Source organism: Sorangium sp. So ce117 (genome assembly GCF_051524395.1).
Classification (GTDB): Bacteria; Myxococcota_A; Polyangia; order Polyangiales; family Polyangiaceae; genus Sorangium; species Sorangium cellulosum_B.
Map to the genome: position 1 here is coordinate 11,930,679 of NZ_CP150309.1, position 57,671 is coordinate 11,988,349.

Sequence of the window (57,671 nt, forward strand, 5' to 3'; positions counted from 1 at the left end):
CGTGGGAGCAACGGATGCTCAATGAATGCATCTTTCGCTCTGCCCCCATCGCTCTTAGCGAAGGATGGTCGATCGGGCAGCGTCTCATCGCTTCGCTCATGAATAGTCTTATGATGACCCAGAGCGTCGCAAAAGGCGCGTGCGTCGGAGTATCGATTCTCCTTGGTCCAATCGGTCGCGCGCCGGAGCGTCGACTTGATCGCGTCGCTCGTGGCGAGTCCGTGGATGACGTCAGCGGGATTACGCAAGACCCAATGCGGGAGCTCGCTGCCGTGGAGACAGAAGATGGCAGTCATGGCGAGACCGTACACGTCGGCCCTTGCATCCGCGTCCTGTGGATGGTGGAGGAGCTCCGGTGCCGCATAGAGAAAGGTGCCTAGAGCGCCCGTCCGTGTGCCCCCGGTGGTGTGCGCAGCGTTCACCAGATCGAAATCAGTAAGCTTCGGCTCGTCCGAAGCGTCGAGTAGGATGTTGGCTGGCTTCACATCGCGATGGACGATCCCTTTGGCGTGAGCTTCCGCGAGCGCGTCGCCAATCTTGAGGATGATCGGGACGATATCGTGGGAGCGAATGCGCTGGTCGAGCACGGCTTGCCGCAAGTCGCCGTTCGCGGCGAGCTCCATTACATAGTAATAATATCCATCATCCTCACCGTGCGGCTCCAAGACGCGTACCACGGCCGGGTGCTGGAGCGAGGCCATCTCACGCGCCCCGCGGAAGAGCCGCTCGCGGCGGATGGAATCTCCCGCGAGGTCCGAGTGGAGCACCTTCACCGCGACGTGTTTGCCCGTGCTCCGATCGAGCGCCTCCCATACCACGGAGAATCCTCCGCGCCCCACGCGGTGCAGCAGAAGGTACCGGCCTTCTCCCAGGGAGTCTCCCGCCTTGAGCTGGCCGCCCCGTCTGAGCTGCCGGCGAAGATCGAGGATCTCGCGATCGATCTCGGCGGTGCTGGCCCCAACTGATTCGAGCTCCGCCTTGCGGCTGCGGGAGAGCTCCAGATTTCGGCTGATGGTTCGAGTCTCGTCATCCGGGTAGCTCGGTGTACAGCTGCGCGCGTTGGCCCGCGCGAGGGGCTGCTCGCGAACGCCGCTGATGAGGAGTCGCACCTCTCGCGCCATCTCCGCAAGATCGGCTGTGATCTGATGTTCTGATCCCTCGGAGAGGCAGCGACCCTGCCCTGGACGCAGATCGAGCGCGCGAAGCCACGCGACGCCCTGCCAGTCGCACGGCGTGGCGAGGAGCGGCACGATGGTCAGCCCGGACAGCGAACGGCGCTCGAGGAGGCGCGGCACGATGTCCGTCTGGAGGAACTCGGATGCGAGAAAGTTTGCGGTTACGATCAGGATCGCGACGCTTGCGGTGTCCATCGCGTTGCGGAGCGCAGCGTCTCGCTCCTCACCAGCGTTGATCCTGTGCTCGTCCCAGGGGTCCAGCAGTCCTTGCAGGGCGTGGACATCCAGCTGCACAACCAGCCGGTCCCGCCACGCACGGTCTCGCGGATCGGAGCTGATCAGGACGCTGGGCTTTGCCCCCTTCATGCGTGGATTCTCGCATGGCAGGGGGGGCAGCTGTCCAGCCGCGACGAACGGGGAAAGCGCGTCGTTCCGCTCTGGCTCAAAGGAACTCGGTGACGTCCAGATCGAATTTCGTATCGCCGGTGAGCGCCCTGCCCGTCCCTATCTGCTCGTCGCGCCGACGCGCCCGGTGACGCTCGCGCGCACGCTCACCTGGATGCGCACCGAGGGGGGAAGGTAGGGTGAAACGATCCGAGGATGTCAAGAGTGAATCGCCACGCTCACCTCAGGTGACAGAAGCAGGTTGAGGATAGCTCGCGCAAAGTCATTCCAACCTGTCAGGAATTTTCCGCCAACTACCGGCGTTGACATAACGTACAAAAATTACGATCCACTGATCCGCCTACAAAAATTGGCGCCGCGGTTACCTCGACGAGCACGCAGCCGAGAAGCGCAGCAACGAGAGCGTCGTGTCCTCCGCGCTCGATGCGCGCACCCAGCTCGCGCTCGCGGGTGGAGCCTTCTTGCGTGGCCCTTCGAGCGCAAGGACAACCCCGACGCGGCTCTCGAGCGCCGGGAGCGATGCTTTTCCGCCACGTGCGACGGGTCCGACGTGCATTGCGCGGTGCGCATTGCAGCGGATGACGATCAGGGCGCGAGAGGCTCATGCGGTGCTACAGCCGCCCGGCCTTCGCGCTCGATCGAATCGAGCTCCTGTCCAATGGGCGCATAGCGTACTTGCTGAAGACTCGTCGGCGGGGACGCATTCACCGCGTCATGAGTCCAATGGAGTTCATGGCCCGGCTCGCGGCTTTCATTCCTCCGCCGAAGATCCCCCTTGTGAGGTACCATGGCGTGTTCGCGCTTCGCTCGTCGTTGCGCTCTCCCGTGACGCCCAACCCCCCCGCCCGCGCCGCGAAGCCTGAACCGTGCCCGGGCCACGTGCCTCGGCCCGCTGCACCCGCGCCTGCGTCGCCTGCACGAGCATCAGCGGGAGCCGCGACGCCCCACACGTGGTCGTCGCGTTCGTCTAGACTCGGCGCATGGTGGAACCGCTCTCGGAGGTCCGTCGGCTCGGAAGCCTGAGCTTCGCGAAGCGGGGGCGGGCGCTTGCCCTGCTCGCCCGCGGCTGGGATCAGGCCACGGCCGATCGGGTCATGCCTGCGCTGGATGGGGGCGACGGCGACGAGCGGCGGCTGGCGCTGGACCTGGCGACCTATCGCCGGGACGTGGCGCGCATCGAGCAGGCGCTGCGCGACCCCATGATGCGCCAAGCCGCGCTTTCCTCGGCGCGCCGGGTGCCGGTGCCGGACGAAGCGTTGCTCCAGGTGCTGCGCGAGGGGAATCGCCGCGAGGCCCGCGGGGTGGTCATGATCATGCAGCGGCGCCGTCTCGTCGCCCAGGCGACGGCGGTCATTCCCCTGGTCATCGCGAGGCATGGTGTGGGGCTCGCGGCACGCCTGTTCGCGACATGCGATCTCGACACGCTGGAACATCACGCGGCCGAGCACGAGGCCGCGTGGCGCGAGCTTTTGACGCGCGCGCCGGAGCGGGGCCTTCGGGTGGCACTGGCGACGCGGCGCAAGATCACGGCGGACGAGGGCACGCTGTTCTGCACCCGATATCCCAGGGAGGCCCTGGCGCTGCTCGTGCGGCGGGATGCCTTGCATGCGAGGGCGATCCACGCCCTGGCGATGGCTTGCCCGGCCGAGCTGCTCGAGGTCTTGCGCGGGAACGACTGGACTGTCTCTCTCGCGAGCGGTCCGCTTCCATCCGGATTGCCGCCGATCTCGACGCTGCCGGCCGAGGATGTGCTGGAGCTCCGGAACCGGTGCAAACCCCTCGACGCCTCCGCCGATCCGCTCTTCCGCTTCCTGCCCCTGACCGAGCGCGAACGTCTCCTTGGCGCCGAGCTGGAGCAGGCCGCGACGGCCGCATGGTCGCCCCGTCGTGGCATGGACGCGCGGCTGGCCACGATGCCACCGGCGAGCGTCACGCGGCTCACGGCGGCGGCCCTGAGCCCTCCCGTCGATCCGGACACGCGGCGCAAGCGGCTTCAGGCCCTCGAGAAGCACCTCGACCTTGCCCAGCTGCGATCCGAGCACGAGGCGCTGGGCGTGGCCAAGGACCGGGGCGAACGCGCGGCGCGGATGGTTGCGCTGGTGCGTTCGCTCCGCCGCGGCGCCGACCCGGCGACCTGCGCGTCCGTCCTCGCCGAGGTGGAGCCGGCATGGCATGGCTCCAGCCGCCATCTGGTCATGGCCGAGCTGGCCCAGCTGTCCGATCGTCAGGTCTCGGAGATCCCCGTGCAGACCTACAGGGACGCCCTGCTCACCACCGTGCAGTCGCGCGATTCGAACGCAACCACGTTGGCCCAGGCCGAGCGGGCCGTGCACAAGGCCATCGGCGAAGCGATCCTCCGGGACAGCATCACGCGCGCGGCGCAGCTGCTCGGGCTCCTGGTTCAAATTCGCCTGGATCCCCGGGTGCGCTGGCGCGCCGACAAGGCGCCGGCGCCTGGTCACAAGCCGCCGTCCATGGAGTACCTGCCGAGCCCGCTGCGCATCGCCGAAGGTCTCGCCGCCCAGCTCCATGCGGCCTACGAAGGCGTGCGCCTCGACGGCACCACACCCATGCTGGGACCGGTGGCGGTCGGTCGCTACGAGCCCGAGGCGGAGCGGCTCATCGTGGACCTGCTCCTCGGAAGAGCACCGAAGACGCCGCGGCCTCCGCGCAAGGCCGTCACATGCAACGGGCCGCTGGACGAGGTGATGGGGTACGTCCCGGAGATCAGCTTGAAGGAGACTGCCCTGGTCGACGCGCTGCTCGATCGGGACGACACCACCGATCCCCACAAGACCGATCTGGTGGCGGCGATCTCACGATCGGCCCCCGGGCGGTGGACGCCCCCCCAGCGCAGGCGCTTCACGCAGCATCTCCTGCGGGTGGCGCGGGACGCCGGCCTCGATCTCTCCAGGCGCGTCAAGGCCATCGGCCGCGTCGAGGACGCGCCGCTGCTGCTCGAGCTGCTGCCGGGCGCGGCCGGGCCGGTCGCCGCCGCGATCCTGGCGCGGTGCGCCCGGATCGCTCCGCCGACCGCCGAGCTCCGGCGGCTGTTCCTGGAGCGCGCGCGAAGATCCGGCGTGGTGGGTCGCGCGGCGATGAGCGCCCTCAACGTGCTGTCCGAGCGCATGCCCGGCCCGTTCGATCTGGCGCCGTACCGTGAGCTGCTGCTGTCGAAGGACTGCGCGGTGGTCAACCGCAAGAACGCCGCCGGCAGGGTCTCGGCCGCCGCGACCGTGGAGGCTCGCGACCTGCTGATGGAGGCGTGGCGGTCCGAGGACCTGCACCCCAGCATCCGGCCGGACATCCTGGCGGGGTTGCTGCGCTTCGTCGACCAGGCCGACGTCCGACAGGTGCTGATCGACGGCATCACGACGGTGCCGGATACGTGGTCGCTGCTCAACCCCGGGTCGAGGCTCCTGTTCCCGAACGAGTCGCAGGCGCGACCCGCGGTGGCTCGCGGCTTCGTGGCCCTGGCCGAGGCGCTGGTCGAATGCGGCGACGAGCGCATCGCTTCCACGGCAGCGGGCGTCTGCATTGCCCAGCATGACCTGTGCTCCGAGGGGCTTGGTCTGGCGACAAGGCTCCTCGCCGAGGCGCGCACCTCCGGCCGCGTCCTGGTCCAGGCTGTCGAGTCCTTGAGCCGCCTTCCCGACGACGCCGGATTACCCCACTGGCAGGCGGCGCTGGCCCGGCTCGTCGCAGCGGCGAGCGGCGGTCGGACCTGGGCCGCGGCCCGGCTGGCGCGGCTCGCGCCCAGGCCACGGGCGTTCCGGATCGCGCTCGGCCTGGCTCAGAAGGCTGCAGGCCTGCGCCTCATCGCCGCCGCTTCACTGAAGGAGATCCTCGACGTCGATCTCGTCGAGGTCAGGTTCGACAAGGAGCTATGGTCGGAGTATCTGGCCCTGGTAGACGAACAGCCCGCGCGCCGGAGCCCCTCCACCGGCAAGCTGAAGGACCCCGGGCTCGCCGCCTCCCTGATCGATTGGCTCATCCAGCATGGCGGCCTTTCGGCCGCGCTGTCGGCCGCCGAGCTGTCGCTGCAGGTCGAGAAGCAGCTCCGCGACAGCCCCGCATGGCGCGGTCGGCTCGACGCCATCCGCGCGATGCACGCTGACGCCGCCGAGCGCTTGCTGCTGGCGGACATCTAGCTTCGATTCGCGCGGCCCGCGTCGGCGTGTTCTTCGGGACGGGGGTTGCGCTTCGTTACCAGTGACGGACGCAACCCCGGTAGCCAATTGACGCGCGGCTGCGGTCGGCGTTGCATGAGCCATGGCTCAATCCGCTCCCAACCCGTATCAACCGCCGACCGCGCTCGAGCCGAAGACTGACTCGGAGCGAGCCTACGATGGCAGCGCGTCGCGCATGTCGCGCTTCTGGGCGGCGATGATCGACGCGGTTCTGGCCCTCATCATCTTCGTCCCGCTGCAGTATTGGGGCGGTGTCTATCGCGACTTTCCGAAGGTCTCCGCGCTGCCGTTTCTGCAGTCGTTGTTGTGGGCGCTGGCGGGGTTCGCGCTCACCCTGGTGCTTCACGGCACGTTCCTCGCCCGCAGCGCGCAGACGATCGGCAAGAAAACGATGAACATACAGATCGTCAACGCCAGCGACGGCAAGCCCGCGGCCTTCGGCACGATCGTCTTGCGACGGCTCCTGCCAGAGGCGGCAGTGGCTCAGATACCGTACGTGGGCACCTTCCTCGTCCTCGTCGACGTGTTGTTCATCTTTCGCAAGGGTCGGCGCTGCGTGCATGATCACATCGCGGGCACCCGCGTCGTGAAGCTGGCCCGAAGCGAGTAGGCCCGAGCGGCATACGAGCGAGCGGCGGGCGCGCAGCCGCCGCCAGCCGCGCTCCTCCTGCGATTCCCCTGTCAGGGATCCAGCCGCACCGCGATCGCGTGCCGGATCGGCCCCCGCGGCGCCATCTCGCGCGCGCCGCCGTCCTCGCGCCACGCCACGCCGGTCGAGGGTCCGCCGTCCAGGTTGAGGGCCTGCTCGCATCCGCGCGCCACCAGCATGTCGGCGAGCAGCCCCAGCGTGGGCCCGCTCTGCGCCAGGTCCCCGCGCGCGACGATGGCCTCCATGCGCCGCCCCCTGTCGAGCACGCACAGCGCCGTGCGCTCCGCCCGCGGGCCGCCGTCGCTGCGCACATTCCGGCTGCCGGAGAGCACCAGCCGCGGCAGCCCCTGCACCGCGAGGTGAGCGCCGGGGGAAAGGACGAACCCGGCGGCGTCGTGCAGGGCGGCGCGGCCGCCGGAGACCACCAGCACGCCGCCCCCGAGCGAGGGCGCGAGCGGCGCGAGCTCCCGGCCATCGACAACGACGAGCCCCTCGGGTCTCCTCTGCCGATCGAAGAAGCCACCGTTGATGACGAACGACGCGCGGGTGCGTTCGAGCACCCCCGCGACGTCGCGCGACATCGCGACGTCGACGACCTCGAAATGGGCGTTCGCGAGGCGGAACGCGAAGACATGGACGCGGTAGTCCTCTCCCTCGACGGTCATGACCTCGGGCTGGACGGGGGCGCCGGCCGCCGGGCCCTCCGCGGGGGGAAGCGTCGCGGGAGCGGGCGGCGGGGGCTCCGGAGGAGCGGGCGCGCTCGGCGCAGCGGGAGCGAGCACGCTCGCCCCCGGGAGAGCGGGCGCGCTCGGCGCGGGGCGCCGCGACGCGAGCGCAGCGGCGCCGAGGAGCGCGAGCCCCGCCATCGACAGAAGCGCCTTTGAGGAAGCGCGGAGCGTCACGACCCTGCTCTGCTCGGTCTCTGTGCGATCTCTACCGCTTCGCGAGCAGCGCCTCGATTCGAAACGGATCGACGCCGTAGATCTCCGCGAGCCGCGGGACGCGATCCGATGCCGGCAAGGTCAGCGCGCGCCGCAGCGGCTCGTGAGGATGGTGATCGAGCACCCAGCCCCCGAGCTGCCGGCGGACTTCCGCTTCGCATACGCCCTCCACGACCTCGACGCCCCCTTCGCGCAGGATGCGGACGCCTTCGCCGTCGACGCGCGGGTTCGGGTCGTTCATCCCGATCACGACGCGGGCCACGCCGCGCTCGACGATCGATCGCGAGCACGCCGGCGTGCGGCCGTGGAACGAGCAGGGCTCGAGCGTCGAATAGAGCGTCGCTCCGACCACGCTGAGTCCGCGCGCGTGCGCCGCGCGTGCCGCGGCGATCTCCGCGTGATCTTCACCTGGCCCCAGGGTATGCCCGCTGCCGAGGAGCTCCCCGGCGGCGCTCACGATCGCGCAGCCGACCCAAGGGTTGTCGCCCGTCCCTCCGCGCGCCCGTTCGGCCTCCTCGATCGCCAGGCGCATCCATTTCTCAAAATCGTTGCTCATCCTGATCTCGGTCGTGCGCTGGGGGCGGCTGCTCGGCGGGGCGTTGTTCGCAACGTCGCGCTAGGTCGCCTGGGCCGCGCTCATGAAACGCACGTTCACCATGTCATGAGCTCGTCGCGAATCCAGCTGGCCCGCCTGCGGAGAAAGTCCTTGAGCAGGCTGACCTCGGCGTCGTGGGACCCATCGAGCGGCGGGGAATCCGGCCAGCGCGCGAAGTTCCTCTCCACGGCCGGAGCTCCCACCTTGCGCACCAGGCCGTCCACCATGGCGTCGAGCTCGTCGGGCGCGAGCTCGCCCTGGAGCAGCGCCAGAAATCGAGCCTTGTACCGCGCCTTGAACGCCGGATCGCGGAACAGCGACCCCCACCAGCCCTCCGTGAAGTAGTCGGTCCCGTCGGAGCCCTCGAGCTTCCACTCCTCCGGCTCGAACGCGCGTTCATCGTAGGGCGTTCCGAGGCTCCGGTCGAAGTCCCACACGGGACCGGCCGAGAGGAGGCCCTGGCGATCTTTGAAGAAGTACGTGCTGATCCGCAGGGCATCGACGTTCTTCGTCAGGGCGTTGATGATGTTGTGGTCGATGAAGGCGTCTTGATCGATGAAGCTCGAATAGTGTTTGCCGCTGCCGGGCTGCTCGAAGTCCTCCGCGTCGACGGCCTGACCGAAGTCGTCGATGTAATCGCGAATGTAGTCGAGCTGCGGCTCTCGCGCGGGGGCCAGCATGTCCTCCGGATCGGGGTACACGAACTGGAGCTCCTGGCCGGCGGCCTTGAATTGATTTTCGCCCTTGTCGATGCGCAAGAGGAAGCCGCCGGTCACGTCCGGCTCCGTGAGATCGTCGGCCGAGAGCTTGGCCACCGGGACACGATCCTGACCGCGCTTGATCTTCTCGATCGCCGTGTAGAACCCGAGGAAGCTCTTCTCGGCCACGTCGGCCCCCGAGTCGACGAGGAACACCTCGACGAAGCTCGTACGCGGCGCGTACCGGCCGATGCGGTTGCTCATCTCGAAGGCGAGCGCGTTGCGGATGAGCGAGCGATCGAAGCTCACCGGATCGCTGAGCACCCAGTCGGAGTCCGCCGGCATCCCCAGGAACTCCCGGTCGAGATCCGTGTCCAGAGCGTCGTCACGAAATTCGACGGCGTATTGCTTCTTCGGAAACTCGCGGGACGTCGCGCCGCGGACGTGGATGCCGATGCGGCCATCGAAGCTCGCGCGGCCCAGGAGCTTGGTTTGCCCATCTCTGGGCTCGAGCAGCATGAACGTGGCCGGGACGAACTCGGTTTCGAACGGGTCGAGCCGCCTCGACTCGAAGGTGTGGATCACGACGATCGGCAGCTCCGAGCTGAACTCCGCGCTATCGGCGGCGACCTTGAAATACGCCTCGCTCGCGATCGGCCCGAGGAGGTCGGCCCCGTCGCTGCCCGCCCCCCCGCTGCCTCCCGCCCCCCCGTTGCCCCCCTCCCCGGAAGGCGCGGCGTGAGGGACGACGGCGAGGGCGCGCACCCGCGTGGACGCGGTGAGCACGAGCGGCTCGACGTAGACCGGCGAGCTCGCGGTGGGCAGCGAGCCGTCGGTCGTGAAGTGCACCGCGGCGCGCTCGTCCTCGACCGTGAGCTCCACGGGCTCGGACGCCTGGAAGGTGCCTCCCTTCGGCGTGAACACGACGGCCAGCGACTTCGGGGCAGGTGGTGTCGCGTCACCGCTCGTCCCGCTCGTCCCGCTCGTCCCGCTCGCCTCGCTCGCCTCGCTCGAGCAGCCCCCGAGCGAGGCCAGCACGAACACCCCCGCGATCCTCAGCGCTGCGAGCTTCGATACGTAGAACATTCCCGCACAGCTTACTCGGGTCGCTCGTGAATTCGAACGAGGGCGTGATGAATCTCGCATCCTCTTCGAATCCAGCCGAAATCCAGGCATTCCTGCATGTGTCGGATGGTTCGCGATGAGTAGGTATGTTTGCAACATCGGCGCCAACCGACGCCCGATCCCGCGCCACGCCTCGGCGTCCCGCGTCCGACACGAAACGTTCGACGACGACGCCGACGCGGCCGCGGCGATCGACGCGCTCGACGAGGTGCGCGCCGTCGTCGCCCCGACCCGCCTGCACCACCTCTTCCGTATAGCGACGTCGTATCCATAACTCCTTCATGCACGTTCGGACGCGGACGGACCTGAGCGCGGCTGGAGAGGGGCTTTACCGCGCGCACGTGGTGTGATGCAGTTCGCCGTGATGGCACCGGGCAAACCCAAGGCGCCGGAGGGCGATCTCGCCACCTTCCAGCGCGAGCGCTTCACGCACGACGGCGTCGCGCACGACGTGTATCGGAGAGGGAAGGGCCCCGCCGCCCTCGTGCTGACCGAGATGCCCGGGCTCTCTCCCCATGTGCTCGGGTTCGCCGACCGGGGCGTGGCGCTTGGCTGCGCGGCCGTGCTGCCCAGCCTCTTCGGCACCGCTGGACGCGACCCGCTGAGACCGCGCGTCGCGGGCGCGCTTTATGCCCCATCGTCGATGGCCAGGGCCTGTATCAGCAAGGAGTTCACCGTGGTCGAGACGTACGGATTCCGACGTGATGAGATCCAGGGGTGGTGATCATGAAGTCTGTCGTTGCGTATCAGGTTCATCTCATGTCGCAGATGCGAAACAAATCGGGCATGGCGAAGGGCCTGAAGCGGCTCGGCGTCCATCCATCGGAGGTCGACGCGGCGAACGCGATGGTCGCGGACGTGGGCCTGAGCTTCCGCCAAGGGAACAACGGGCACCTGCGCGAAGCCGACGTGATTCCTCGATTCCTCGGGGCGCCCCGGCGCATCGAGCCGGCGCCGGCGGAGGACCCCGCGTTCTGGACCACCCAGATGTTCTATTCTCTGCCCGTGTGGCCAGAAATGGAGCTGGAGTTCAGCTTCAACGAGTGGGGGCATCTCGGCAATACCCGGTTCGTTCGCGCAGGTGCACCCGGGACCCGCCGTCTTCGGTTGGAGGATGGGCTCCGGTCCGTTCGCGCAGACGAGTCGAGGGCGCGTCGGCTTCGGTCCGGGGATGTCGTGCCCTGGCGCGTGGTGGAGGACGATATTTTTATCTCGTGCAGCGAGGCGATCACCGTGGAATGGTTCGGGTCCATGACGGACTACTGCTGCACCCTGCTCGATCCCGGGAGCGCACCGTACTTCTGGTCCTTCGACTTCGGCCTCTTGCAGGAAGTGAAGCCCTGGAAGGACCTGCCGATCGACGAGGAGGAGATCGCCGCGCCTGGCGCCCCGACCTTCCGCGCGAAGCCCTAGCCTAGGCGGGCTCGAACGCCATGCTCGACGCGTACCCGCGCGCGGCGGACCGGATCTTCGCGATCTGCGCCCCATCGAACGAGACGGGCGCTCCGGTGCGCGCGTAGCTCATCACGTTGTCGTCGACGCCGCTGTGCCCGAGCCCGAAGAAGTGCCCGAGCTCGTGCGCGAGCACGGTGGGCCGCGCGTTCGCCGCGAGGATGACGAAGCGCCGCTCCGGCGTCGCCCGGTGCCGCCAGTGCACGCCCATCCGGAAGCGCCGGGGATCGTCGACGTCCCGCAGCGACGCGACCACCATCACGTTGATCCGGCGCGCCTCGATCGCCGAGGCGAGCGCGTCCCGGTCCTCGCGCGTCTCGATCCGCGAAAACCGCGGGGCCAGCGTGCGCGAGCCGACCTTGCGCAGGGCCACACCGGCGGGCTCGAACAGCCGGACCGCCTCGGCGATCTGCGCGTCGAGCCAGGCGTCGTCGCGCACCGGCTTCCCCGCCTCCTCCTCCGTCACCGCGATCGAGAGGGGAAACGCCGGGAGGGGCGGGGGCACGCGCCCCGCCGCGCGGGCCAGGCCCGGGGCGAGCGCGCCGGCGGAGAACAGGCCGGCTGCGGCGATCACGGCGCGGCGGGAGATCATGGATGAGGCCCTATACCATCGCCGGCCGACGATCGCGAAGCCGTGCAAGGGAGACCCGCGCGAAGCACGTGACCGTGAGGCACATTCCAGATAGGCTCTCCCTCGCTCGCGTGGTACCCGGCCTGGAGCACGGTCCTGCGCGACGCGAACAGCGGCGCGCTCCGGAGGTCATCGATGTTGAACACAGAGGTTGTCGTGCTCGATGCCCGCCTGCGGCGAGAGCAACGAGAAGAGGCAGCGGCGCTGCCCGAAGCCGCGTTCGGCGACAGCGGCGCGGCGCATCGAGGCTAGCGGGAGCAACGATGGCACTCCCCTCGACGAGAATGGACTTCCGCATCGACCTCTCGCACGTCGATCGCGGCCGTGAGGCGAGCGAGCGGGTGATCGTTGCCCGCCACCCCTCGGAGAGCGCCGAGCACGTCATGCTGCGGGTGCTCGCGTATTGCCTCTTTCACGAGGAGGGCCTCGCCTTCGGCCCAGGGCTCTGCGACGCCGAGGGGGCGGACCTCTGGACGCGCGATCCCACGGGCCGCGTCCTCACCTGGATCGAGTGCGGCGCGGCGCCGTTCGAGAAGCTCAAGAGAGTCGTGCAGCACAACGCGGGCGTGGCCGTCCACGCGCTCTTTTCGGACGCGCGCCGTCGCGACGAGCTCGTGTCCGGCGCGCGCGAGGCCGCCTCGCGCGCGAGCAAGGTCACCGGCGCGATCTCGCTCTCCACCGTGGACCACCGCCTCGTCGCCGCGCTCGCGGAGAACACGGGTTTGCGGCGCCAATGGGCGGTCACGATCGTGGGCGATCACCTCTATATCGAGGCCGACGGCAGCACGCTCGACGGCGAGGTCGTCCGCTCGCGGCTCGAAGAGCCGTGATCGCGTCGAGACGAGAGGCCAGGCTCTAACCTCCGGAGCGCTCGGTTCGTCGAGGCCAGCCGGGGGCCGGAGAGCGGCGGGCCGGCTCGTGTCCCGTGACTGTCACGCGGCACTGTCACGTGACATCGGGCCGTCGCACCGTGACATCGGGCCGTCGCACCGTGACATCGCGCCACCTCACGCCCGCCATCGCGAGAGAAGCCGGCCGAAAGACATGGCCGCGCGTGCAGGACCGGCGGGCACGAGCATTGCCATGCCTGCCTGGCGCCCGGTGCACGCCCGACACGCGGGCCGGCGTCAAACAGGACGGCGACAGGCATTTCATGCAGCACGCCCCCTGAATGCCCTCCATCGTGGACCTGCCGACGTCCATCTTGGCTCAATCTTCGGGCATCAGCGAGAGAATGATATGAAACGTGGACGATGGGTCGTCGCCGCGGCATTGATATGCAGCTGCGATGGCACGAGCGTCGCTCCGGGCGGCGCCCCGAGCGCCGGCGCGGCGCGAGCGTCGAACGAGAGCATCCTCGGGTTCGAGGACGCGGGCGCGTGGACGCTCGATGGCGGCGCCGCGCAGGCGAGCGACCAGCGCGCGCACGGCGAGAAGAGCCTCGAGGTGCCCGGCGGCGGGTACCACGAGCTGGTGAGCGCGCCGCTCAGCACCCTCGCGGCGGTCCACTCCACCCTCTCCATGAGCCTGTCGCTCCCGGAGGCGCCGCCCGGCGCGGAGCCGCTGGGGCGCGTCCACCTGGTCGTGGAGCTGCCCTCCCGGGGGATCGAGCGCCGGTTCCTCCAGGAGGTCGCGCTCCCCCGGGGAGCGGCAGGTCAGTTCACACGCGTCGATTTCGACCTGCCTGCCGAGCTGGTGGCGGCGCTCAGGACAGAGTACGACGACCTCCGGCTCAAGATCGCGCTGGATCTCCCGCGGGGCGCCACCGGCCCTTGCCGGCTCGACGCCATCCGCCTCGGCGCGACGGACGAGGCCCCGAGGCTCCGCGTCGCCGAGGACTACGCGAGGTCCTCGGCGAAGGGGGACATCGTGGCTCAGGGGACATTCACCCTGCGAGGCCGCGTCGAGGACAACACGCTGGCGCGATCGGTCAGCGTCAGCATCGGCGATGCGCCGGCGCAGGCGTCGGCGCTCACGCCGGCAGGAGAGTTCGCCATCGACCTGCCGCTCCGGAACGACCCGGGTGAGTTCCTGACGCCCAACCGGGTCCACCTCGTCGCGACCGACATCGACGGCAACGAGAGCGCTTCTGACATCGTGGTCGTGTCCCTCGCGTCCATGGTGCCGGGCGAGCTCATCGTGAAGTTCAGCTCCGGCACGTCGGCGGAGGAGCGCGGGAGGGTCCTCTCCGGTGTACAGGGCGCGCTCGCGCGGCAGATCACTCCGGACATGGGCGTTGTCACCGTGCCGAAGGGGACGGAGAGGGAGGCGCTCTCGGCGCTCCTCGCGGGCGGCGAGCCGGTGCGGCTCGCCCTGCCCAACCTGATCGCCGTGCCGACCTACGCGCCGAACGATACATACTATCACACGCAGAACTGGTACATCGAGGCGATGAACGTGGACGCCGCCTGGGATATCCAGCGCGGATCCCACGATGTCGTCGTCGCGGTTGTCGACAGCGGCGTGATTTACTATCAGGCGGCGTACTACGGCACGGACAATTGCAGCGGCCCGGGCCCTCATCCGCTGGTCGACAACATCTACCTCAACGCGGACGAGTGCTGCGCCGCGCCCCCGTGCAGCAGCGACTGCATGCCGCTCACGACGGGCGGGACCTGCCCGCGGTCGGACCTGAACAGCGACGGCTGCCCCGGCGGCTGCGGGGTGGACGATGACGGCGACGGCGCGACGGATCTGCTCGATCCCGACGTCGCGCGCATCTACACGAACGACCTGGACGACGACGGCGACGGCTCGATTGCCGACGAGATCGGCCCCGGCGGCGTCGCCTGCAACGCCCTGCCCCCGGGCGCGCTGCTGGGCGCGCCCGAAGGACAGGACTGCGACGGGGCCGCGCGAGACGATGACGAGAACGGCTATCCGGACGACTGCCGCGGCTTCCAGTTCGCGCGCCCGGGACAAGACCTCGGCGGCAGCCCGCTCAGGCCGAACGACCCGTCGCCCGTGGACACCGGAAACACGCACGGAGACATCGTGGCGGGGGCCCTCGGCGAGATCGGAGACGACTGCGCCGGTTACACCGGCGTGATGCACCGGGTCAAGATCATGCCCCTGGGCAACGGGCGCCTGGAGACGCGCATCGTGAACGGCACACCAACGACCGTCGCCGCCCCGACCTACGATGCCATCCTCGAGGCGTACCAGTACGCCGCGCGCAACGGTGCGCACGTCGTCAACAGCTCGTTCGCCGGCAGCTTCAACAGCTGGACGGGCATCTCGTACACTCCCGAGGACGCCCTTCATGACCTGACGGAGGCCGTCTGGGACCTCGGCGTCTCCCACCTCTTGTTCGTGACCGCCGCGGGCAACTGGGGGACCAACCTCGACGCGGTCGATTCGTTTGGGAATCCGCTCGTCGCCGACTTCCCCGCTCATCTCGGGCTGCCCAACAAGATCGTGGTCGCGGCGAGCGACCAGTCCGGCAACCGCTCCGTCTGGACGGGCGGCCAATCGTCCGCCTATGGCGCGAAGACGGTCTCGGTCGCGGCGCCTGGCACGAACACCTTCCTCGGCGCCAACGGCACGTCCCTCGCCGCCCCGATGGTCAGCGGCGTTGCCGGGCTGCTCCTGTCCCAGCACAGCGAGCTGCGGGGTGACCCCGTGCGCGTGGTGAAGATGATCGAGCAGACCGCCGCGCCGCTGCCCGCGTTCGCCGGCCTCACCCGCACCGGCGGCATCGTCGACGCGCACGCCGCGCTCACCGCGCCGCTGCCTCCGCAGCCGCTGTTCACCGACGGCACGGTGGGGCGCGTCCCGCTGGGCACGACGACCGCGACCAGCGACATCGACCTGATCGACATCGACAACGACGGTGATCTCGACGTGTTCATCGTGCCCTACTCGGTCGCTCTCATGCAGCCGCGCCTGCTCAGGAACGACGGCGGCCACCTCGTGGACGTCACGGCGCTGCAATTCCCCAGCGTGCTGGTCACGCACACCGATGTGGATTCCGGCGATGTGGACGGTGACGGCGACATGGACATCATCGCGGCAGCTCACTCCGCCACGGGCACGACGGCGTCGAAGCAGGCCGCCCTGTACCTCAACTCCGGCGGCACCTTCACGGTGGCCACGACCGGGCGCCTGCCATCGACCACGATGTCGGATCGCGCGGTCGAGCTCTGCGACGTGGACGCCGACGGCGATCTCGACGCGTTCTTCGGGAACGTTTCGCCGGGCAACTCGACGCTGCTCATCAACGGGGGCAACGGCGTGTTCACCGACCAGAGCAGCTTCTGGTTCGGCACCTCGACGCAGGGCGTCACGGTGGAGAAGGCGCTGTGCGTGGACCTCGCGGACGTCAACGCTTCCGCGTGCGCTGGCCGCCCTGCTGCCCTGTGTGGGATCTGCTCCGATCCCAAGCGTTCGGTCGCCGGGCTCGTGGCGAGCGGCGCGGTGACGCCGGCCCAGCAGGCGGATTGCCTCGCGATCCGTCAAGCCATCTACCCCGAGCTCATCCTGGCCGGCACCACGACCATGTTCTTGCGCAACACCCAGGGAGGCCCGTTCATCAACGCCAGCGGTCGTCTGGGCGCCAGTTTGCCGCTGACGACGTTCGGGTCGGTCGACGTCGAGGCTGCGGACCTCGACACCGATGGGGACCTGGATCTGGTGTTCGCCCCCGCAGGCGGAGCTCAGATTGTCCTGCTCTCGAACAACGGGACCGGGTACTTCGTCAACGTGACGGCGAGCCGGATCAGCGCGCACGCCTACGACGCCCACGCTCGCGAGGTCGAGCTCGGCGACTTCGACATGGACGGCGACGTGGACATCGTCATGCTGCGGGGCAACATCCCCTCGATGGTATCGCGCAAGCACTCGCTGTACAGGAACGCCGGCGGCTACTTCGACCAGATCGACGTCCCCTGGCTCACCCAGACCCTCCTCTTGACGGCCGACGGGGACGTCGGCGACATGGATGGCGACGGGGACCTGGATCTCATGCTGGGGAATTACAGCCAGGCGAATCAGCTCCTGCTCAACACGACGGTGCCCTGAGCGAGAGGCTGTCAGGGAGAAGGCATCATCGGAACGTGGCGTCCGCAAGGTCGATCCTGCTGGTTCCCGCACCTGCCGATCGAGGTCGCGCAACCGGACTCGTCGGAGGCGTTCCGCCGTCGCCTGGCGAGGGTGGCGCCGTGCTCGCGCACCTCCAGGCGCTTCGCCCCGATGCGCGGGCGCCTGGCATGCCGAGCCTACGGTGGATGACACAGATCACAGTCGCGCTAGCGCTTCTATCTGCTGCGCTCGGCCCATGGCTGCTCCCTCGACTTCTAGCCCATCCAGCGCGGCGGTGGTGCATCCGGCGCGGGCCGCTCGCGCCGTGCGAGGGGGACCCGCGCGAAGCACGTGACCGTGAAACACGTTCCAGATGGCCTCTCGCGTCGCTGATTCCCTTCGGCCCGTTCGTGCTCGACGACCACCGCCTCGTCGCCACGCTCGCAGAGAACACGGGTTTGCGGCGCAAATGGGCGGTCACGATCGTGGGCGATCACCTCTATATCGAGGCCGACGGCAGCACGCTCGACGGCGAGGTCGTCCGCTCGCGGCTCGAAGAGCCGTGATTGCGTCGAGACAAAGGGCCCGGTTCTGACCTCCAGAGCGCTCGGCTTCCCCGGTGTCGTCGGGGCAGATGAACGTCGTCTGGCTGGACCTGGGCTTCCCCACGGCGGCGAGCAAGAGATGGCAGGGGCCTGCCGTGCGTCCTTGTCAACGGGCTATGAGCAGATTTCGAGTCATACCTCGCGCGCCGTGCTTCACTCCGGTTCGTGCCGAAACCGGTGCCAACGGTCACGCACGATGCGAAGAGGCAAATGAAGACGGCGTCCTGAATCATGCTTTGCCGGTCATGAACCATGCGAAACGCCGTAGCAACGCGGGGTCTGCACCCATGTCACTTGCGCCGGTGGCTCGGCCGCGCTATTCGGTGTCCGCTGTTTCACCCGCGCGCGTACCGCAAAGCTCGCGCTTCGACCGAGGAGAGCTAGAGATGAAGATCAAGAGGAACGGTTCGGCGGCCTGGCAAGGTGGAATCAAGGATGGCAAGGGCTCCATCTCCACCGAGAGCGGCGCGCTCAAGGACTATCCCTACGGGTTCGCCAGCCGCTTCGAAGGGCAGCGTGGCAGCAACCCCGAAGAGCTGATCGGCGCCGCCCATGCCAGCTGCTTCACGATGGCTCTGTCCCTGATCCTGGGCGAAGCCAAGCTCACCGCCGAACAGATGAACACCTCGGCGCAGGTCACGCTGGAGCAGGTGGAAGGGGGCTTCGCCATCACCGCCGTTCATCTGACGCTGAAGGCCAAGATCCCGGGCGCGGATCAGGCAACGTTCGAGAAGCTCACCGGCATGGCCAAGGCCGGGTGTCCGGTGTCCAAGCTGTTCAAGGCCGAGATCACCCTCGACGCGACGTTGATCGACTGAGAGGTCGGTGAGGGGGTGTGATTGCCAGGGAGCGCGCCTTGCGAGACAGGAGGTCGCTCCCAGGCGGTCGCGGTCATTTGTCGTGGGGATCGGTGGGGACACCGGCGCGGACGCCGGCATGGAAGCCCCCCGGGCGGAGTCTCACTCCTTGGCGCCGGCCTGTTCGCGCGCGAGCGCGAAGGCGATGCCGCTTTCCAGGGTCCCGCGGGTGATGATGCCCTCCAGGTGGGTTCCGAGGCTCACCAGGGTCTGCGCCACGTCGGGGCGGATGCCCGTGAGGACGACCTGCGCCCCGAGCATGCGCGCCGCTCGGGCGGCTTGCAGTAGCGCATGCGCGACGCCCTGGTCCACTGTCGCTACGCCGGTGATGTCGAGGATCGCCGTGCTCGCCTGGGACCGCGAGATGCCCGACAGCAAGGTCTCCATGATCTGGCGCGCCCGCTCCTCGTCGACCGACCCGATGAGCGGCATCACCACGACACCCTTGCTGATCGGGATCAGCGGGGTGGACAGCGCCACGAGCGCCGCGGCCTGCATGGCGATGATCTGCTCCTGCAGGCGCTGGTGCGCGGCCTCGGACGCCTTGCGGGCCGTGACGTCGACCCCAAGGGATACGATCTCGAGCAGCTCGCCGTCCGGCCCGAATCGGTGGAAGGAGTTCCACGTCAGCGTCCGCAGCTCGCCGTCACGGGTGCGCAGCGCCAGCTCGTAATCCCGGACGTCCCCGCCTTCCGCAGCGATGCGCAGGTACTCCTTCACGGGCTCCATCAGCTCGCCCGGATAGAGTATCGGGAGCAGCTCCTGGCCGATGACCTCTTCGAGCTTGTAGCCGATGATCTGCTCGCAGGTCGTGTTCGCGTACACCACCCGCCCGTCGGGTGTGAGCCGCGAGATGAGCGCAGGCGCGCGCTGCACGATCTGCTCGTACTCGTCCCGCTCCTGCCGGACTTGCGCGAGCTGGTGCTCGAGCTCCGCCACCCGGCGTTGCAGCTCGGCGACCTCGGTGTCAACCTCGGCTCTGGTCATCGCTTGGAGATCCTCACGGCGTGAGGATAGGCCACGCTCTGCGGTCCAAACAAGGCCTGCTGGGCTCCGCGCACACCGCATCCGTCGCCTGCCGGCACGTCACTGAGGGATGGGTGAGCTTGCATACGGCAAGGCGCGGCTACCTCCCTGCATGGATGCCGTTGTCGCCTCGTATTGAGAGTCAAGCTGGTTGATCCTCTGTCGCTCGGGCTGTCCGGCCGCCATCGCGCCAGTGACCGGGCCTCCATCGCGGGCGCGAAGGTCGCCTGGCCCTGCGTCGTCGTGCGCTCCTCCGGCGCCCTCAGCGAAGTTGCTCGCGCATGCCGAGCCTACGGTGCGAGTTGAGCCGACCCTGACCTCGGTCTTGCACGGGGGCGGCTGCTATTCCCCGCCAACGACAGCCAACTGACATAACGTCCAAAAAATACGGATCCATTGATCCGTCTATAAAAACCAACAGATCCAACGAGTTCACTCGGCTATGCAATATTGTCTACGCCATGCTGGCACCGCGCCGCTCAGGGGCGGAACTCGGAGCCAGGGACGACCTGGAGGGATGTGCGGAGGTAGTTGAGCGGGGAGTGATCCCCCAGCGAGTACGGCAGGGGCAGCCACGAGAAGAGGGGGAGCTGGTCCTTGAGCCAGGCGATGGCCCCCAGCGCCAGCGCCGCTGTCCCTGCGAGGGCTTGCTCGCTGCCGATAAGCAGCCCGTTCGCGCTCGTCTGCGTGCGCTGCAAAGCCCAGCCGGTGTCGAGAGGCGGCGCGGTGTAGAGCTGCCCGGAGTGCGCGAACTTCCCCATCGTGATCGGCGGGAACTGGGGTACAGCGTCGCGCCGGTAGACGTGCCGGAAAAGCTTCTCTCCGAACCGATCGTCGCACGTCTGCGCGAACGCCGCATCGCCAACCATGGGCTGGCCGAAGGTGTAGATACCGCGGACCTTCCTCTGGAGGGGAGCGAGGAGGGGATCCCGGTGGATCTCCGCGGCGGCCAGGACCGCGAGTGCGCCGCCCAGGCTGTGCCCGCCGATGTACAGCGCCTTCAGCTTCTCCTCGGACGCTTCCGGGATCTCGCCCATCAGGGACGCTGGGCGCACCTCGGGTGCGCGCGTCACGGAGTCCAATGACGCCAGGCCGGGGACCGTACTTGACCCCGTCCCGGGCTGCGCCAGGGCGACGCTGTGGCCGACCCTGTTGAGCTCCGCCAGGACGCCAATAGGATACCCGAGCAGCGCTCCCCGTAGCAGGATCCTCACAAGGGGCCAGAGGGCCAGGAACGCGCGGAAGAAGCCGCCGTGCACCTCCCCGGTGGAGAAGTACGAGTCGGTCCTCGCGCTCGCGTCGAGGAGAAGGTGGATAATATTCTTCGGGTCCGTCCCCCCGAAGCACACGAACACCAGCTCGCCATCGCGGCTTTGACTGATGTGGACGGTGGTGTCCAGGAGGAGGGCGTTGTTCCTGAGACGCATGGAGATGGTCTCGTTGTTGGTGAAGCCGCGGAGGCGCAGCATCCGCGCCATGACGTCCGCGTCCGAGTAGGCCCAGGTGGACGCGGCCGAGAGCACGGCGGCGGCCTTCTGATCGTACCTCCCCGGCAGCACGTCCACCAGGTAGCGGATGAGTCTCTCGTCGTTGGGGAGCTCCGACTTGAGAACGTCCTCGAGATCCCTCTGCGCCCTCGGGCCCAGCTGCTTGAAGTGCTCCGTGAAGAACGTGTAGTCGCGTGCCTTGGCGCTCTCGTAATCCATGTGGTCTCTCTCGGCGGCAACTGTTCAGGGGAGGAACTCGGAGCCAGGGGCGGAGCGCATCGAGGTGCGCAGGTACTGGAGCGGGAAGTGATCCTCCATCGAATAAGGCACTGGCAGATCCACGAGCCAGCCCAGCATCCCGATCAGCGTGGCGATCCCCCCGAACATAGTCTGGCTTGGCGTCGCGCCCTTGCCCGCCAGCTTCCAGCCCGTGGCCGACGAGCGATACTCGTCTCCGAAATGGGCGAACCGTCCATTCATCCGCCCTGGCAGGCGGGGGATCACGTCGTTCCTGTGGATGTGCCGGAACAGGCGGTCCCCGAAGAGCTGGGAGAAGGTGGCGGCGAACACCTCGTCACCGACCATCGGCTGTCCGAACGTGTAGACGCCGCCGAGCTTCTCCTTGAGCGCGAGGAGCGCGGGCTCCGTATGGATCGCCGCGGCGGTCAGGACCGCGAGCGCTGCGCCGAAGCTGTGCCCGGTGATGTAGAGCGTCTCCAGCGCCCCCCCGCCCTCCGGCCGAGCGGCGTACGGCGCGGGGCGCGCGGCGCCATCCTCGTCGAAGCGCGTATGGCAGCGATGCCCGGCGGCGTCGATCCGCATCATGTCGCAGATGGAGTGTCCCAGCAGGGCGCCCTCGAGGAGGATCTTGAGAGAAGGCCAGAGCGCCAGGAACGCACGGAAGAAGCCGCCGTGCACCGATCCCGTGGAGAAGAAGGGGTCCCACCGCATGTCCGCCGACGCCAGTACCTGCACGAGGTTGGTTAGGCGCGTCCCGCTGAAGCAGAGGATTACGACCTTCCCGGTCCCGCTCTGGACGACGTGCGCGGTGGTATCCAACAAGACACCTTCGTTGTTCCAGTGGATGGTCACGGTCCTGTTGTTGGGGAGACCGCGGACGCGCAGCATCCTGGCCATGGAGTCGGCGTCCGAGTACGCCCACGCGGCCGCCGAGGCGAGGAGCGCCGCGATCTTGGGATCGTACCTCCCGGGGATCGCCGCGAGCAGACCGTCGGCAAGGGCGTCGTCGCTCGGAATATTGCGTCGGAAGATCTCCTTGATGTCCTCTTCGAGGCTCGCCCCCGCGAGGTTTTCCACGAAAGCCTGGTAGTCAGGTGCTTGCGCGCTTTGGAAGTCCATATCGTATCTCGACGCCTGGTTCGCTCGACGTCACCTTCGAACCCGGGATCCACCATGACAGCCGGCCTCCTCCGCGGCAAACGTGGAGCTGCTGAGAGCACGGAGTGATCGTCGCGTGCTCCGCGCTGGGCGGCGCGCTCCTCGCTCGTTGTGCGCAGAGCTGCGGTGTCGAGTCGAATGGGTGGACGGTTTTGTCCGCCCGTGTGGCGGCCTTTGCGCGATCGTTGCCGGCATCTCGGAGCGCAAGGGGTCGTCGCGATTCTCACCCACCTCAACCGGACGATGGAGGCGCCGCCCATCGCTCGTGCGCGGAGCCGACGCTGACCTCGGTCTTGCACTGGGGGCGGCAGCTCGACGGGGAGTTGTTCGCAACGTCGCGCAACGTCGAGTGGGCCGTGCTCATGAAACGCACGTTCGGGTTCGATGCTTTGCGATGCCCGAGATGCGAATGGAAGATGCGCGTGCTTTCGACGAACACGGACCCAAAGGCAGTGCGCCGCATCCTCGTTCATCTCGACGTCCCCTCACACCCGCGAACGGCAGCACCCGCACGCGACCCAACGTGGGAACCGATGGCGTTCGGGTTCGACGCGGCGTAGCTGGACACACCGCCCGAGCCCGTCATGGCGAGCGCTCGCCGCGGTCGTCGAGGCAGGGCTGGGCCCGGAGCACGGCGCGCCGGCCCTGCGACGGGGCACGCAGCGCCGCTGCGCTGGCGCAAGGGGTGCCTGGCGGCGCGGGCGGACCTGACGTGCCGGGCGTGAGCGCCTGCGTTCGTGCTGCGCCGGCGGTCACATTCCGGGGGGCTGCCTTGTCCTGGGAGCGGACCCCACCCGGAGAGGACATGAAGAGACTGCTCAGAATCGATGCAAGCGCCCGTACGCAAGGGTCGATCTCGCGGAGCGTGGCGGACTATTTCCAGGTACGCTGGACAGAATCGAATCCCGGCGGCCGCGTCATCGTTCGCGACCTCGCCCGGTATCCGGTGCCGCACCTCGACGCCGCGACCATCGCTGCGTTTCTCGCGCCACCGCCGCCGTCCGGGGGGCCGCCGCCCGAGGGCCTCGTGCTGTCCGACGCCTTGATCGATGAGCTGAGCTCGGCCGATCACTTGCTGATCAGCAGCCCGCTGTACAACCTCACGCTGCCATCGACCCTCAAGGCCTACTTCGATCACGTCATCCGCAATGACCGAACGTTTGCACAGGTAGAAGGGCGCTACGTGGGCCTCCTCACGAGCAAGTCGGCGTCCATCGTGACGGCGCGCGGCGGCGTCGCCTCGCCCACCGCCGACGACGACGAGCTTCAGACCCGCACGCTGCGGGCGATACTGGCCTTCATCGGCGTCACGAAGGTCGACGTGATCTCGCTGGAGGGGATGAGCGGAGACGAGGCCTCTCGGTCGCGTCGCATCGCGTACGCGCGGGCCGAGATCGACCATCTCTTCGCCTCTCCTGGAGAGCCGGTGTGTCTCGGGCCGCTCACCGAGGAAGATCGCCGGGAGATCGGCGGGCTGCGGGCCGCGCAGGCCGCTGCCATCCAGCGGGGCGACGCGGAGGCCTACGCGGCGCTTTGCACCGACGACATCCAGCTCCTGATCCCGGGGCACGAGGTCGTCTCCGGCCGCGAGCGGTTCCTCGCGTGCGAGGCGGAGCTCTTCCGGAGCGCGAGCTTCGCGTCGTTCAGGAAGACGCCGGAGCGGATCGAGCGGAGCGGCGACCTGGCCGTCGAGGTGGGCCGGCAAGAGGTGGCCATGCGGCGCGGCGGGGCCGCGGGCGTCTTCGCCGCGCGGCAGAAGTACACGCATGTCTTCCGGCGGACGGCGCAGGGCTGGCGCTTCGCCGTGCTGATGTCCAACGCCATCGAGTAACCGCCATGGATCACCGAACGCGTCTTTTCGAGAGCCACCGCCCCCTCCTCGAGGGGCTCGCTTACCGGATGCTCGGCACGCGCGCCGACGCGCTCGACATCGTGCAGGAGACGTTCTTGAAGTGGAGCCAGACAGACACCGACCAGATCCGCGACGCGCGCGCGTGGCTCGTCACGGTGTGCAGCCGGATCGCGCTGAACACGCTGCAATCGGCGCGTTCCCGGCGAGAGACGTACGTGGGCACATGGCTGCCGGAGCCGTTGATGGAGGATACGCGGAGCCCCGACGAGGAGCCGCAGCTCGACGAGACCGTCTCGGTGGCGTTGATGCACGCCCTCGAGCGGCTGACGCCGAAGGAGCGCGCCGCGTTCCTGCTGCACGACGTGTTCGGCTACAGCTTCGACGAGATCTCCACCCTGCTCGGCAAAGAGAGCGCGGCGTGCCGGAAGCTCGCATCCCGCGCCCGCGCGCGGGTCCGCGACGCGCGGCCGAAGTTCGCGGCCTCGTCCACCGAGCACCAGCGCCTCCTCACCGCGTTCCTGAATGCCGCCCGCGCCGGCCGGATCGACGAGCTCCGCGGCCTGCTCGCGGAGGGCGTGGAGCTCCACGCGGACGGGGGCGGCAAGGCCGAGACGGTGACCCACGTGCTCCGCGGCGCGGACGCGGTGAGCACCTTCTTCGCCCGCGTCTGGAGCGCCGCGGCGCATCCCGATGGCCGCTACCGCTTCGTGGTGCGGTGGTTCAACGGCTCCCCGGGGCTCCTGGTCCACGACGAAGATCGGCTGATCGCCGCCGTGAGCGTGAGCGTCGATGAGGGCGTGATTCGAGGGGTCTATGCCCACCGCAACCCAGAGAAGCTCGCAGCCTTCCTCGCGGAGGCTGGCTGAGCGGCGCGGGCCCGGCGAGGGAGGGGCAGAGATCAGCGGCGGACCCATCCGTGATGTTCGGGCCCCTGCCTACGTACAGGCACCCACCGTTCATGGGCAAGCCGGTGGCGCGGAGGTGCGCGGCCGCGGGCTCCGTCGGAAAGACGGAGCCGCCGCAGGCGGCGAGGAGAAGACCGGAAAGAACGGCGGATGCCGCGCCGGCGTACTGCGCAGGCGACTTTTACGGAAGAACAGGAGGGATGCGTCGGAAATGCTATCTACGATCCAGGATCCCCTTCCCGCACCCACCCCCATGTGCTCCGATCGCGCCAGGAGCCAAGCGCGAGAATGAGCGAGTTGAGCCTCGAAGGTGTCCTGGAGAAGATCGAGACGATCCGGCGGGAGGTCATCGCGGCGGAGACGGAGCGGGTCGATCGCGAGTATCGCTGGCCGGAGGCGAGCCTGCGCAGCTTGTTGGAGGCGGGGCTCGGCGGGCTCGTCATCGGGCGCGAGGTCGGCGGTCTCGGCGGCGGGCTCTTCGCCATGGCCAAAGCCTGCGAGGCGATCGGCGAAGCGTGCGCTTCGACCGCCCTTTGCTTCGGAATGCACCTCGCCGCTTCCGCGGTGATCGCCGCCAAGGCGACGCGGGATCACGCGGAGCGTTACCTCGCGCCCATCGCGGCCGGCCGGCACCTGACCACGCTGGCGCTGAGCGAGCCGGGCACCGGGGCGCATTTCTATTTCCCGCAGACCGCGCTGACCCCGGACCCCGGCGGCGGATACGTGGTGGCGGGGAAAAAGAGCTTCGTCACGAGCGGAGGGCACGCGGACTCGTACGTGGTCTCGACGGCCGCGGCGGACCCGCTCGCGGCGCCGGACGAGTTCTCGTGCGTGGTCGTGAGCGCGGGCGCCCCGAACCTCCGCTTCGGTCCGGCGTGGAAGGGGGTCGGCATGCGTGGCAATGCGTCGAGGCCCCTCGACCTCGATCACGTCCGCGTACCGCGCCAAGACCTGCTCGGCGAGGAGGGCGATCAGATGTGGTACGCGTTTCATGTCGTCGGGCCCTATTTCCTGGTCGCCATGGCAGCCACGTACATCGGCGTCGCGACGGCGGCCTTGCGGGAGGCCATCACGCACGTCGGGGAGCGACGGTACGCGCACAGCGGGCAGGGGCTGGCCCAATCTCCGGTGCTTCAGCACCGGCTAGGGAGCCTGTGGGCGGCGGTAGAACGGACGCGCAGGCTGGTCTACCATGCGGCCGCCGCGGGGGACGCGGCGGCGCCCGACGCCCTGCTCTCGATCTTCTCGGCCAAAGCCGAGAGCGGGGATTGCGCGGTGAACGTGGCCAACGAGGCGCTGACGCTGCTCGGCGGCATCGGGTATCGCGAGGGCGGGCGCTCGGAGCGCCTGCTCCGGGACGCCCGCGCCGTTCACGTGATGGCGCCGACGACGGATATCCTCCGCACGTGGGCTGGCCGAGTGCTGCTACGACAGCCGCTCTTGAGGGATTGATCGATGGCGGGGACAGTCGGTGTTCTCGGGGGGGGAACGCTCCTCCATTCTCTGATCGAGCGCCATCACGACCGATTGGGGCCTTGCACGCTGAAGCACCTTTCGGAGGCGAACGCGGCGCTCTCGTGGCTGCGCAGCGCGGGCCCGGAGGCGGACGTGCTCCTCATCGGCCCGAGCGTGGAGAACGCGGTGCGGATCGCGGAGCGCGCCGTGGCCATGGGGCGAGGGACCGAGCTCGTGATCTGCGCGTGTCCCGAGAGTCACGCTGCAATCAAGGCCGAGGCCGAGCGCTCGTATCTCCTCGGCGACGCGGCGACGTGCCTTTCGATCGACGAGCCCGATGCGGTCGTCCGTGCGCTCGAGGACGCGCTCGGTCGGGCCAGGAAGCGGCGCCGCTATGAGGGGCTGGTCTCCGCGGCCGAAGCGGTCTCCGCGCAGGCCGCGCCGGTGCTCGCGTCGCCGCGGGCGGGTAACGTCGAGGGGCTCTGGAAATACGCGCCCATCGGGGTGCTCGTCGCGGACGTGATCGAGGGGCGGGTGCTCGATCGGAACCAGAAGGCGGCGGAGCTCCTCGGCGTCGAGGCGGGGGCGCCGCTCGACGAGGGCTTCGCGGAGCGCGACCGCGCGCGGCTCGCGGCGCTCCTCGCCGAGGCGCCGAGCGGCTCGCCGGCCCCTCGAGCATTCGTCGTGGAGAGGGGGGGCGTCGCTCTCCACATCGAGGTCCTCATCGCGGCCGGGCATACGGAGCAGAGCCGGCTCCTCCTTCTCCAGGACGTGACCGCGCGGCGCCTCGTCGAGGAGGAGCTGCGGCGGAAGCTCGCGCTGATCGAGGAGCAACAGCGGCGGATCGAGGAGCTCTCGACGCCGATCATCCAGGTCTGGGAAGGCGTCCTGTGTTTGCCCGTGATCGGCCTCGTCGACGCCGAGCGGGCGGCGCGGATGACGGAAGAGCTGCTCGCGGCCGTGGTGCGCGCGCGCGCGGCGTTCGTCGTCGTCGACCTGACCGGGGTTCCGGAGGTCGACGCGAGCACGGTCGACGGCATCGTGGGCATGGTGCGCGCCTCGGCGCTCCTCGGCGCGAGCTGCCTCCTGTCCGGGATATCGGCTCGCGTGGCGCGCGCCGTCGTGGAGCTGGGGCTCGATTTGCAGGGAATCCAGAGGTTTTCGAGCCTGCACGCAGCGCTAGGGAGCGTCCTGAAGAACGGGCGGTGAGGGCCGTGGCGGTGGGCCCTGCTCTTTTTTCTGGACCTATCAGTCCAGAACGGTCATGCTCTCTCCGTGGCCCGGCCCAAGGAGTTCGATCGTGACGAGGTGCTCCGGCGCGCCATCCCGGTCTTCTGGGAGAAGGGCTTCGCCGGCACCTCGACCGAGGATCTCGTGCGTGCCATGGGGATCGGCCGACAGAGCCTCTACGACACGTTCGGCGACAAGCGGCGGCTGTTCCTCGAGGCGCTCCGCGCCTACAACGCCGACAGCATCGCCTCGGTGATCAAGGAGCTCCGGGCCGGACCGAGCGCGCTCGCGGCGCTCGAGCGTGTCCTCGTCGACCTCGCCGAGGAGCACGGCGCGGCGCGCTCCCTCGGCTGCATGGGCGTGAACGCCGTCTGCGAGCTCGCCCGCGAGGACGACGAGGTGCGCGCGCTCACCGCGACCAGCGCCGCGCTGCTCGAGACCGTGCTCAAGGACGTCATCGACGACGGCAAGGCGAAGGGTGACATCGGCCGCGCGGTCGACAGCCGCGCGGCCGCTCGCTTCCTCGCGACAACGCTCAGCGGGATGAAGGTGCAGGCCAAGGCCGGCGCATCGACAGACGCCCTCCGCGACGTCGCGGCCTTCGCGGTCCAGAGCCTGCGTCCACGCTGATCGCGCGGCGGCCGCTCCGGGGCCCGCCCTCGTTGCGCGCTGTTTTTGACTGATCGTTCAAGTAAACCGAAGCACAACGACCAACGACGCAAAGGAGCTCGACATGAACAACGACATCAAGCCGCTCGCAGGGAAGAAGGCGATTGTCATCGGCGGATCGCGCGGCATCGGCGCGGCCATCGTGAAGCGCCTCGCGCGGGAGGGCGCGGCGGTCGCCTTCACCTACGTGAGCCGGCCGGACCGGGCGCGAGAGCTCGTCGCGGCCGTCGAATCCGAGGGCGGGCGCGCCATCGCCCTTCAGGCCGACAGCGCCGATGCGAGCGCGCTCGAGCGCGCGATCGCCGAGGGCGCGAGGGCGCTCGGCGGGCTCGACGTCCTCGTGAACAACGCCGGCATCCTGATCTTCGGCAATGCGGACGAATACCGCCTCGAGGACTTCGACAGGATGCTCGCCGTCAACGTGCGCGGCGTGTTCGTCGCCGCCAAGGCCGCGGCGAAGCACCTCTCGCGCGGCGGGAAGATCGTCGTCATCGGCAGCAACATCGCCGAGCGCGCGATGCTCGCCGGCTCGGCCGTCTACGGGATGACGAAGGCCGCGGTCGCCCGGCTGGTGCGCGGGCTGGCGCTGGATTTCGCCCCGCGCGGCATCTCGGTCATCAACGTCCAGCCTGGCCCGACGACGACCGACATGATGCCGGCCGACGGCCCGCACGTCGACTGGGTGCGCAACCTGAGCCCCGAGAAGCGCATCGCCGACCCCGACGAGATCGCGCGGTTCGTCACGTACCTGGCCCGGCCCGAGTCGACCTACATCAACGGCGTGAGCCTGACGATCGACGGCGCCTTCTCGGCGTGAGCTGCCAGCGCTGCTCACAGAAACCCGCCTCGCTTGCTCGGTGAGCCGAAGCCACGCTACGACCGGCGCAGGAACACACCGCATGCGGGGGGTCGCCGGAACGTGGACGCAGGTGTCTGAGATCATCGATTCGACCTGGGCTGTTCCGGCCACGGCCCGCGGACGAGCCCCGCGCCCGCGCCCGCGCTGCGCCGCCGCCCGTGCCCGCGCTCTGCTCGTCGCTGTATGCGCTGCGCTCGCGGCCCTGTCCGTGGCCTGCGGCGGCGGCCAGACGCAGGGCGAGGCGTTCGATCCGCGCTGGAAGGACGACGGCGGCGCGGGCATCGCGGCCTTCCAGCAGCGGTTCGCGGGCAAGCGCATCCCCCTCGGCGCCGACGTGGCGGTCGGCGTCGTCGCCGGCGCGGGGGCGTCCGAGCTCGTCGGGGTGCCGCTCGACGGCGGCCCGGCGTGGACCTTCGCGCACCCGCTCGACGCGCGCCCGGCCGTCGCGGGGAGCGTCGTCGTCGGGCTCGGCCGGGGCGAGCTGTTCGCCCTCGACGCGCGCACCGGGGAGCTGCTCTGGACGCGGCGCGCCGGCGGCAGGCTCCGCGGCGCGGGCGACGACGGCGAGACCACCGTGGTCTCGCTCGTGTCGACCACCGGCACCACGAGCGTCGTGCTCGCGGTGAGCCGCGAGGGCCTCGTGCTGCGCCAGATCGAGGACTCCGCCGCCATCGGCGTGCCCGCGGTCGTGGGGCGCTACGCGTTCCTGCCCTGGCAGGGGCGCTACGTCACGGTGTTCGACCTGCAGACCGGCGGCGAGGTGGCGCGGGCGCTGCTCCGCACCGAGGTGAGCCGCGCCTTCCTGCTCGGCGGGGTGGTCTTCTTCGGCGGCGACGCGGCGACGCGGTTCGACGCCTCGATCGGGCTCGGCGCGGCCGGGCGCGCGTCGACCGCGCGGCTGCCGGCGCGCGAGCTGCCCGGGGCGCCGGTCTGGATGACCGCCGGGACCGAGGTGCTCGCGCCGGCCGCCTCGGCCGAGGACAGGGCGCGGCTCTACGCCCGCCCCAGGCCGGCCGGCCCGCCGGGCATCGAGGGGGAGCGCTACGTGGCGACGTACTACCGGGCCGCGGTCGGCCTCGACGCGCGCTCCGGCGCGATCGCCTGGGCGCACGCCGGCGAGGCCGACTTCCTCGGCGGCGCCGCCTACGCGGGCGGCTTCGCGCTGTGCGACGCGCGCGGCGGGATCGCGTTCCTCGACGCGCAGCGCGGGGCCGTGGCGGGGCGCGCGTCGCTCGGCCGGCCGATCCAGGCGTGTGTGGTGCAGGCCGACGGGCTCACCGCCGCGGCGATCGGCGCGAAGCCAGCGGAGGCCGCAGCGGCCGGCACGAGGCCGGTGGACGCCGCGATGACCGGCGCGAGGCGTTCAGGAGCAGGTGAATGAAGCCAAGAGCCGTCATCGCACGCTCTCGGTCCGAGGACACCCCGGCCGACTTGATCCACCGTCGGAGGAGCACGTAGCCTCGACCGCACCCCTCGGGTGCAATACGTAGCGGCGAGCTGGAAGCGCTCTCTACCAGAGGCAGCAAAGTTCGAATCACCATGTCCGACGAGATTGACGCGGTACGCTATGCAGGGAAATGGCGTCTACACTTCGAAAGAAAGGCGAATCACAACAAGGCCGAGGCGTTGATCTGCTTCACCGCTGTCGTTGCAAGCACGTTGGTAGCGCCGATCTTCGTCATGCTCGGCGAGGGATTCTGGCTGAGCAAACTGGTGCCGTCGCTGCTCTCGCTGCTGGCAGCAGGGATGACGACATGGCTCCAGCTGAGAAAGCCTCAGCAGCTTTGGGCGCTGTACCGCACGTGTCAGCGGCGTATCGAGGATCTGCAGGCGGCGCATTCGTTCGGATTCGCAGGCTTCGAAAGGGCGGCCGACCGCGATCGCCTGCTCGCCAAGCGGGTCGCTGAGATCGTGATGTTCTCGCATGAGCAATGGGTCCCCTTGGTGCCAAGCCCGGAGAACATCGGTGCGCTCACGGAGTCGAGGCTTCGAAGAGCTCCGGACTCCGAGGATGGTAACGCGTAGATAGATCGTCGCGGTTGCGCGACCTCGTCGAGCCCGACGAGCTCCGGCTTCGAGCCGAGCCGGGGCCTGCGCCGAGGAGAGCCTGCGCTTTATCTCGTCCGCGCGCCCTGTCTATTGCGGTGCCTCTCGCTCCGGCTGCACCATACCTTGCGTGGCGAAGGCGCAGCACGACACGGCGGAGGGGCGGGACGAGGGCCGGGGAGGCGCGCACGCAGGCGCGGAGGTCGACGTCGGGCCGATCGACGTGCTCGTGGTCGTGGCGCTCCAGGACGAGCTCGAGGGGGTGCTCGCGCAGGGCGATGGCGGCGCCGCGGGGTGGCGCGAGCTGCGGGACCTCGGCGGCTTCCGCTACTACCGGCGCGTCTTTTCGAGCGCCCATGGCGGGTCGCTCTCGGTGGCGGCGGCGTGGATCGGCGAGGCGGGCCAGCGCACGGCGGCGATCCGGGGGCAGCAGCTCCTGACCGAGCTCGATCCTGCGTGCCTCGCGATGTGCGGCATCTGCGCGGGCGACCCCCGCAAGGTGGCGCTCGGCGACGTGATCGTGGCCGACCGGCTCTACAGCTTCGACGAGGGCAAGCGCGTCGCGCCGCCGGGCAAGGAGGCGGAGCTCCTCCACGACCTGCGCACCTTCGATCTCGCGGCCACGTGGAAGATGGACGCCGCCTTCCTCGCGCGCGAGCTCGACCTCGCGGCGCTCTCCCGCGAGCGCCCGCCCTCCCGGGACGCCCAGCAGCGGTGGCTCCTCGACGCCCTCCACGTGCACGAGGCGGAGGGCGGGCCCTCGCCGGTCTCGCACCCCGACCGGAGGCGCGCCTGTCCGGGGTGGACGGCGCGGCTCAGGGAGGCCGTGAAGGACGGGTTCGCCGCGATGAAGGGCGGCGCGCTGCGCCTCACCGAGGCAGGGCGGGAGAAGGCGCTGGAGGAGCGGTTGCTCCACCCGGACGGTCCGCCGGCCGATCCGCCGCTCTGCGTGCATGTCGGGGCCGTCGCCACGCTCACGGCGGTGGTGCAGGACCCGGGCGTCTGGGGCGACCTCCAGCGCGTGGTGCGGGGCACGCTGGGCCTGGAGATGGAGGGCGCGGCGATCGGCGACCTCGCGGGCCGCTGCCAGAAGCGGTCGATCTTCGTGAAGGCGGTGAGCGATCACGCCGACCTCGCCAAGGACGACAGCTTCCGCGCGTTCGCGTGCCGCGCTTCTGCGGCGGTGCTGCTCGCGTTCTTGCAGAAGCACCTCGAGCCGGCGCCGCAGCCTGAGCGCGAGCTGCCGGGGCGGCACGGGCCGGCCGGAGAGGTGGATTGCACCTCGGGAGACGGTGAGCGCGGCGAGCGCGCGTTCGAGGAGCGGCACGACGGCTTCCTCCAGCGCATCGAGCGCGTGGCGCTCCTGCGCACACCCGGCGCGACCGTCACGAGGCACCGGACGCCGCCGCCGTTCGCGGGCGTGCTCGAGGTGGCGGCGCGGGACGGAGCGCTCGTCGACCTGCGGGTGATCGGCGCGCTGGACCAGGCCATCTCGGAGGAGCTCGTCGCGCGCTATGTGACCGACGTGGAGCTCCGGTTCCGGCAGCAGGATTCCTTGCTGCGATCGACGCTGATCCACACGGGCCCGCAGGCGCCGCCGGACCTCGTTCAGCGCGCGTGGCGTCGCGGCGTCGTGCTGAAGAGCTTCTCCGAATACCAGGGGCTCATCGATTTCGGCCGGTACCTCGAACGGCAGACGGACCGGATCGAGGCGGACCCCATCTACCCGCCGTGGCTCTACGTGGAGCAGCCGGCGGTGGTGAGCCTCGGCGACCGAGAAAAGAGCGCGACCGAGAGCGCGCTCGCATCGCTATGGGAGCTGCTCGACGCGCCCCGCCGGCGCTTCGTGCTTGTGCTCGGCGACTTCGGCGCGGGCAAGACGTTCCTCTTGCATGAGCTCGCGCGGCGGATGGCGAGAGAGAAGCACCCGCTCGTGCCGGTGCTCATCGAGATGAACCGGCTCGAGAAGCAGCGCTCGCTGAGCGTGCTCGTGGCGCAGCACTTCGCGCTCGCTGACGAGCCGATCGACCCGCGCGCCTTCAGCTACATGCTGGCCGAGGGGCGGATCGCGCTGCTCTTCGACGGCTTCGACGAGCTCGCCCTGCGGCTGACATACGACCGGGTGCTCGAGCACTTCGAGACGGTGGTGCAGGCAGCCGAGGGGATCGCGAAGGTGGTGGTGACCAGCCGGACGCAGCACTTCCTCGATGACCGGCAGATCAAGCAGGAGCTCGCCCGGCGAGCGGAGCAGGTGCAGGGCTACCGGCTCGTGCAGCTTCAGGGGTTCGGGGAGCCGCAGATCCGGCGGTTCCTGGGCAACCTGATCCCCGAGCCCGCGGAGGCCGAGGCCCGGTACCGGTTGCTCCACGAGGTCAGGGATCTGCTCGGGCTGTCCGAGAACCCACGGATGCTGGGGTTCATCGCGAAGATCGAGGAGAGAAAGCTCCTCGAGGCCAAGGAGGGGACGGGGGAGATCACCGCGGCCAAGCTGTACGAGCTGCTCGTGGATCAGTGGCTCGACCACGAGCACCGGCGCGCAAACCCGCCGGGGGCGCCGCGCGGGATCTCTCGCGGGGCGCTCCGGGGGGCGATGACCGAGCTCGCGCGGCTGCTCTGGGACCGGCGGGCGCGTGCGGTCGGGATAGCCGAGCTGCCGGAGAGCCTCGTGAAGGGCGTGCAGCCGAAGGACGGGCCGCCGCTGGAGCGGGCGATGGTCGAGTTCCTCATCGGCTCGGGATCGCTGCTCGTGCGGGACGCGGAGGGGGCGTTCTCGTTCGTCCACCGCTCGGTCCTGGAGTGGCTCGTGGCCGAGGCGGCGGCGCGGGAGGTGAGGGAGGCTGGCGACAGCGCGGCGCTCGCGGCCGACGAGATGAGCGAGCTGATGGTGGACTTCTTCGTATCGCTCGCCGGGCGCGACGAGGCGGCGGCGTGGGCCGCGTGGGCGCTTTACGGGACGGCCGAGGGGCATGCGAAGGACAACGGGCTGCGGATCGTGCGCCGGCTGGAGCGGGGCGAGGAGGTCACGGTCATCCGGGAGGACGAGATCGAGGTTGTGGAAGGTTTCGATCTGGCCGGGCAGGACCTGACTGGGCAGAACCTCAACCATGCGGATCTTCGAAGGGCCAACCTGACGAGAGCCAATCTCACCAACGCCACGCTGGTCGAGGCCAGGATGGCCGGCGCCACGCTGGTCTCCGCGCGGCTTGGACGGGCGGATCTGCGCGGCGCCACGCTGACGGGCGCCGATCTCCGGGGCGCGGACCTGTCGTTCGCTCGCCTCGTGGGCGCGGACTTGACCGGCGCGAAGCTCGCGGGCGCGGCGCTGCGCGGCGCCAAGCTGGTCGGCGCCCGCGGCGTGGCCGTCGCCTCGCTTGCGGCGGAGGGGGCGGCACCACCTCGGCCTTCCGGGGCCGAACCGATGTGGACGCCGGAGTCCAAGTGCGGTGCGGTATCTTGGAATCCCTCGGGAGATCTGCTCGCGGCTGGCCATGGCGACGGCTCGGTCCGGCTCTGGGATGCGGTCTCTGGGCAAGCCATCCGGGCGATGGCTGGACACCGCGACTCGGTGAACAGTGTGGCGTTCAGCCCTGATGGTCGAACGCTGGCCTCGGGATCGCGCGACACGACCGTGAGGTTGTGGGAGGTCGAAAGCGGGCGATTCCTCCGCGCCTTCGAAGGTCATCGCTCTCGGGTGATGAGCGTCGCATTCAGCCCCGATGGCCGAACGCTGGTCTCGGGTTCGCGCGATACGAGCGTGAGGTTGTGGGAGGTTGAAAGCGGGCGAGCCATCCGCACCTTCGAGGGCCATGGCGAGGAGGTGACAAGCGTTGTGTTCAACCCCGATGGCCGAAGGCTGGCCTCGGGTTCGATCGACAAGTGCGTGAGGTTGTGGGAGGTCGAAAGCGGGCGAGCCATCCGCACCTTCGAGGGCCACGACGGCTGGGTGAGCAGCGTTGTGTTCAGCCCCGATGACCGAACGCTGGCCTCGGGGTCGATCGACAAGAGCGTGAGGCTGTGGGAGGTCGAAAGCGGGCGAGCCATCCGCACCTTCGAGGGCCACGACGGCTGGGTGAGCAGCGTTGTGTTCAGCCCCGATGGCCGAACGCTGGCCTCGGGTTCGAATGACAAGAGCGTGAGGTTGTGGGAGGTCGAAAGCGGGCGAGCCCTCCGCACCTTCGAGGGCCATGGCGAGGAGGTGACGAGCGTTGTGTTCAGCCCCGATGGCCGAAGGCTGACCTCGGGTTCGATCGATAAAAGCGTGAGGTTGTGGGAGGTCGAAAGCGGGCGAGCCCTCCGCACCTTCACGGGCCACGATGGCTGGGTGATGAATAGTGTGGCGTTCAGCTTCGATGGCCGGAGGCTGGCTTCGGGCTCGACCGAGCACAGCGTGAGGTTGTGGGAGGTCGAAAGCGGGCAAGTCATCCGCGTCTTCGAGGGCCACGGCAAGGAGGTGAAGAGCGTTGTGTTCAGCCCCGATGGCCGAAGGCTCGCCTCGGGCTCGACCGAGCACAGCGTGAGGTTGTGGGAGGTCGAAAGCGGTCGAGCCCTCCGCATCTTCGAGGGCCACGACGGCTGGGTGAGCAGCGTTATGTTCAGCCCCGATAGCCGAAGGCTCGCCTCGGGTTCGCACGATAAGAGCGTGAGGTTGTGGGAGGTCGAAAGCGGGCGAGCCCTGCGCACCTTCGGGGGCCACGACGGCTGGGTGAACAGTGTGGCGTTCAGCGCCGATGGCCGGACGCTGGCCTCGGGTTCGTACGATCAGAGCGTGAGGTTGTGGGAGGTCGAAAGCGGGCGAGCCCTGCGCACCTTCAAGGGCCACGGCGGCAGGGTGAACAGCGTTGCGTTCAGCCCCGATGGCCGGACGCTGGCCTCAGGTTCGTACGATCAGAGCGTGAGATTATGGAGTGTGGAGAGCGGCCAAGTCCTCCGCGTCTTCGGAGAACACAGCGATATGGTGAGGAGCGTAGCATTCAGTCCCGATAACCGCTTGCTGGCCTCGGCATCCGATGACGCGAGCGCAAGGTTATGGGAAGTCCGAAGCGGTCGAGCCCTTCTCGCCCTCAACGGTCACAAGGCCTCCGTACAGAGCGTCACCTTCAGCCCTGACGGCACGCTCCTCGCTTCTGCCTCCACCGACGGCACCCTCCGCCTCTGGCAAGTTGCCACCGGCCGGTGTCTCGCCATCCTCCTGCCCTGCCCCGAGGGCTGGGCCGCCTTCACCCCCGACGGCCGTTACAGGTTCGGAGGCGACATCGCTGGCTCCTTCTGGCACGTGATCGGCCTCTGCCGCTTCGAGCCCGGCGAGCTCGATCCCTACCTGCCGAACCCCCTCCGCCTCCCCGACGGCGAGCCCCTCATTGCGCTCCCGCCCACCGGAACGCCGCCCGGGAATGGCATGTCATAGGCAGACCGCGCCCGAGCCCACGTAAAGCTTTCATGTAGCGTGCCGACCGTCGCTTCGGAGCACGCAGCATCTGTCGTGCGGGTACTCGCAGTGTGCGCGTGCTGTCCGGAGGGAAGCCTCGCTCATCGCGACCGGCTGCGGGCAGCTGCTTCCGCAGCTCGTCGTGACTCAGCGGCCCAGCTTCTACTCCAGCATTCAAAGGCTCGTCCTCTGCCATCCGAGCCATGCTAGCCGGGCCCTGTGTAGGCGACACCTGGCCGGGCGTCGCCGACGGGGGATGAATTTTTGATGACGGGTCTCCGGTCGCTCGGGCAACCGAAGGTCCACCATGACTTTTCCTTCCCGCCCTGCCCACCGCGCACCTCGGATCCCTCGAACCGTCCCGATCTTCCTCGGTCTGGGCATTCTGGTCGCTTGCTCCGACGGCGAGGGCGGCGACAATGGCCACGGCGTGGGTTCAGGCGGCAGCGCCGCGACAGGCGGCGAGTGGGCCGCTGGCGGCGCGACCAGCTCCGGCGGCGCGAGCAGCTCGGGGGGCGCCACGACGGGCGGCTCCGCTGCAGGCGGCGCCGGGAGCGGCGGTGAATCGACCGGGGGAGCGCCCGGCGGTGGCGAGCCCTCCACGGGTGGCACGTCGAGCGGCGGCGGCGAAGCGACCGGTGGTGCTGACGGCAGCGGCGGAGCCACCGGCAGCGGCGGAGCGACCGGCGGCTCCGGCGCCGGTGGCTCTCCGGGCAGCGCCGGCGGTGTCGTGGGGGAGCCGATCGGCTTCGCCACGCTGAACGGCGGAACCACCGGCGGCCAGGCCGGCGAGACGGTCACGGTCGAGAGCTACGCCGCGCTGAAGAGCTACGCCGAGGCCAGCCAACCCTACGTCATCCTCGTCCAGGGCCGCATCACGAACGGATCGGGCGGCGGTCAGATCCGCGTCAAGTCGAACAAGTCGATCGTCGGCGTCGGCAAGGATGCCTTCCTCGACGGCGTGGGCATCGACGTCTCGAGCCAGAACAACGTCATCCTGCAGAACCTGCGCGCGACCCTGGTGGGGACGACCACGCCCGCGAGCGTGAACGGGGGTGACGTCGTCTCGATCTCGGGGACCAGCAAGAACATCTGGATCGACCACTGCGAGGTCTACTCCGAGGACCCGAGCGACCAGACCAACAAGGACAAGTACGATGGTCTGATCGACATCAAGGGCCAGGCGGGCTTCATCACCATCTCGTGGACGTACCTGCACGATCACCACAAGGGCGGCCTGGTGGGCGCCGCGGACGACGATCTCCACGACGATCGCAAGGTGACGATGCACCACAACCACTACAAGAACGTGTTGCTCCGCGTTCCGATGTACCGCGGCGCCGTGGGGCACTTCTTCAACAACTACATCGTCGGCGCGAAGGACGCGACGGAGATCCGCGCCAATACCTGCGTGCGCGTCGAGCGGAACTACTACGAAGCCCTCCACTACTCGATCTACACGCTACACGCCGTCCGATTCGCCCGGGAAGGCGGAGCGCATCTCGAACGTCGAGGTGAGCCGCACGTCGCGCGCCTATCCCGCCAGTTGCACGGCGGACATCCCGTACTCGTACTCCTCTGCGCTGACGAGCGACACGAACGACGTCAAAACGGTCGTGCCCGCGTCGGCCGGCGTGGGAAAGCTCTGAGCGGAAAAACTTGTCGCCCAGCGCGGAGAACGGCGCCGTGGCCTGGCTCCACCTGGCGGATCTGAATTCTGCTGACACCCACCCGGCGTTTGGTTTTCTACCCCGAGGCGCGCGCCTGGAGCTCGCCCACCTGGCTGTGCTCGTAGAAATCGACCAGCGCTTGTCCGCCGCGGCCGAGGCCCGCCTGGGCGTTGATGTAGGGCACCGCGTCTCGGATCGCCTTCATCGTCAGCTCGATGTTCTTCTGCGTCCCGACCACGAGGGCGGTGTGGTGCTCCACCGCCCGCTCGGGCTGCGTCAAATAGCGAAAGAGCTCCTGGATGCGCGGGATCTGGATGCGGCCGCGCGTGCCGAACGTGTCGATGCCTTCTTCGCTCACCCGGCCGACCCCGCCGTAGAGGAACACGCTGCCTTCGCGCGCGTTGGTGCAAGGTCTCAGAAAGGCGCAGGTGCCCGCCTTGAGCTCGCCGTCGACCGCGCCCCAGGTGTTCTCCGCGCCGATGTCGGCCTGGGTGGCCAGGATCTCCTGGCGGGTGATGCGGGCGCCGGGGCGCATCACGCTCTTGGCCCAGACGCCGCAGTGGAAGAGATCCACCTCCTCGCGCTCGTCATCGTACATGTTGTTCCAGTCGCCCAGCAGCGGCACGAGCCCGGAAGCACACTGCAGCATGTACATCCCCATCCAGCCCGCGATGTCGGTCTCGCAGGCGGCGGGGATGAGCTTGTCCGAGAGCATGCTCATGCAGGTGCAGGGCATCACGCCCACCTCTCCGCCGATCTGGTACTTCTGCATCTCCGTCCAGCAGCGCACCGCGATGCCGTCGAGGTCATTCTCTTTCACGAAGCGATCGAAGACGACGCCCATCCGAGCGATCGCCTCCAGCGAGGCGCGCGGAACGTCACCCGCCGCCATGTAGCCGGAGACGGCTTCCAGCTGGGTGGATAGCTCGCGCGGCGAGACCTTGCGCATCTGGCGATCGAGCGCGATGAGCTCCAGGCCGACCGTGCTCAGGCCCATGTGCCCCAGGAGCTCGGTGGAGACGTTGGTGACCGTCTGGAACGCGTCGGGCCCCGAGCCCACCAGCCCGAGGCGCACGCCGCGGCCCCGGCGGCGGAACTTCGATGCTAGGACGCAGCTCGCGTAGAAGGCGTGGAGATCGTCCGCGAAGGCCGCCGAGCTCACGGCTTCACAATGCCTGGACGTGAGGGTGTACGGGTAGCCGATGTGGCGGAGCGCGTTGGCTGCCGAAAAGCGCCCGCACGCCCCGTCCCGCCGGCCCTTTTGTCCCATGCGTCCCAGGCCGCGCACGTCAGGCTCGGTGTGCAGCAGCACCGGCACATCGAGATCGGCCAGCCGCAGAAAGTCTCGAATCCCGTTCTCGTCGGAGAAATTGTACATCGAGCAGATGACGCCGATGGCCCCGCCGCCGTCGGGAGAGCGCCGGTACTGCTGGGCGACGCCCGCGGCCGCGCGCGCGTCGGCGTAGGTCTCGACGTTGCCGAGATCGACATAGCGCACGCGCTGGCCGAGCACATGGCCCACGGCCGACTGGGTGGCTTTCGCTCCCTCCTCCGCGAACGCCGTCGGAAAGAAGCCCCGGTTGCCCATGAAGCCCAAGATCACCGGTTCACTCTGTGCCATTGCTGTCTCCTGGAGCAGGCGGGCTTGAGCAAGGTTGGCCTTGCCGCTCCAGCCCGCCGGAACGTCAAGGTCGTCGTCGCATCGGCGCGATCTGGCGGATCTGTAGAAGATCGCTGCCATGGCCCCCTCGCGCGCGAGGGACCGCAGCCACCGACCGCGTATTCCGCTTCAATACTATGCCTGTGCGTGCTACCGTCAACAGCTAATCCGAATTAGCTGAACGGAGCGCGCGCTTGAACGATCCCCCCGACCACGACCCGCCGCACGTGCCCGGCCTGCGTCCGGTCCGTATGAAGGACATCGCCGAACAGCTGGGGTTGTCCCAGACCACGGTGTCTCACGTCCTGACGGGCAAGCATGCGAAGTTCCGCATCAGCGCCGCCACGGTGGAGCGGGTCTGGGCGCTGGCCCAGAAGCTAGGGTACCGGACCAACGCCATGGCCCAGGCGTTCCGGGAGCAAAAATCGTACGCCATCTCGCTCGCCGTCGAGGACCTGGCGAACCCGTTCTGGGCCGGGATAGCCGTCGGCGCCGAGCGCGAGGCCGAGCTCCACGGCTACGCCCTCGTGGTGAGCCACCTGGCCGGCAACGTGGGGCGCCAGCGTCGCGCGTTGCAGCTCGTGCACGAGTCCCGGGTGGATGGGCTCATCGTGTCCCCGGTTTCCGGAGGGGATTGCGATCTCATCGCGGCGCACAAGCAGGGACTTCCCTTCGTGCAGATCGACCGGGCGGTCCCGGACCTCGACGTGGCGTGCGTGCGCACCGATCACGCCGCCGGCTCGGTGCTGGCGCTCCGCCACCTTCTCAGGCACAAGGATCGGTCGCTCGTCTACATCGGCGGTCCGCTCGACATCGCCACCTACCGACATCGTCTCGACGGGTTCCAGGCGGAGCTGACGCGGAGCGGCGCCAAGGCGGCGGCCATCGAGGAGCTGAAGGAGGCCACCCCGGAAGCGGCCGAGACGCGCATGGTCGAGCTTCTCCAGCGGCTGCGTGGACCTCTGGCCGTCTACGCGGCAAATTTCTGGAGCACTGTCGGGACCCTGCGGGCCATCCGCGCCGCCGGTCTCTCCGTGCCCGACGAGATCGACGTCGTCGGATTCGACGACATCCTGATGGCCGATCTCCTGCGTTATCCCGTCGCGACCGTCGATCAGGACGTCGGCGGGATAGGACGCGAAGCGGTCCGGCTGCTCCTTGACATGCTGGCGGGCGCCAAGGTCGCGCGAGAGGTCCTGCTCCCCCCTCGCCTCACCGCGCGAACATCGGACGTGCCGCGCAGCGAGAGGCGAGCTCGCGCGCGGCGAGGCAACCGCTCCTAACCGCCCTCCACATCGATCGGTTTTCTGGCGGGAAGGTTCCGTGGGGGCGAACCGTAGCATCCGCGGAGATTCGCGGAGGGCGTGACCACGGATTGCAATCCCTCGGACGGCATGGGCCCAGCCCGGGGTGAACGAACAGGTGATTGCGGGACTGCGCCTGCCCTGCGTCTCGCGCCGCCCTCGAGAATCGCCGGTGTCCGCCGTGCGGGGACCGCGAGCGGTGCTATGGTGCGCCGCGCCCCGCGGTCCCCGACATGCTCCGAGCGTGACGGCTCCTCTCGGGGTGCATCCTATCTTACGCAGGGAGATCAGATTCATGCGACAGTCCTATGTTACTCTTGCAAGAGTGTTGTGTGTCGCGTCGGCGGCCCTGGCCGCCTCGGCCTGTGGAGGCGACGAGGGCGCTCATTCCGATCAGGCTCCTGACATCGAGCGGTCCGACACGGGAGCGCTGCTGGAGGACGCCGTCGACTCCACGTCGTCCGGGGCGGGCTCGCCGGGTGACGAAGGATCCCCCGGAGGCAGCGCGAGCGCGGCCTGCCAGCTGCCCGACGGTCCGCGATCGTTCGATGAGATCAAGGGCCCGCCCGGGAGCCTGGCAGCCGATTGCGTTCCCACGTGGACCGAGGAGCAGCTGAGCTCCGGGTTCGCCGCGATCCGCGACAGCCGGCTGCTCGCCATGCCGGAGCAACCCGAGTTTCTGCGGCGGCTCCCCTGGCTCGCGGCCGACAATGGCTGCGAGGAGCGGGCCGAGGCGGCGATCTACTTCTTCCAGCAATGGGACTATCCGACGCCCTACTTCGCCAGGGTCAAGGCAAAGCCGCGCAAGCGGCTGGTCTTCCAGACAGCCAACGAGCCGTCCGGAAGCGTGACCTGGTCCGGCCACGTCGCGCCCGTGGTCCGGGTCGGTGGGCAGCTCATGATCCTGGACGCCGCCATCGATCCGTCGCGGCCCCTCCCGATCGCGGAGTGGCTCTCTCAATTCAGCGTCGTCGACGACATCGACGTCGCGTTGTGCCGCGACCACGCCCTGGGGGAGGGGTGCTTCGACGCTGTGCCCCTGGAGCCGCCGCCGCCCAACCTGAACCCCTATGGCAGCATGTACAACCGGCTCCTGACCGAATGGCGAGTTCAGGAGATCCTCGGGCGCGATCCGTACCGGGTCCTCGGCGACTGTCCGCCGTGGGGCCCCTGCGCCGAGCCGGAGCCCACGCCCGATCCGGGCCTCCCGCCGACCATCCGGCGCTTTGCGTCGGACCAGTTCGACAGCTTCGTCTGGTATCCCCTCTACGTCATCGGCGACAACTTCGTCGAAGGCTGGACGACCGTGCGCATCACCGGAAACGGCATCGACGAGCTCGCGCCCATCGACGCCTGCAACATCCGCAGGATCCTGATCACCCAGGAGTATCCGCCCGGCGACTATCAGGTGACGGTGGCAAACGGAGAGCTCGCGAGTCAGGCGAGCCTTCGTATTCAGTGACTCGGATGGCCAGGCGCGTGCCGCGGGGGCGCTGAGCGTCCTCGCGCTGGAGGATCACCTGGCGCGGCTCGGCCCCTCCGTCAGCCTATTCCGGCTTGATCTTGCCGGCGAGCTCGAAGATCGGCGCGTACATGGCGTACATCGCCGCGGCGAGCGCGATCACCCCAAGGAAAAAGGCGAGCACCACCATGGCGCGGCGGAGAGCGAGCGTGCTGGCAGCGGGCAGCGCCAGCGGGGCCGCGACGAGCGAGGCCACCAGAAGGCCCGACGCCGGAGCGGCCCACGGGCTCAGCGCCACGCGCGTCACCGCGGGGAGCGCGCCGCCGAACTCGGCGAACATCCCGGCGAACGACGGCGCGATCGTGAACGGGAACGTGAGCAGGGCGAGCGCCAGCAGGCCAGCGATGACGACGGCGACCCAATCGAGGGCCGTGAACGAAATGGAGTCGCTCATCGAGGATGACCGTAGCATCCATCCTTGCGCCGGAGGCGCCATCGCTGATGGCTAGATGGGTGTGCAAGGCGCGAGGTGCTGCGACGCCACGCGCGGTTGAAATCCGCCTGTCGCTCTAGCGAGGCTTCGTGTCCTTGTCCTCCGGGTCGACCGCGATGCGGAACCCCGGGTCTTCCGGCGTGGGCCCGGCGGGCCGCGTCTCGGGCCCCTCGGCCTCCCCGCGGCCCTCGGAGCGCTCGTCCCGCGGGGGCGCCTGCGCCGGGCCCTTGCTCAGCTCGGCGCCGATCCGGCCGACCACGTTCGTCGCGGCCCGGACGAGCTCGCGCCCGGCGTCGTCGATCGCCTTGCCGACGTTCGTGCTGTCGAGGTCCTTGCGCAGGTCCACGGCCGTCTTGCGCGCCGCGCGCCAGAGCAGGCTCAGCCCCTGCTTGAGATCCTCCCTGGGGTCGTCTCGATCGGGGTCCGAGCTCATCGCGCCTCCTTGGCTCCGGTTTCGCCGAGGAGGCTTATGTTCCCGCCGCGGCGGCGCCGCAAGCGGCGCGCAGACCTCAGGCGGCCGTCTTCGGCTTGCTCGTGGGATCGACGTCCGGCGGGCGCCTCGGCTTGCTCCGAGGCTCGGCCTCGCCGGGCGCCTTCCCCGGCGCCTGCGCGGCGGCCGTGGCGCGCTTCCCGGCGGAGGGCGCGCCGTCCTGTCCATGGGCCGTCGGGGCGCCGCCTGCGCCGCCCGTCACGGCCGGCCTGCGCTGCGGCGCGGGCGCCCCTGCCGCGGGCCTCGCCGCCGCAGCCCTGGCCGCCGCGGCCGTCGCCGGGGACCGCGCCGTCGCGGGCCCCGCGTGCCTCGCCGCGGCGGCCGCCTCTGCCGCCTGCCGCGCCGTGGCGGCCGCCTCCGCCGCCTGCTTCGCCGTGGCGGCCGCCTCCGCCGCGTGTTTCGCCGGAGCGGCTGCCTCCGCCGCGGGCGGATGCGCGCTGTTCGAGCGCACCGCCGGTGACCACGCCGTGGAGCGGTTCCGGCCCGACCGCTTCGACACGTAGAGCGACTCGTCCGCGGCCTTGAAGAGCTCTTCCCACGTGCTGCCCGCCTCGGGGTAGGTGGCGATCCCGATCGAGCAGGTCACCTGGCACTGCACAGGCCCGTTGCTCCCGGCCGCGTGGAACGTCGTCCGGCCGAGCTCCTCGCGCACGCGCTCCGCGAGCAGCATCGCGCCGCGCGCGTCCGTCTCCTCGCAGATCACGACGAACTCCTCCCCGCCGAAGCGCGCGACCGCGTCGGTCGTCCGCTTCGCGCGCCGGAGGACGTCGCCGAGCCCCTTGATGATCACGTCGCCCACGTCGTGGCCGTACGTGTCGTTCACCTTCTTGAAGTGGTCGATGTCCGTGACGAGCACCGAGAGCCGCCGCGAGAACCGCCGCGCCGCGGTGATCTTCTGGTCCGCCACCTCGAGCATCGCGCGCTTGTTGAGCAGCCCGGTGAGCCCGTCCATCGTCGCGAGCTCCTCGAGGCGCCGCACCATGCGCGCGTTCGAGAGCGACACGGCCATGTGGCTGGCGAGGACCTCGAGCGTGCTGCGCACCGAGTCCGTGAAGGCCGCGCGCCGGCGCGAGCCGAGGACCAGCGTGCCGAGCGGCCGGTCGTGCACGACGAGCGGGAGCACGATGATCGACGGCATCGACGGTGGCGTGACGCGGCGGGTGAAGACGACCTGCCGCTTCTCGTCGTACTCGCCGCGGTACGGCAGCGGGTGCCGGTTCTGGAGCACCATCGAGACGAGCCCCGCGTTGTGGCGGAAGCGCTGCCCGGTGAGCTCGGCGACGCCGTCGCCGCTGACGGCGCGGATCTCGTGGACCTTCTGCGCCTCGTCGTACAGCGTGACGGCCGCGAAATCGACGGACGTGATCTCGCGGGCGCTCGTGACGCCGGCGTCGATGACGCCGGGCTCGGTCGTGGCGGCGCCGAGCCCCTCGGCGGCGCGGTAGAGCTTGCCCTGCTCGATCTTCGCGCGCTCGAGCTGGACGAAGACGCGCTCGTTCTGGATGGCCCGCACGGCGTAGCGGCACGCCTCGTCGATGAGCTCGAGCTCGCGCGGCGAGAACGGCCGGTCCTCGACGCGATCGACGACGAGCACGCCGCGGAGCTGGCCGTGCTCGAACACAGGCAGCGCGCACACGGCGCGCACCGGGGAGGGGCCGACGTAGTAGGGGAGCTTGTAGCCGGGCTTGAGGCCCCCGAGGACGACCGGCGCGCGCTGGGTGATCGCCGCGCCGAAGACGCCGTCGCCGGAGAGGAACGGGCCCTCGGAGAGGTTCGGGGCGTCGCTCGCGAGCTCGCTGATGCGCAGGTGGGTGCCGGCGTCGTTCTGCCAGAGGAGCACGGCGGTGTAGAGGTCGAGCGACTCGCGCAGGAGGCGCAGGGCGAAGAGCACCGACTGGTGGATCTCCTCGACGCCGGAGCGGGCGAGCCGCTCGTCGTCGCCCTTCTGGCACGCGCCCGCGCCGCGCGCCTGGGCCGGGGCCGAGAGCAGGCGGTAGCTGCGCGCGTCGTCGCGGAGCCGCTCGATCTCGGCCTGGAGGCGGGTGTGGGAGGCCTTCCTGACGCGGCCGAGCTCCGCGCGGAGGATGGTGGCGTTCAGCAGCGAGAAGACGGCCATGAAGCCGATGTGCGGCGCGGCCGCGCGCGTGACGTCGACGAGGCTCGGCGCGCCGCGCTGGGCCGCGGCCGAGCGGACGGCGATCTCGAGGGCGGCGGCGGCGATCGCGACGAGGAGCGACGCCCCCGGGCGGGCGAACGCGCTCACGAGGGCGATGACCACGTAGAGGGCGGCGTGGGCGTCGCCGTCGAGCGAGCCGTCGAGGCGGAGGACGGCGGCGAACGTGCCGACGAGGAGCAGGGCGCCGACCTCGAGGTCGAGCAGGGCGCTCGCCTCGATGGCGGCGGCGCGCCGCCGCGCCCGCTGGACGAGCGCCACGAGCAGCACGAGCAGCGCGGTCGCGGCCGCGAGCGGCGGGAGCGGCGCGGCCGCGTCGAGGACCACGAGCGCCCCGAGGGCCAGCGCGCAGGCGAGCGGCGCCGCGTTGCGCGCGATACGGCGGGCGGTGAGCACGGCGAGCACGAGGTTGGCCATCGGCTCGGATGCCGGTACCAGAGGTCGATCGCCGGGGCCCAGTTCTCTGCCGGCGGAGAGAGGAGGCTCGCCGGTGGGAAGGAAAGGGGCGAGAGTGGAGGAGGGGGTATGACCTGGAGTCGTGGGTGTTCTGAGGAGGGGTCGAGGAGCGAGGCTCGGGCGCGCGCGCTGAGGTGGGTCAACGAGACTTGACGGTGGGTACGCGGCTCGACGTGTGGATGAGCGAGGAGATGCGAGGCGAGCCGGCAGCGCGGCGGAACGCTCCTTCCGGGAGTCATGGCGTCAGGTCGAGGTGCTGCATGGCCTTGGCTCTAGATTCGAGCCAATATTTCGAACGAAACCGCATCGCGCGGCACATCATGCCGCCCGTCGGATTGGCTGATCGTGGAGGAGCCGTGGTTTATTATCCAGATCTGAGCCCGTGTGATTACTTCGGTCGTTGGCAGGACATTCTGCTCGCGGTCGGGTGGCATGAGCCGAGCCATCCGTTCGCGACAGGCTCGGTATCGAAGAGGTTCTTCGAAGCCCTCGTGCGTCTGCTTTCCAACCCATGGCAGCCCGTTGCGCTTGCGGGTTTCCACAGGTGCTCCTATTGCCGGTTCACTGGTGGATCCGCCGAGCTTTGGTTCGAGGATACGGCGATCCGTGTTGGAGCGAACAACCTATTCATTCCAGCGGATCATGGTGTGTATGTCGCTCCGAGCTTGATCGCCCACTATATTGATGCTCATGACTACTGTCCGCCGCTGGTGTTTCAGGAGGCTGTTTTGGATTGCCCCGAGATGAGATCTCTCGCGTACCTGAAGAAGATGAAGTCGCTCGGCATGGTGCTCAGACCTTCGGCACCTTCATGATGGGTCTGGCAGGCGTAGTTCAACCAGGCGAGGCACCGCTACAGCTACGTGCACAACAACCCTGAGGTCACGAAGCCCGTCGTCGCCAAGGTCGCGGGCAAGCTGCCGACGGCGGCGCCGAGCCAGCCGGCCGCGCCTCCAGCGGCGGTGAGGGCGGCAGGAGATGTCGCGAGCAGCGCAGCTCAGGCTCAACGGCTCGTGTTTCGCTGGCGGAAAGGCCGGAATATTTGAATACATCCTGGAGCCGAGCAGCGTCGTGTCCCATCAGCGGTTCATTCCCGGTGGCATCATCAATGGTATGCCCAATCAAAAGTTGGTGCAGTAGAGAGGCAAATGGAACTGGTCGCGGTGAGCATTCCGTACAGCTTTATCGAAGGCAGAGTTCGACTGAGCTGGTGCGAGGTTGGTTTTGGTCTCGATGAAAAATTACTGGATCCAGGGGCGCCAGCCTGTGTCGCGGCTGCCCAGATCGCCGCCAGTGACAACTCCGCCTCGGTCCTTGTTGAGCTGGCAGGTCTGGAAGAAGCAGAAAACGATGCGATTCGCTCCCATGTGGAGATCCTTGCTCGCGCTGAACCCGAGGAGGATATCGAGGAGATTCGTCGAAAATGGCTCTATCTCACGTTGGCATGGATATTCGAGCGCAGGGATGAGCTCGCTGACCCGCTGCAGCGCGTCGAGGAAGTGTATGCGGACTTCGGCTATCCAGAACGTGTCGCCTGCTTTGTTCGGTATATGCCATCCGATGAGCCGGATCTCGGGAGCGTAATGCTGAACGAGCAGAGGTTGTTCGATAAATGGCGGCAGTATCTCGAAGAGGAATCTAGCAGGTACGCCTCATCTTAAGCTTGCTGTGCGGCCCAAACACGGTGGGAGCGGCCCAGCGGCTGTGAACGCAGGCGGCGCGGATCAAGGCGGAGCCGCTGCCTCGAGGGCTCAGCGCGGGTGGGCGTCGCCGAACATGCGACACGTGAACGTCTCGTTGAAAGGAGAGAGCACGCACGGATATGGAGCCGAAGTTCGATTTTTACGAGGTTGTATCCATTCTCCCCTGCGACGCAGCGCCGGGGCGGTTGTGGGGCACGTGCGGGGTCGTCGTGGGGCGAGCCTGCGGCGACGGTGGATGGGAGTATGGCATCCAGGCCTTCGCCGACGACAACTGCTGCTGGCAGCTGGAGGAGCGGTGCCTGCGGACGGAGGGACGGAAGATGTCCAGAGATGACGTGTACACAGGCGAGGTGATCGGCGTGCGCGTCGATCCGGCGACCGGGGAGGGGTCGCCCCGGACATGAGCGACGTCGAGCCACCTCGCTGACCACATCCGCTGCCTCGGTGCGGCGCGTTGCGCCAGGCGCTGCCCGGCCAGCTCGCCGCCCATCTCGCCATCTCCCCTGACTTCCCAGCTGCCTCGATGTGTCGTTGGTCAGCGTTCACGCTGAGCGTTCGAGCTCGCCGACCCTCCACCGGCGCGCCCCGTCGTCATCTCCTGGCGCGGCGCGCCGGTCAGCCGACCCTGTGCTCGACGCTCCGCGCCTGGGCCTGCTGGCGGAGCTCGACGTTGAAATGCTGGAGCACCCAGCGCTCCGCGTCGGTCATCGACGAGAAGACCCTGACGGGATGCGGCGGCGGCTTCAGCCAGTTGAGCGCGGTCAGGATGCCGTTCACCAGGCTGGAATCGCCCACGATGCCGGACGCGAGCAGGTGCGCGCGCGCCTGCCGCTCGTAGTCGGCGTACATCTGCGCGACGGCTCGCCGCTGCACGGCGTTCGGCATGCTGCTGCCGCGCGTGTCGTTGATCAGGCCGAACGGCCCCGACACGATGAGCTGGATCATGCCCCTCATCAGCACGTCCCAATCGTCCTGGGTGTAGTGCTCGCCGGCCCGCATCACGACCAGCGGATAGCGCGAACGATCCAGCTCAATCCCGCGAGCCAAGGCCGCCTCCGTCCCGACGAACGCCACGCTGGACCGGAACGCGGATGGACTCGTACGAGAGGGCGGTCGCGGAGCATGCGGCGGTCATGTACGTCCCGGTCGGTTCAGAAGGGCAGCATTAAAAGGAAGAGCAAAGCGATTCGCGGCTGTCAATGACAAATCACGGCGCTGACCCGAGGGAACAAGAATCTCCTGCGCGCCCTGCGCCTCCTGGACAGCCACGCTGTATTCATCATTGCTGCGCGCTCCGGAGGGATCGTCGCGGGGGACGGTCGGCGCGGACGTAAGTGCCCGAAATTGTTGCACAACATCGGCTGTGTTCAGCGCTCCTCCGTCTCCTCGCTGCCTCCGCGTCGTCCGCGACGCCGGCCCCGCCGGCGCCGCCGACGCGGAGGCAGCGCAGCGGACGTGGGGCGGCGCCCTGTCACCCGCCGTCGTAGGGCCCTAGAAACACCGGCCCCGGCGCGAGCAGCTGAGTGCCGTTCATCAACCAGACCGCCGCCTGGTTCGTTCCTGTGGCGTACCAGAGCACGTCCGCCATGCCGTCGAAATTGCTGTCGGCGGCGGGGCATGCTTCCCAGCCGCGGCCGAGCGGCCCCGGGATCACCGGTCCTGCCGAGATCACCAGGGTGCTGCCCTCCATCAGCCAGACGGCCATGAGGTTCTGCTCCTTGTCGTTCCAGAGCACGTCCGCCATGCCGTCGGCGTTGTAGTCCCGCGCGGTGACGACGTGAAAGCCGCCGCCGAGCCCGGGGATCACCGGCCCCGGCGCGAGCAGCTGAACGCCGTCCATCAGCCAGACGGCTATCAGGCTCTGCTCCGTGTTCTCCCAGAGCACGTCTGCCATGCCGTCGCGGTTGAAGTCCCTCGCGCCGCGCGCCACCCAGCCCTGGCCGAGCGGCCCCGGGATGATCGGCCCCGGCGCGAGCAGCTGAGACCCATCCATCGCCCATGTCGTCATCACGTTCTGTTCTTTGTCGTTCCAGAGCACATCCGCCATGCTGTCGCGGTTCAGATCGCCCACCGCGACGACCTTCCAGCCCCGGCCGAGCGGCCCCGGGATGATCGGCCCCGGCGAGAGCAGCTGGCTCCCTTCCATCAGCCATATGGCCACCAGGTTCTGGTCGATGTTGCGCCAGAGCACATCCGCCATGCCGTCGGAGTTGAAGTCACCCGCGTTGACCGCCTCCCAGCCCTGGCCGAGCGGCCCCGGGATCACCGGCCCCGGCGCGACCGGCTGGGTCCCCTCCATCAGCCAGATCGCCGCCAGGCTCTTCTCGGGGTGCTCCCAGAGCACATCCACCATCTCGTCGCGATTGAAGTCATTCATGCGAGTGGCCTTCCACCCAACCCCGCTCGCCCGCTGCGTCGCGCGTCCCAGGGACGATGCCGCCGGCTCGGCGGACCAGCGGTCTTGGTCCGGCTCGATGCCCGGCGTGCAGGCCGGCATGGGGTGAACCGCAGCGATCGCGCACAGCGCAGCCCCTGTAGCCGCAGACCTCCTCACACTCGCCTCGCTTGCGGCTCGGGCGCGGGCGCAGACGCCGGCACGGGAGATCCCATCCGGTCCGCGACCCTGAGCACGCCGAGCACGTGCGCGGGCGGAGAGCAAGCGCAAGGCCATAAAGACCATGTTGTGCGCCCGATCTCGGCGCAGTCACCACATGGTACCTCACCAGGCCACTCCCCGCTTCTTGCATCGAGGATGGCTCTACCGGGGACGTACACCTGGGAGGATCCTGCCCACGTGCTTGCCTGTCGCGGAGAGGGTCAGTTGAGGCCGGCGGCGACGCTGGCGAGGCCGACCGTGAGATGGACGGCGGTGACGCCGACGAGGGTGCGGTGGCGCGCGTAAAAGAGGCCGAAGAGGACGCTCGCGGCGAAGGTGATGACCGCGAAGGCCAGCGAGACATACAGGTGGAACACGCCGAAGAGCACCGAGGTGACGACGATGGGCGCGAGGCGCCCGGCGTCGGGCAGGAGCCGCTCGAGCGAGGTCTGGATCACGCCGCGCGCGATGAACTCCTGGAGCAGGCAGTGCGGCCCATAACTCGCGAGGAAGATCGCGAACTCGAGGCCCGAATACCCCGCGACCGAGCCCCAGTCGAGCCACGGCTCACCGCGCAGGGCCGGCCCCGCGCGGAGCGCGAGGCACGCGGCGAAGGCCATGGCGGCGATGACGAGCGCCTCGCGGAGGCTATGCCGCGCGCCCGAGAGCGTCACGCCGAGCCGCGCGAGCGGCAGCGGCTGCCGCCGGACGAACCACCCGATCGGCACGAGCAGCAGCAGCAGGAAGCCCCACGAATAGCCCATCTGGAGCAGCGGCGGCAGGTGGGCGTGGATGAGATCCCGGACGAGCTGCGCGACGCCGAAGAGGGCGATGACGACGAAGAAGAACGCCGCGAGCTCCCGGCGCAGCTCCAGGGCGTCCCGACCGCCGCGGCGGAGGAGCTCGATCTCGAGGCGGAGCAGGTCGTGATCGGCGTCGCCCGCCGCAGCCAGCCCGGCGCGCTCGGTCGAGCGGTCGCGCCGGCCGGTCGACGGGCGCGCGTCGCGGGCGGCGGAGCCGGCGAGGAAAGGAACATGGTGTGGGTCGATCACGTCGGAGGAGGATTCGAGCAAGCTCATAAGACTATCCCCATTGAACCAGCCATGATGTCACGACTCCGGGCGAGCGATCAAGCGCATAGGAGGTTCCGCCGTTGTAACAGCCAGCGTGGTTCACGCTGGTTCACGCTGTTTACGTCGTTCACGTCTCGTTCCGACGGCGGGTACCAGCTCGGCGCGGCGGGTACCAGGCCAGCGCGGCGGGCGCCAGGCCCAGCCGTCGGTCGGAACCTCGCGAGCCTCGCGAGCCTCGCGAGCTTTGCCATGGGCGCGCATGCCGCTATCAGAGAGGTCGTTCCTCCGAGCCCGGCGCGATGCCACGGATGAGCGGGCGCCGAGCTGGGCGAGGACGGTACGACAGGGGGCAGACAACACCGTGCGGCTCGGGATCCGGCTTCAGCTCTTGTTCGCGCTCGGCGCGCTGCTCCTCCTGGCGTTCCTGCCGCTCTTCTTCGCCGTGGCCAGCCTCACGCGGGCCACGATGAGCGGCGCGCGCGCGTCGAGCGCCCGCGCGATCGGCCGCGCCATCGCCGGGCACGTGGCCGCCGCGCGGACGACCCGCTCCGCCCCGGAGCTCTCGCTCCTGCTCGAGGCGCAGCTCGGCCCGGACGGGGCGTCGGCGATCGGCGTCTACGACGCGGCCGGGGCGCTCTCGGTCCGCGCCGGGGAGCCGGAGATCGTGGCGGCGCTGCCGGCCTCGGTGGAGGGCGGCACGGAGGTGCTGAAGACGGTGCGGACGGCGCGCGGCGATGCGCTCCTGGTGGTCGTCCCGGAGCCCGCGCGCGAGGCGGCGTCCGGCGCGGAGCCTGCGCCCGCGACGTCGATGGGCTCCGTGGCCGTGCTGGTGCCGACCGACCCGTCGACGGTGGCCGCCGCGCCGCTCGTGCGGATCGTGGCGCTCTACACGGGCATCGTGGCGCTGGCGCTGCTCGTGTTCGCGTACATCTCCATGACGCACCTCGTGGTGCGGCCGATCGACGCGGTGTCGGAGGCCGCGCGCCGCGTGGCCGGCGGGGCGCGCGACCTGGAGGTGCCGCGGGCCGGCGCGCGGGAGCTCGCGGAGCTCGGCGCGAGCCTAGCGCTCATGACGGGCCGCCTCCGCGCCGACGAGGAGTCGCTGCGGGCGAAGATCGCCGAGATCGAGCGCTACGCGGCGGACCTGAAGAGCGCGCAGGAGCGGCTGGTCCGCTCGGAGCGGCTCGCGTCCGTGGGGCGCCTGGCGGCGGGGCTCGCGCACGAGATCGGCAACCCGCTCGCGGCGATCCTCGGCCTGCAGGATCTGCTGCTCGCCGGGGGCCTCACGCCGGCCGAGGAGCGCGACTTCGTCGAGCGGATGAAGCGGGAGACGGAGCGGATCCACAAGATCCTGCGCGATCTGCTCGACTTCGCCCGGCCCGCGGCGCGCGGCGCGGCCGAGGCCGGCGGCGATGGAGAGGCAGGGCACCTCCCCTCGGGGTCGGTCGCGGAGGCGATCGGCGACGTCGTCTCGCTCGTCACGCCGCAGAAGGCGTTCCGCGCGATCGAGCTCGAGCGGGACGTCGCGCCCGACGTGCCGGCCGTGGCGCTCGCGCACGGGCAGCTCGTGCAGGTGCTCCTGAACCTGCTCCTGAACGCGGCCGACGCGGTGCCGCGCGTCGGGGGGCGCGTGGCGGTGCGCGCGTCGCGGGGCGCGGGCGGGGGCGCGCGGATCGAGGTCGAGGACAACGGGCCGGGGATCGCGGAGGCGGTCCGCGAGACGCTGTTCGAGCCGTTCATCACGACCAAGGAGGTCGGCGAGGGGACGGGGCTCGGGCTCGCTGTGTGCCGGGGGCTCGTGGAGGCGGCCGGCGGGACGATCGGGGTCGAGCGAGGCGCGGACGGCGGAGCGCGGTTCGTGGTGCTGCTGCCGGGGGCGGGGGGACGAGGCTGACGGGAGGGCGCTACTCCTCGACAGGGCCCGGGAGCCACCACGAGGCGACCGCGAGCTCTCCGTTGAAGGGCGGTAGCACAGCGCGCTCGTCGTCCTGCGCGGTCGCCGTGAGCGCCGGCCTCCCACCGACCGTCTCGAAGACCTCGACCAGCCGGCGCATCGGGTCCACGATCCAGCTCCAGCCGACGCCGGAGCGCGCGTAGAGCGGCAGCTTCACCGCCACGTCGTCGCGGGCGGTCCGCGGCGACAGGACCTCGCAGCACCAGTCGGGGAGGATCGTCAGCGGGCTCTCGTCCGGCAGCTCGGGGACCCGCTCGACCTGAAAGCCGCACAGGTCAGGCACGGCGAGCCGGCCGCCGGGGAAACGGATCTCCGTCTCGGGCTCGATCCACCAGCCGACGCCGCCGACGTTCGCGTCGAACGGGACGAGGCCGTGCAGGCAGAGCCTGGCCGCGCGGCGGTGGCGCTTCCCGGGCCGCGACATCGTGCGGAGGACGCCGGGCTCCAGGATCTCGCCCGTCAGGTGCTCGGGCAGGGCGCGGATGCTCTGGTAGAGCTCCTCGAAGGTCGGGGGGGTCGTGGCGGGTTGACCCATGCCGACGAGCGTATCCGAGCGCGCGCGGTGCGCGAGCGGCGATCGGGCCGCGTCAGTTCACGCCCCGCCCCGACGACGGCCACGGCCGCTCGCCGCCGAGCTGATCGAGCTCCTTCCGGAGCTCGTCGGTCGGCGCGAGCACCTGCATCCGCTCGAGCACGCTGCGCAGCCGCGACGCGTCCGAGCGGCTCGAGTAGATCGACCGCAGGTTGTTCAGCATGCGCACGAGGATCTGCCGCTTCTGCGCGGGCACGAGCAGCCGCGGCTCCGGATCGCGCGTGGCGCCCGTGGCGCGGGTGTGCAGCGCGCGCAGGTCGTCCCGGCCGAGCAGGCGGCCCTCGAACGGGTCGATGAGCAGCACGCCGCCGCGGACCGGCGTCCTCACGAGGAAATGGCCCGGGAACGAGACGCCCTGGGCCTCGAGGCCCGCGCGCCAGCACACCTCGAGGAGGACGACGGCCAGCGTGATGGGGATGCCCGTCCGGCGATCCAGGACCTCGTGCAGGTAGCTGTTCTTCGGGTCGTAGTAGTCCCCGGAGTTGCCGTGGAACCCGAGGTCGCCGTAGAACCAGCGGAGCAGCTGCTCGATGGGGCCGCTGCCCGGCGTCGCCTCCGCGGCGCGCAGGGGGCGATCGACAGCGCGCCGCGCCTCGCCGCCGAGCCGGTCGAGCACGCCGAGGTAATGCGGGATGTCGAGGCCCGGATACGCGGCGTCGTCGATGAGGAGCGCCGCCTCGGCGAGGTCGAGCTCGTCCTCCGGTCTCCCGGCGATATGCGCAAAGAGCGTCAGACTCACCGGCGCGGCCATCGGACCGAGCGTAGCGCCACCCGACGGAGATGGTCTAGGCGTCCCGCGCGCCGTCGTCGAGCCACGCATCGACGCGGACCCCGACCAGGTTGCGCTTCTCCATCGCCGCCAGGATGCGCGGGAGCGCCAGGGGCCCCGCGGGCGCGTGATCGTCGCGCTCGGCCGCGTCGTGGAGCAGCACGATGGCCCCGTCGCGGAGCCCCGGGATGATCCGCGCCGCCACCCGCCCGGGGTCCGCCCCGGCGAGCCCGTCGAACCCCCGCGCCGACCAGCCGATTACGTCGAGGTCGAGCGCGTCCACCACGCGGGCGATGCGTGGGCTCGTGTGGCCGACCGGTGGCCTGAAGAGGGTGGGGCGGGCGCCGGTGATCCGCTCGATGACGTCGAGGTTCTGCCGGAGGTCGCGCTCGACCCGGCGGGCCGAGCGCAGCGAGAAGAGCCGGTCGTGCGCGTGGCTGTGCAGGGCGATGGCGTGGCCCCGCGCCGCGATCTCGCGGACGAGCTCCGGGTGGGCCTCGGCCTTGCGGCCGATGACGAAGAACGTCGCCTTCACGCCCGCCTCGTCGAGGAGCGCGAGGACCGCCGGCGTGTGCTCCGGGCTCGGCCCGTCGTCGAACGTCAGCGCCACGCCCCGCGCGCCGGGCGGGCCGCGCTTCACGACGTCGACGAACATCCCGAGCCCGAGGAAGAAGACCCCGCACAGGACGAGCGCGAGGTAGCCGGCGATGGCCGCGCCCGCGACCGCCATGGGCACCGGCGCGACGAGCAGCGAGCGCGCGACCAGCGCGAGCGCGCCGAGCGACGCCGCGTAGAGGAGGGCCCGCGCGAACGGCACCGGCTACTTCTTCGCGCGCTTCTTCTCGGGCTCGACCTCGAGGTCGTCGTCGAGCTCGTCCGCCGCGGCGGACGAGGCGATGCGCTTGTTGTTGCCCCCGGCCGCCGCCTTCACCGCCGGCTTCGCGCCCGGCTTCTCCTCGTCCGAAGGGTCGTTGTCGGCCTCGTAGAAGCCGCCGAGCAGCGCGGCGATCGCGGCGAGCGACGTGATCGCCAGGCCGCCGAACGTCCCGGTGCCCCCCGCGGCCTCGCCGAGCGACAGGTTTGCGCCCCCGAGCTCGCCGAGCGGCAGCGGCACCGGCACCGTGAGCCACCGGCGCGCGGCGTACATCAGGCCAGCGCCGAGCAGCGCCCCGACGAAGGCCTTCATCCCCGCCTCGATCTTCGCGTCCTTCGCCCAGATGGGCTTGCCCGCGATCAGGCCCACGAGGACCCCGGCGAGCGCCGCGGCCAGGTAGGCGACGATCGCCATGGGCGCGGCGAAGCCGAGCTTCGCCAGCGCGAAGCCCAGCAGGCCCCCCACGATGAGCCCCTTCACAACCCCGAGGATCAGGCGACCCAGCATCAGATCCATCCTTGGCACGACGCGGGGCGCCGTTCAACATCGCGCGGCGCCATGGCGCCGTTGAAACGCGGCCCCGCGCGGTCGCGTTCCCGGCGCCGTTCCGCGCCGTCCCGTACCATTCCGCGCCGTTTCGTACCGTTCCGCGCCGTCCCGCGCCGTCCCGCGCCGTCCCGCGCCGTTCCGCAGGGCGCCGCGTTGTGAGCGCGACCGCGCGGCGCCATCGGGCCGCGCCAGGAGCGCGACCGCGCCGCGCTCCCTGTGGTAGACGGCCCCCCACCGCCCGGGTAGCCCGCTCCTCCTCGACAACGCGCTCGGCCCCGCCGCGCGCCGCGCCCCTCGCCGCAGCCTGACCCGGGATCCGACCGGCCGTGCTCTTCAATACCCTCCGTTACGCCGAGTTCTTCGCCGCCGTCTTCGTCGGATCGTGGGCGCTCGTGCGGTACGCCGGCGCCTGGCCGCGCCTCGTGTTCCTGCTGCTCGTGAGCTACGGGTTCTACGCGGCCTGGGACTGGCGCTACCTGCCGCTCATCTTCGCCTCGTCCACGGTCGACTTCCTGCTCGCCCGCGCGATCGCCCGCGAGGAGCGGCCCCGGGCGCGGCGCGCGATGCTCATCGCCACCGTGGCGCTGAACCTCGGGTTCCTGGGGTTCTTCAAGTACTGGAACTTCGCGCTCGAGAACGCGGCGGCGCTCCGCGCCTTGCTCACGGGCGAGCCGGCGAGCGTGGGCCACGCGTTCCGGGTGCTCCTGCCGCCGGTCGGCATCTCGTTCTTCACGTTCGAGTCGATGAGCTACGTCGTCGACGTGTACCGGGGCGAGCTCCCGCCCCACAAGAGCTACCTCCGCTACCTGCTCTTCGTCGCCTTCTTCCCGCACCTCGTCGCCGGGCCGATCGTTCGCCCGCGGGACCTGCTCCCGCAGTTCGAGCGCGCCCCGAGCCTCACCCTCGAGGAGGGCGGGGAGGGCCTGTTCCTCGTCGCGATCGGCCTCGTGAAGAAGGTCGTCCTCTCCGACCAGCTCGCGCTCAACCTCGTCGACCGCGTGTTCGAGCGCCCGGAGAACTACTCGGCCGTGGAGGTCCTCGCGGGCGTCTACGGCTACGCCGCGCAGATCTACTGCGATTTCTCCGGCTACACCGACATCGCGATCGGCTCGGCGCTCCTGCTCGGCGTGCGGTTCCCGAAGAACTTCGACGCGCCGTA

General features: G+C 69.6%; 46 protein-coding genes (2 of these 46 cut by a window edge). 27 read left to right on the plus strand and 19 right to left on the minus strand.

Annotated features, from left to right (window positions below; genetic code table 11):
* A protein-coding gene (locus WMF46_RS44715) for a protein kinase domain-containing protein (protein ID WP_437982810.1) crosses the window boundary here: on the minus strand, positions 1-1,541 show its 5' portion. Its footprint begins 514 nt before the window's first position; 1,541 of the gene's 2,055 nt are visible here — the first part of the coding sequence; it begins with the start codon at positions 1,539-1,541; its stop codon lies off the left edge, out of view.
* Between the two features lie 642 nt (positions 1,542-2,183).
* On the opposite strand from WMF46_RS44715, the gene WMF46_RS44720 reads away from it, so the two are divergent.
* From WMF46_RS44720 to WMF46_RS44730, 3 genes are all read left to right on the plus strand, one after another.
* Positions 2,184-2,603, plus strand: a complete 420-nt coding sequence (locus WMF46_RS44720) for a transposase (RefSeq protein ID WP_437982811.1) — start codon at positions 2,184-2,186, stop codon at positions 2,601-2,603.
* On the plus strand, positions 2,561-5,731 hold the full coding sequence (locus WMF46_RS44725) for a hypothetical protein (RefSeq protein ID WP_437982812.1): 3,171 nt from the start codon (positions 2,561-2,563) through the stop codon (positions 5,729-5,731). Before WMF46_RS44720 ends, WMF46_RS44725 begins: the two co-directional genes overlap by 43 nt.
* A gap of 121 nt (positions 5,732-5,852) precedes the next feature.
* Positions 5,853-6,380 carry an RDD family protein gene (locus tag WMF46_RS44730; RefSeq protein WP_437982813.1) on the plus strand — a complete coding sequence of 176 codons (528 nt, stop codon included), beginning with the start codon at positions 5,853-5,855 and terminating at the stop codon, positions 6,378-6,380.
* A 71-nt stretch (positions 6,381-6,451) separates the two neighbouring features.
* Here WMF46_RS44730 and WMF46_RS44735 read toward each other — a convergent pair whose 3' ends face one another.
* From WMF46_RS44735 to WMF46_RS44745, 3 genes are all read right to left on the minus strand, one after another.
* Positions 6,452-7,285 (minus strand): phosphodiester glycosidase family protein, encoded by an 834-nt coding sequence (locus tag WMF46_RS44735; RefSeq protein WP_437982814.1) that lies wholly within the window; start codon positions 7,283-7,285, stop codon positions 6,452-6,454.
* A 67-nt stretch (positions 7,286-7,352) separates the two neighbouring features.
* Positions 7,353-7,916: a deaminase gene (locus tag WMF46_RS44740; protein ID WP_437982815.1), complete on the minus strand. Its 564-nt coding sequence runs from the start codon at positions 7,914-7,916 to the stop codon at positions 7,353-7,355.
* Positions 7,917-8,011: 95 nt separating this feature from the next.
* Positions 8,012-9,739 carry a CotH kinase family protein gene (locus tag WMF46_RS44745; protein WP_437982816.1) on the minus strand — a complete coding sequence of 576 codons (1,728 nt, stop codon included), beginning with the start codon at positions 9,737-9,739 and terminating at the stop codon, positions 8,012-8,014.
* A gap of 115 nt (positions 9,740-9,854) precedes the next feature.
* Here WMF46_RS44745 and WMF46_RS44750 point away from each other — a divergent pair, with 115 nt between their 5' ends.
* The 3 genes from WMF46_RS44750 (at position 9,855) to WMF46_RS44760 (ending at position 11,191) form a co-directional block, all read left to right on the plus strand.
* Positions 9,855-10,052: a hypothetical protein gene (locus WMF46_RS44750; protein ID WP_437982817.1), complete on the plus strand. Its 198-nt coding sequence runs from the start codon at positions 9,855-9,857 to the stop codon at positions 10,050-10,052.
* A gap of 75 nt (positions 10,053-10,127) precedes the next feature.
* Entirely contained in the window at positions 10,128-10,502 is a 375-nt protein-coding gene (locus tag WMF46_RS44755) for a hypothetical protein (RefSeq protein ID WP_437982818.1), read from the plus strand.
* Between the two features lie 35 nt (positions 10,503-10,537).
* Positions 10,538-11,191, plus strand: coding sequence for a hypothetical protein (locus WMF46_RS44760; RefSeq protein WP_437982819.1), 654 nt, complete (start codon positions 10,538-10,540; stop codon positions 11,189-11,191).
* Position 11,192: 1 nt separating this feature from the next.
* On the opposite strand, the gene WMF46_RS44765 is transcribed toward WMF46_RS44760, so the two are convergent.
* On the minus strand, positions 11,193-11,822 hold the full coding sequence (locus WMF46_RS44765) for a hypothetical protein (protein WP_437982820.1): 630 nt from the start codon (positions 11,820-11,822) through the stop codon (positions 11,193-11,195).
* Between the two features lie 302 nt (positions 11,823-12,124).
* Here WMF46_RS44765 and WMF46_RS44770 point away from each other — a divergent pair, with 302 nt between their 5' ends.
* From WMF46_RS44770 to WMF46_RS44785, 4 genes are all read left to right on the plus strand, one after another.
* Entirely contained in the window at positions 12,125-12,691 is a 567-nt protein-coding gene (locus WMF46_RS44770) for a YaeQ family protein (RefSeq protein WP_437982821.1), read from the plus strand.
* Between the two features lie 409 nt (positions 12,692-13,100).
* The gene (locus WMF46_RS44775; RefSeq protein WP_437982822.1) at positions 13,101-16,880 is read left to right on the plus strand and encodes an FG-GAP-like repeat-containing protein; all 3,780 of its coding nucleotides are present in this window, start codon (positions 13,101-13,103) and stop codon (positions 16,878-16,880) included.
* A gap of 410 nt (positions 16,881-17,290) precedes the next feature.
* Positions 17,291-17,446, plus strand: a complete 156-nt coding sequence (locus WMF46_RS44780; RefSeq protein WP_437982823.1) for a hypothetical protein — start codon at positions 17,291-17,293, stop codon at positions 17,444-17,446.
* Positions 17,447-17,871: 425 nt separating this feature from the next.
* Entirely contained in the window at positions 17,872-18,303 is a 432-nt protein-coding gene (locus WMF46_RS44785; RefSeq protein WP_437982824.1) for an OsmC family protein, read from the plus strand.
* 141 nt (positions 18,304-18,444) lie between these two features.
* Here the strand turns inward: WMF46_RS44785 and WMF46_RS44790 are convergent, their stop codons facing one another.
* The 3 genes from WMF46_RS44790 to WMF46_RS44800 all read right to left on the minus strand — a co-directional run bounded on the left by WMF46_RS44790 (position 18,445) and on the right by WMF46_RS44800 (position 22,172).
* The gene (locus WMF46_RS44790; protein ID WP_437982825.1) at positions 18,445-19,329 is read right to left on the minus strand and encodes a PAS domain S-box protein; all 885 of its coding nucleotides are present in this window, start codon (positions 19,327-19,329) and stop codon (positions 18,445-18,447) included.
* A 518-nt stretch (positions 19,330-19,847) separates the two neighbouring features.
* Complete coding sequence (locus WMF46_RS44795; RefSeq protein ID WP_437982826.1) at positions 19,848-21,074, minus strand: lipase family protein; 1,227 nt, start codon at positions 21,072-21,074, stop codon at positions 19,848-19,850.
* A 24-nt stretch (positions 21,075-21,098) separates the two neighbouring features.
* Positions 21,099-22,172 carry a lipase family protein gene (locus WMF46_RS44800; protein WP_437982827.1) on the minus strand — a complete coding sequence of 358 codons (1,074 nt, stop codon included), beginning with the start codon at positions 22,170-22,172 and terminating at the stop codon, positions 21,099-21,101.
* An 886-nt stretch (positions 22,173-23,058) separates the two neighbouring features.
* Between WMF46_RS44800 and WMF46_RS44805 the strand changes: the two genes are divergently transcribed.
* From WMF46_RS44805 to WMF46_RS44850, 10 genes are all read left to right on the plus strand, one after another.
* The gene (locus tag WMF46_RS44805) at positions 23,059-24,084 is read left to right on the plus strand and encodes an NAD(P)H-dependent oxidoreductase (RefSeq protein ID WP_437982828.1); all 1,026 of its coding nucleotides are present in this window, start codon (positions 23,059-23,061) and stop codon (positions 24,082-24,084) included.
* Between the two features lie 5 nt (positions 24,085-24,089).
* Complete coding sequence (sigJ, locus tag WMF46_RS44810) at positions 24,090-24,971, plus strand: RNA polymerase sigma factor SigJ (protein ID WP_437982829.1); 882 nt, start codon at positions 24,090-24,092, stop codon at positions 24,969-24,971.
* Positions 24,972-25,298: 327 nt separating this feature from the next.
* Complete coding sequence (locus WMF46_RS44815; RefSeq protein WP_437982830.1) at positions 25,299-26,462, plus strand: acyl-CoA dehydrogenase family protein; 1,164 nt, start codon at positions 25,299-25,301, stop codon at positions 26,460-26,462.
* A 3-nt stretch (positions 26,463-26,465) separates the two neighbouring features.
* A complete protein-coding gene (locus WMF46_RS44820; protein ID WP_437982831.1) occupies positions 26,466-27,674 on the plus strand; it encodes an STAS domain-containing protein in 1,209 nt (402 codons plus the stop codon).
* A gap of 66 nt (positions 27,675-27,740) precedes the next feature.
* Complete coding sequence (locus tag WMF46_RS44825) at positions 27,741-28,325, plus strand: TetR/AcrR family transcriptional regulator (RefSeq protein ID WP_437713215.1); 585 nt, start codon at positions 27,741-27,743, stop codon at positions 28,323-28,325.
* Positions 28,326-28,428: 103 nt separating this feature from the next.
* Positions 28,429-29,181 carry an SDR family oxidoreductase gene (locus WMF46_RS44830; RefSeq protein ID WP_437982832.1) on the plus strand — a complete coding sequence of 251 codons (753 nt, stop codon included), beginning with the start codon at positions 28,429-28,431 and terminating at the stop codon, positions 29,179-29,181.
* 112 nt (positions 29,182-29,293) lie between these two features.
* A complete protein-coding gene (locus WMF46_RS44835; RefSeq protein ID WP_437982833.1) occupies positions 29,294-30,604 on the plus strand; it encodes an outer membrane protein assembly factor BamB family protein in 1,311 nt (436 codons plus the stop codon).
* Between the two features lie 158 nt (positions 30,605-30,762).
* Positions 30,763-31,248, plus strand: a complete 486-nt coding sequence (locus WMF46_RS44840) for an SLATT domain-containing protein (protein ID WP_437982834.1) — start codon at positions 30,763-30,765, stop codon at positions 31,246-31,248.
* Positions 31,249-31,399: 151 nt separating this feature from the next.
* Positions 31,400-36,673 (plus strand): pentapeptide repeat-containing protein, encoded by a 5,274-nt coding sequence (locus WMF46_RS44845; RefSeq protein ID WP_437982835.1) that lies wholly within the window; start codon positions 31,400-31,402, stop codon positions 36,671-36,673.
* 328 nt (positions 36,674-37,001) lie between these two features.
* Complete coding sequence (locus WMF46_RS44850; protein ID WP_437982836.1) at positions 37,002-38,408, plus strand: pectate lyase family protein; 1,407 nt, start codon at positions 37,002-37,004, stop codon at positions 38,406-38,408.
* Between the two features lie 32 nt (positions 38,409-38,440).
* Here the strand turns inward: WMF46_RS44850 and WMF46_RS44855 are convergent, their stop codons facing one another.
* On the minus strand, positions 38,441-39,985 hold the full coding sequence (locus tag WMF46_RS44855) for an L-fucose/L-arabinose isomerase family protein (protein ID WP_437905504.1): 1,545 nt from the start codon (positions 39,983-39,985) through the stop codon (positions 38,441-38,443).
* A gap of 233 nt (positions 39,986-40,218) precedes the next feature.
* On the opposite strand from WMF46_RS44855, the gene WMF46_RS44860 reads away from it, so the two are divergent.
* Positions 40,219-41,307 (plus strand): LacI family DNA-binding transcriptional regulator, encoded by a 1,089-nt coding sequence (locus WMF46_RS44860; RefSeq protein WP_437982837.1) that lies wholly within the window; start codon positions 40,219-40,221, stop codon positions 41,305-41,307.
* 346 nt (positions 41,308-41,653) lie between these two features.
* Positions 41,654-42,790 (plus strand): protein-glutamine glutaminase family protein, encoded by a 1,137-nt coding sequence (locus tag WMF46_RS44865; protein ID WP_437982838.1) that lies wholly within the window; start codon positions 41,654-41,656, stop codon positions 42,788-42,790.
* An 85-nt stretch (positions 42,791-42,875) separates the two neighbouring features.
* On the opposite strand, the gene WMF46_RS44870 is transcribed toward WMF46_RS44865, so the two are convergent.
* From WMF46_RS44870 to WMF46_RS44880, 3 genes are all read right to left on the minus strand, one after another.
* A complete protein-coding gene (locus tag WMF46_RS44870; protein ID WP_437982839.1) occupies positions 42,876-43,244 on the minus strand; it encodes a hypothetical protein in 369 nt (122 codons plus the stop codon).
* 115 nt (positions 43,245-43,359) lie between these two features.
* Positions 43,360-43,716, minus strand: a complete 357-nt coding sequence (locus tag WMF46_RS44875; RefSeq protein ID WP_437975348.1) for a hypothetical protein — start codon at positions 43,714-43,716, stop codon at positions 43,360-43,362.
* Between the two features lie 76 nt (positions 43,717-43,792).
* Positions 43,793-46,363 (minus strand): sensor domain-containing diguanylate cyclase, encoded by a 2,571-nt coding sequence (locus WMF46_RS44880; RefSeq protein ID WP_437982840.1) that lies wholly within the window; start codon positions 46,361-46,363, stop codon positions 43,793-43,795.
* Positions 46,364-46,662: 299 nt separating this feature from the next.
* Between WMF46_RS44880 and WMF46_RS44885 the strand changes: the two genes are divergently transcribed.
* From WMF46_RS44885 to imm31, 3 genes are all read left to right on the plus strand, one after another.
* A complete protein-coding gene (locus WMF46_RS44885; RefSeq protein ID WP_437982841.1) occupies positions 46,663-47,217 on the plus strand; it encodes a hypothetical protein in 555 nt (184 codons plus the stop codon).
* 333 nt (positions 47,218-47,550) lie between these two features.
* Positions 47,551-48,063, plus strand: a complete 513-nt coding sequence (locus WMF46_RS44890; RefSeq protein WP_437982842.1) for a DUF2247 family protein — start codon at positions 47,551-47,553, stop codon at positions 48,061-48,063.
* A 161-nt stretch (positions 48,064-48,224) separates the two neighbouring features.
* Positions 48,225-48,509: an Imm31 family immunity protein gene (gene imm31 / locus WMF46_RS44895; RefSeq protein WP_437982843.1), complete on the plus strand. Its 285-nt coding sequence runs from the start codon at positions 48,225-48,227 to the stop codon at positions 48,507-48,509.
* A gap of 211 nt (positions 48,510-48,720) precedes the next feature.
* Here imm31 and WMF46_RS44900 read toward each other — a convergent pair whose 3' ends face one another.
* The 3 genes from WMF46_RS44900 to WMF46_RS44910 form a co-directional block, all read right to left on the minus strand.
* Positions 48,721-49,152, minus strand: a complete 432-nt coding sequence (locus tag WMF46_RS44900; RefSeq protein WP_437982844.1) for a hypothetical protein — start codon at positions 49,150-49,152, stop codon at positions 48,721-48,723.
* 424 nt (positions 49,153-49,576) lie between these two features.
* Positions 49,577-50,482, minus strand: a complete 906-nt coding sequence (locus tag WMF46_RS44905) for an FG-GAP repeat domain-containing protein (RefSeq protein ID WP_437982845.1) — start codon at positions 50,480-50,482, stop codon at positions 49,577-49,579.
* A gap of 440 nt (positions 50,483-50,922) precedes the next feature.
* Positions 50,923-51,780, minus strand: coding sequence for a CPBP family intramembrane glutamic endopeptidase (locus WMF46_RS44910; protein ID WP_437982846.1), 858 nt, complete (start codon positions 51,778-51,780; stop codon positions 50,923-50,925).
* 253 nt (positions 51,781-52,033) lie between these two features.
* Here WMF46_RS44910 and WMF46_RS44915 point away from each other — a divergent pair, with 253 nt between their 5' ends.
* Positions 52,034-53,668: an ATP-binding protein gene (locus WMF46_RS44915; protein ID WP_437982847.1), complete on the plus strand. Its 1,635-nt coding sequence runs from the start codon at positions 52,034-52,036 to the stop codon at positions 53,666-53,668.
* A gap of 10 nt (positions 53,669-53,678) precedes the next feature.
* On the opposite strand, the gene WMF46_RS44920 is transcribed toward WMF46_RS44915, so the two are convergent.
* From WMF46_RS44920 to WMF46_RS44935, 4 genes are read right to left on the minus strand one after another with little or no spacing between them, the layout of a single operon-like run.
* Positions 53,679-54,263, minus strand: coding sequence for a Uma2 family endonuclease (locus tag WMF46_RS44920; protein ID WP_437982848.1), 585 nt, complete (start codon positions 54,261-54,263; stop codon positions 53,679-53,681).
* 52 nt (positions 54,264-54,315) lie between these two features.
* Positions 54,316-55,071: a SirB1 family protein gene (locus tag WMF46_RS44925; RefSeq protein ID WP_437713296.1), complete on the minus strand. Its 756-nt coding sequence runs from the start codon at positions 55,069-55,071 to the stop codon at positions 54,316-54,318.
* Between the two features lie 34 nt (positions 55,072-55,105).
* Positions 55,106-55,906 (minus strand): polysaccharide deacetylase family protein, encoded by an 801-nt coding sequence (locus WMF46_RS44930; RefSeq protein ID WP_437742682.1) that lies wholly within the window; start codon positions 55,904-55,906, stop codon positions 55,106-55,108.
* A gap of 3 nt (positions 55,907-55,909) precedes the next feature.
* A complete protein-coding gene (locus WMF46_RS44935; protein WP_437982849.1) occupies positions 55,910-56,470 on the minus strand; it encodes a hypothetical protein in 561 nt (186 codons plus the stop codon).
* 368 nt (positions 56,471-56,838) lie between these two features.
* Between WMF46_RS44935 and WMF46_RS44940 the strand changes: the two genes are divergently transcribed.
* On the plus strand, positions 56,839-57,671 hold the 5' portion of the coding sequence (locus tag WMF46_RS44940; protein WP_437982850.1) for an MBOAT family O-acyltransferase. 631 nt of this gene lie beyond the right edge of the window; 833 of the gene's 1,464 nt are visible here — the first part of the coding sequence; it begins with the start codon at positions 56,839-56,841; its stop codon lies off the right edge, out of view.

Excerpts from the sequence above, each read along its gene's own strand:
- WMF46_RS44720 (WP_437982811.1), top strand. The coding sequence starts at position 2,184 with ATGCGGTGCTACAGCCGCCCGGCCTTCGCGCTCGATCGAATCGAGCTC.
- WMF46_RS44725 (WP_437982812.1), top strand. The coding sequence starts at position 2,561 with ATGGTGGAACCGCTCTCGGAGGTCCGTCGGCTCGGAAGCCTGAGCTTC.
- WMF46_RS44730 (WP_437982813.1), top strand. The coding sequence starts at position 5,853 with ATGGCTCAATCCGCTCCCAACCCGTATCAACCGCCGACCGCGCTCGAG.
- WMF46_RS44735 (WP_437982814.1), bottom strand. The coding sequence starts at position 7,285 with ATGGCGGGGCTCGCGCTCCTCGGCGCCGCTGCGCTCGCGTCGCGGCGC.
- WMF46_RS44740 (WP_437982815.1), bottom strand. The coding sequence starts at position 7,916 with ATGAGCAACGATTTTGAGAAATGGATGCGCCTGGCGATCGAGGAGGCC.
- WMF46_RS44745 (WP_437982816.1), bottom strand. The coding sequence starts at position 9,739 with ATGTTCTACGTATCGAAGCTCGCAGCGCTGAGGATCGCGGGGGTGTTC.
- WMF46_RS44750 (WP_437982817.1), top strand. The coding sequence starts at position 9,855 with ATGAGTAGGTATGTTTGCAACATCGGCGCCAACCGACGCCCGATCCCG.
- WMF46_RS44755 (WP_437982818.1), top strand. The coding sequence starts at position 10,128 with ATGCAGTTCGCCGTGATGGCACCGGGCAAACCCAAGGCGCCGGAGGGC.
- WMF46_RS44760 (WP_437982819.1), top strand. The coding sequence starts at position 10,538 with ATGTCGCAGATGCGAAACAAATCGGGCATGGCGAAGGGCCTGAAGCGG.
- WMF46_RS44765 (WP_437982820.1), bottom strand. The coding sequence starts at position 11,822 with ATGATCTCCCGCCGCGCCGTGATCGCCGCAGCCGGCCTGTTCTCCGCC.
- WMF46_RS44770 (WP_437982821.1), top strand. The coding sequence starts at position 12,125 with ATGGCACTCCCCTCGACGAGAATGGACTTCCGCATCGACCTCTCGCAC.
- WMF46_RS44775 (WP_437982822.1), top strand. The coding sequence starts at position 13,101 with ATGAAACGTGGACGATGGGTCGTCGCCGCGGCATTGATATGCAGCTGC.
- WMF46_RS44785 (WP_437982824.1), top strand. The coding sequence starts at position 17,872 with ATGAAGATCAAGAGGAACGGTTCGGCGGCCTGGCAAGGTGGAATCAAG.
- WMF46_RS44790 (WP_437982825.1), bottom strand. The coding sequence starts at position 19,329 with ATGACCAGAGCCGAGGTTGACACCGAGGTCGCCGAGCTGCAACGCCGG.
- WMF46_RS44795 (WP_437982826.1), bottom strand. The coding sequence starts at position 21,074 with ATGGATTACGAGAGCGCCAAGGCACGCGACTACACGTTCTTCACGGAG.
- WMF46_RS44805 (WP_437982828.1), top strand. The coding sequence starts at position 23,059 with ATGAAGAGACTGCTCAGAATCGATGCAAGCGCCCGTACGCAAGGGTCG.
- sigJ (WP_437982829.1), top strand. The coding sequence starts at position 24,090 with ATGGATCACCGAACGCGTCTTTTCGAGAGCCACCGCCCCCTCCTCGAG.
- WMF46_RS44815 (WP_437982830.1), top strand. The coding sequence starts at position 25,299 with ATGAGCGAGTTGAGCCTCGAAGGTGTCCTGGAGAAGATCGAGACGATC.
- WMF46_RS44820 (WP_437982831.1), top strand. The coding sequence starts at position 26,466 with ATGGCGGGGACAGTCGGTGTTCTCGGGGGGGGAACGCTCCTCCATTCT.
- WMF46_RS44830 (WP_437982832.1), top strand. The coding sequence starts at position 28,429 with ATGAACAACGACATCAAGCCGCTCGCAGGGAAGAAGGCGATTGTCATC.
- WMF46_RS44840 (WP_437982834.1), top strand. The coding sequence starts at position 30,763 with ATGTCCGACGAGATTGACGCGGTACGCTATGCAGGGAAATGGCGTCTA.
- WMF46_RS44850 (WP_437982836.1), top strand. The coding sequence starts at position 37,002 with ATGACTTTTCCTTCCCGCCCTGCCCACCGCGCACCTCGGATCCCTCGA.
- WMF46_RS44855 (WP_437905504.1), bottom strand. The coding sequence starts at position 39,985 with ATGGCACAGAGTGAACCGGTGATCTTGGGCTTCATGGGCAACCGGGGC.
- WMF46_RS44870 (WP_437982839.1), bottom strand. The coding sequence starts at position 43,244 with ATGAGCGACTCCATTTCGTTCACGGCCCTCGATTGGGTCGCCGTCGTC.
- WMF46_RS44875 (WP_437975348.1), bottom strand. The coding sequence starts at position 43,716 with ATGAGCTCGGACCCCGATCGAGACGACCCCAGGGAGGATCTCAAGCAG.
- WMF46_RS44880 (WP_437982840.1), bottom strand. The coding sequence starts at position 46,363 with ATGGCCAACCTCGTGCTCGCCGTGCTCACCGCCCGCCGTATCGCGCGC.
- WMF46_RS44885 (WP_437982841.1), top strand. The coding sequence starts at position 46,663 with ATGGCCTTGGCTCTAGATTCGAGCCAATATTTCGAACGAAACCGCATC.
- WMF46_RS44890 (WP_437982842.1), top strand. The coding sequence starts at position 47,551 with ATGGAACTGGTCGCGGTGAGCATTCCGTACAGCTTTATCGAAGGCAGA.
- imm31 (WP_437982843.1), top strand. The coding sequence starts at position 48,225 with ATGGAGCCGAAGTTCGATTTTTACGAGGTTGTATCCATTCTCCCCTGC.
- WMF46_RS44905 (WP_437982845.1), bottom strand. The coding sequence starts at position 50,482 with ATGAATGACTTCAATCGCGACGAGATGGTGGATGTGCTCTGGGAGCAC.
- WMF46_RS44910 (WP_437982846.1), bottom strand. The coding sequence starts at position 51,780 with ATGAGCTTGCTCGAATCCTCCTCCGACGTGATCGACCCACACCATGTT.
- WMF46_RS44915 (WP_437982847.1), top strand. The coding sequence starts at position 52,034 with ATGCCGCTATCAGAGAGGTCGTTCCTCCGAGCCCGGCGCGATGCCACG.
- WMF46_RS44920 (WP_437982848.1), bottom strand. The coding sequence starts at position 54,263 with ATGGGTCAACCCGCCACGACCCCCCCGACCTTCGAGGAGCTCTACCAG.
- WMF46_RS44925 (WP_437713296.1), bottom strand. The coding sequence starts at position 55,071 with ATGGCCGCGCCGGTGAGTCTGACGCTCTTTGCGCATATCGCCGGGAGA.
- WMF46_RS44935 (WP_437982849.1), bottom strand. The coding sequence starts at position 56,470 with ATGCTGGGTCGCCTGATCCTCGGGGTTGTGAAGGGGCTCATCGTGGGG.